56 protein-coding genes (1 of these 56 cut by a window edge) are annotated in these 56,074 nt (G+C 71.5%); 34 read left to right on the top strand and 22 right to left on the bottom strand.

The genetic code is table 11. The annotated features are described in order from the left end of the window. On the bottom strand, nt 1-368 hold the beginning of the coding sequence (locus ACFY2L_RS37630) for an alpha/beta hydrolase (protein WP_390824587.1). The gene continues 469 nt to the left of window position 1, outside the view; the window shows 368 of its 837 coding nt (coding positions 1-368); the start codon lies at nt 366-368; the stop codon falls past the left edge of the window. 216 nt (nt 369-584) lie between these two features. Between ACFY2L_RS37630 and ACFY2L_RS37625 the strand changes: the two genes are divergently transcribed. The 8 genes from ACFY2L_RS37625 (at nt 585) to ACFY2L_RS37590 (ending at nt 9,404) form a co-directional block, all read left to right on the top strand. Then, nucleotides 585-1,364 carry a response regulator transcription factor gene (locus ACFY2L_RS37625; RefSeq protein ID WP_390824586.1) on the top strand — a complete coding sequence of 260 codons (780 nt, stop codon included), beginning with the start codon at nt 585-587 and terminating at the stop codon, nt 1,362-1,364. Between the two features lie 126 nt (nt 1,365-1,490). Continuing rightward, a complete protein-coding gene (locus tag ACFY2L_RS37620; protein ID WP_390660560.1) occupies nt 1,491-2,513 on the top strand; it encodes a LacI family DNA-binding transcriptional regulator in 1,023 nt (340 codons plus the stop codon). A gap of 130 nt (nt 2,514-2,643) precedes the next feature. After that, the gene (locus ACFY2L_RS37615; RefSeq protein ID WP_390824585.1) at nt 2,644-3,825 is read left to right on the top strand and encodes a S1C family serine protease; all 1,182 of its coding nucleotides are present in this window, start codon (nt 2,644-2,646) and stop codon (nt 3,823-3,825) included. A gap of 32 nt (nt 3,826-3,857) precedes the next feature. Next, nucleotides 3,858-4,076: a hypothetical protein gene (locus ACFY2L_RS37610; RefSeq protein ID WP_390660562.1), complete on the top strand. Its 219-nt coding sequence runs from the start codon at nt 3,858-3,860 to the stop codon at nt 4,074-4,076. A 109-nt stretch (nt 4,077-4,185) separates the two neighbouring features. Further along, on the top strand, nt 4,186-4,923 hold the full coding sequence (locus ACFY2L_RS37605) for a response regulator transcription factor (protein ID WP_390660563.1): 738 nt from the start codon (nt 4,186-4,188) through the stop codon (nt 4,921-4,923). After that, nucleotides 4,920-6,389, top strand: coding sequence for a sensor histidine kinase (locus ACFY2L_RS37600; RefSeq protein ID WP_390824584.1), 1,470 nt, complete (start codon nt 4,920-4,922; stop codon nt 6,387-6,389). Before ACFY2L_RS37605 ends, ACFY2L_RS37600 begins: the two co-directional genes overlap by 4 nt. 128 nt (nt 6,390-6,517) lie before the next feature. Further along, nucleotides 6,518-8,599 (top strand): pectinesterase family protein, encoded by a 2,082-nt coding sequence (locus ACFY2L_RS37595; RefSeq protein WP_390660565.1) that lies wholly within the window; start codon nt 6,518-6,520, stop codon nt 8,597-8,599. A 61-nt stretch (nt 8,600-8,660) separates the two neighbouring features. Next, nucleotides 8,661-9,404: a response regulator transcription factor gene (locus ACFY2L_RS37590; RefSeq protein WP_390824583.1), complete on the top strand. Its 744-nt coding sequence runs from the start codon at nt 8,661-8,663 to the stop codon at nt 9,402-9,404. A gap of 13 nt (nt 9,405-9,417) precedes the next feature. On the opposite strand, the gene ACFY2L_RS37585 is transcribed toward ACFY2L_RS37590, so the two are convergent. The 4 genes from ACFY2L_RS37585 to ACFY2L_RS37570 form a co-directional block, all read right to left on the bottom strand. Next, nucleotides 9,418-11,199 carry an ABC transporter ATP-binding protein gene (locus ACFY2L_RS37585; protein WP_390824582.1) on the bottom strand — a complete coding sequence of 594 codons (1,782 nt, stop codon included), beginning with the start codon at nt 11,197-11,199 and terminating at the stop codon, nt 9,418-9,420. A 110-nt stretch (nt 11,200-11,309) separates the two neighbouring features. Further along, nucleotides 11,310-11,435 (bottom strand): hypothetical protein, encoded by a 126-nt coding sequence (locus tag ACFY2L_RS37580; protein ID WP_390660568.1) that lies wholly within the window; start codon nt 11,433-11,435, stop codon nt 11,310-11,312. 54 nt (nt 11,436-11,489) lie between these two features. Then, entirely contained in the window at nt 11,490-11,615 is a 126-nt protein-coding gene (locus ACFY2L_RS37575) for a hypothetical protein (protein ID WP_390824581.1), read from the bottom strand. 211 nt (nt 11,616-11,826) lie between these two features. Next, on the bottom strand, nt 11,827-13,629 hold the full coding sequence (locus tag ACFY2L_RS37570) for a bifunctional metallophosphatase/5'-nucleotidase (protein ID WP_390824580.1): 1,803 nt from the start codon (nt 13,627-13,629) through the stop codon (nt 11,827-11,829). Nucleotides 13,630-13,786: 157 nt separating this feature from the next. Here ACFY2L_RS37570 and mshD point away from each other — a divergent pair, with 157 nt between their 5' ends. After that, the gene (gene mshD / locus ACFY2L_RS37565; RefSeq protein ID WP_390824579.1) at nt 13,787-14,713 is read left to right on the top strand and encodes a mycothiol synthase; all 927 of its coding nucleotides are present in this window, start codon (nt 13,787-13,789) and stop codon (nt 14,711-14,713) included. Nucleotides 14,714-14,772: 59 nt separating this feature from the next. Further along, nucleotides 14,773-15,138 carry a DUF4440 domain-containing protein gene (locus tag ACFY2L_RS37560; protein WP_390824578.1) on the top strand — a complete coding sequence of 122 codons (366 nt, stop codon included), beginning with the start codon at nt 14,773-14,775 and terminating at the stop codon, nt 15,136-15,138. 14 nt (nt 15,139-15,152) lie between these two features. On the opposite strand, the gene ACFY2L_RS37555 is transcribed toward ACFY2L_RS37560, so the two are convergent. The 6 genes from ACFY2L_RS37555 to ACFY2L_RS37530 all read right to left on the bottom strand — a co-directional run bounded on the left by ACFY2L_RS37555 (nt 15,153) and on the right by ACFY2L_RS37530 (nt 20,000). Further along, nucleotides 15,153-15,821: an ABC transporter gene (locus ACFY2L_RS37555; RefSeq protein WP_390824577.1), complete on the bottom strand. Its 669-nt coding sequence runs from the start codon at nt 15,819-15,821 to the stop codon at nt 15,153-15,155. An 11-nt stretch (nt 15,822-15,832) separates the two neighbouring features. Further along, nucleotides 15,833-17,389: an ABC transporter permease gene (locus ACFY2L_RS37550; protein WP_390824576.1), complete on the bottom strand. Its 1,557-nt coding sequence runs from the start codon at nt 17,387-17,389 to the stop codon at nt 15,833-15,835. Continuing rightward, nucleotides 17,386-18,267 carry an ABC transporter ATP-binding protein gene (locus ACFY2L_RS37545; protein WP_390824575.1) on the bottom strand — a complete coding sequence of 294 codons (882 nt, stop codon included), beginning with the start codon at nt 18,265-18,267 and terminating at the stop codon, nt 17,386-17,388. The genes ACFY2L_RS37550 and ACFY2L_RS37545 overlap by 4 nt, the downstream gene beginning before the upstream one ends. 136 nt (nt 18,268-18,403) lie before the next feature. Continuing rightward, complete coding sequence (locus ACFY2L_RS37540; RefSeq protein ID WP_390660576.1) at nt 18,404-19,243, bottom strand: anti-sigma factor family protein; 840 nt, start codon at nt 19,241-19,243, stop codon at nt 18,404-18,406. Continuing rightward, complete coding sequence (locus tag ACFY2L_RS37535; RefSeq protein ID WP_390660577.1) at nt 19,240-19,461, bottom strand: hypothetical protein; 222 nt, start codon at nt 19,459-19,461, stop codon at nt 19,240-19,242. Before ACFY2L_RS37535 ends, ACFY2L_RS37540 begins: the two co-directional genes overlap by 4 nt. Further along, nucleotides 19,458-20,000, bottom strand: a complete 543-nt coding sequence (locus tag ACFY2L_RS37530; RefSeq protein WP_390660578.1) for an RNA polymerase sigma factor — start codon at nt 19,998-20,000, stop codon at nt 19,458-19,460. The genes ACFY2L_RS37535 and ACFY2L_RS37530 overlap by 4 nt, the downstream gene beginning before the upstream one ends. A gap of 166 nt (nt 20,001-20,166) precedes the next feature. On the opposite strand from ACFY2L_RS37530, the gene ACFY2L_RS37525 reads away from it, so the two are divergent. From ACFY2L_RS37525 to pstB, 11 genes are all read left to right on the top strand, one after another. After that, entirely contained in the window at nt 20,167-20,652 is a 486-nt protein-coding gene (locus ACFY2L_RS37525) for a GntR family transcriptional regulator (protein WP_390824574.1), read from the top strand. Continuing rightward, nucleotides 20,649-21,554, top strand: a complete 906-nt coding sequence (locus ACFY2L_RS37520; protein WP_390824573.1) for an ABC transporter ATP-binding protein — start codon at nt 20,649-20,651, stop codon at nt 21,552-21,554. The genes ACFY2L_RS37525 and ACFY2L_RS37520 overlap by 4 nt, the downstream gene beginning before the upstream one ends. A 46-nt stretch (nt 21,555-21,600) precedes the next feature. Further along, the gene (locus ACFY2L_RS37515; protein WP_390824572.1) at nt 21,601-22,641 is read left to right on the top strand and encodes an ABC transporter permease; all 1,041 of its coding nucleotides are present in this window, start codon (nt 21,601-21,603) and stop codon (nt 22,639-22,641) included. Beyond that, a complete protein-coding gene (locus ACFY2L_RS37510) occupies nt 22,638-23,636 on the top strand; it encodes a hypothetical protein (RefSeq protein ID WP_390824571.1) in 999 nt (332 codons plus the stop codon). Before ACFY2L_RS37515 ends, ACFY2L_RS37510 begins: the two co-directional genes overlap by 4 nt. Before the next feature lie 190 nt (nt 23,637-23,826). Beyond that, entirely contained in the window at nt 23,827-26,184 is a 2,358-nt protein-coding gene (locus ACFY2L_RS37505) for an RNA degradosome polyphosphate kinase (RefSeq protein WP_390660583.1), read from the top strand. Next, the gene (locus ACFY2L_RS37500) at nt 26,165-27,490 is read left to right on the top strand and encodes a CHAD domain-containing protein (RefSeq protein WP_390660584.1); all 1,326 of its coding nucleotides are present in this window, start codon (nt 26,165-26,167) and stop codon (nt 27,488-27,490) included. Before ACFY2L_RS37505 ends, ACFY2L_RS37500 begins: the two co-directional genes overlap by 20 nt. A gap of 135 nt (nt 27,491-27,625) precedes the next feature. Next, nucleotides 27,626-28,048: an NUDIX hydrolase gene (locus ACFY2L_RS37495; protein WP_390824570.1), complete on the top strand. Its 423-nt coding sequence runs from the start codon at nt 27,626-27,628 to the stop codon at nt 28,046-28,048. Between the two features lie 224 nt (nt 28,049-28,272). After that, nucleotides 28,273-29,400 (top strand): phosphate ABC transporter substrate-binding protein PstS, encoded by a 1,128-nt coding sequence (gene pstS / locus ACFY2L_RS37490; RefSeq protein WP_390660586.1) that lies wholly within the window; start codon nt 28,273-28,275, stop codon nt 29,398-29,400. A gap of 136 nt (nt 29,401-29,536) precedes the next feature. Continuing rightward, nucleotides 29,537-30,577 carry a phosphate ABC transporter permease subunit PstC gene (gene pstC, locus ACFY2L_RS37485; protein WP_390660587.1) on the top strand — a complete coding sequence of 347 codons (1,041 nt, stop codon included), beginning with the start codon at nt 29,537-29,539 and terminating at the stop codon, nt 30,575-30,577. Continuing rightward, a complete protein-coding gene (gene pstA, locus ACFY2L_RS37480) occupies nt 30,574-31,638 on the top strand; it encodes a phosphate ABC transporter permease PstA (protein ID WP_390824569.1) in 1,065 nt (354 codons plus the stop codon). Before pstC ends, pstA begins: the two co-directional genes overlap by 4 nt. A gap of 71 nt (nt 31,639-31,709) precedes the next feature. Further along, entirely contained in the window at nt 31,710-32,486 is a 777-nt protein-coding gene (gene pstB / locus ACFY2L_RS37475; RefSeq protein WP_390660589.1) for a phosphate ABC transporter ATP-binding protein PstB, read from the top strand. Between the two features lie 100 nt (nt 32,487-32,586). Here pstB and ACFY2L_RS37470 read toward each other — a convergent pair whose 3' ends face one another. From ACFY2L_RS37470 to ACFY2L_RS37460, 3 genes are all read right to left on the bottom strand, one after another. After that, a complete protein-coding gene (locus ACFY2L_RS37470; RefSeq protein ID WP_390660590.1) occupies nt 32,587-33,009 on the bottom strand; it encodes a hypothetical protein in 423 nt (140 codons plus the stop codon). 87 nt (nt 33,010-33,096) lie between these two features. Further along, a complete protein-coding gene (locus ACFY2L_RS37465) occupies nt 33,097-34,095 on the bottom strand; it encodes an anion permease (RefSeq protein ID WP_390660591.1) in 999 nt (332 codons plus the stop codon). A 7-nt stretch (nt 34,096-34,102) separates the two neighbouring features. Next, nucleotides 34,103-34,723, bottom strand: coding sequence for a DUF47 domain-containing protein (locus ACFY2L_RS37460; RefSeq protein ID WP_055638981.1), 621 nt, complete (start codon nt 34,721-34,723; stop codon nt 34,103-34,105). A 206-nt stretch (nt 34,724-34,929) separates the two neighbouring features. Between ACFY2L_RS37460 and ACFY2L_RS37455 the strand changes: the two genes are divergently transcribed. After that, nucleotides 34,930-35,283 (top strand): metal-sensitive transcriptional regulator, encoded by a 354-nt coding sequence (locus tag ACFY2L_RS37455; RefSeq protein WP_390660592.1) that lies wholly within the window; start codon nt 34,930-34,932, stop codon nt 35,281-35,283. Here the strand turns inward: ACFY2L_RS37455 and ACFY2L_RS37450 are convergent. Together ACFY2L_RS37450 and ACFY2L_RS37445 are read right to left on the bottom strand one after the other, a co-directional pair. Then, nucleotides 35,269-35,457 carry a hypothetical protein gene (locus ACFY2L_RS37450; protein WP_390824568.1) on the bottom strand — a complete coding sequence of 63 codons (189 nt, stop codon included), beginning with the start codon at nt 35,455-35,457 and terminating at the stop codon, nt 35,269-35,271. The two genes, ACFY2L_RS37455 and ACFY2L_RS37450, sit on opposite strands and share 15 nt — an antisense overlap. A 119-nt stretch (nt 35,458-35,576) precedes the next feature. Then, on the bottom strand, nt 35,577-36,425 hold the full coding sequence (locus ACFY2L_RS37445) for a hypothetical protein (protein WP_390660594.1): 849 nt from the start codon (nt 36,423-36,425) through the stop codon (nt 35,577-35,579). Between the two features lie 248 nt (nt 36,426-36,673). Between ACFY2L_RS37445 and ACFY2L_RS37440 the strand changes: the two genes are divergently transcribed. After that, entirely contained in the window at nt 36,674-36,844 is a 171-nt protein-coding gene (locus ACFY2L_RS37440) for a hypothetical protein (protein WP_390660595.1), read from the top strand. Nucleotides 36,845-36,959: 115 nt separating this feature from the next. Then, on the top strand, nt 36,960-38,519 hold the full coding sequence (locus ACFY2L_RS37435; RefSeq protein ID WP_390824567.1) for an FAD-binding oxidoreductase: 1,560 nt from the start codon (nt 36,960-36,962) through the stop codon (nt 38,517-38,519). 3 nt (nt 38,520-38,522) lie between these two features. Here the strand turns inward: ACFY2L_RS37435 and ACFY2L_RS37430 are convergent, their stop codons facing one another. The 3 genes from ACFY2L_RS37430 to ACFY2L_RS37420 all read right to left on the bottom strand — a co-directional run bounded on the left by ACFY2L_RS37430 (nt 38,523) and on the right by ACFY2L_RS37420 (nt 42,210). Further along, nucleotides 38,523-39,233 (bottom strand): phosphatase PAP2 family protein, encoded by a 711-nt coding sequence (locus ACFY2L_RS37430; RefSeq protein ID WP_390660597.1) that lies wholly within the window; start codon nt 39,231-39,233, stop codon nt 38,523-38,525. 168 nt (nt 39,234-39,401) lie between these two features. Beyond that, nucleotides 39,402-40,409, bottom strand: coding sequence for an NlpC/P60 family protein (locus ACFY2L_RS37425; protein WP_390824566.1), 1,008 nt, complete (start codon nt 40,407-40,409; stop codon nt 39,402-39,404). A 37-nt stretch (nt 40,410-40,446) separates the two neighbouring features. Further along, the gene (locus ACFY2L_RS37420; protein ID WP_390824565.1) at nt 40,447-42,210 is read right to left on the bottom strand and encodes a serine/threonine protein kinase; all 1,764 of its coding nucleotides are present in this window, start codon (nt 42,208-42,210) and stop codon (nt 40,447-40,449) included. 327 nt (nt 42,211-42,537) lie between these two features. Between ACFY2L_RS37420 and ACFY2L_RS37415 the strand changes: the two genes are divergently transcribed. Next, nucleotides 42,538-43,281, top strand: coding sequence for a carbonic anhydrase (locus ACFY2L_RS37415; RefSeq protein WP_390824564.1), 744 nt, complete (start codon nt 42,538-42,540; stop codon nt 43,279-43,281). Nucleotides 43,282-43,288: 7 nt separating this feature from the next. On the opposite strand, the gene ACFY2L_RS37410 is transcribed toward ACFY2L_RS37415, so the two are convergent. Further along, on the bottom strand, nt 43,289-44,038 hold the full coding sequence (locus ACFY2L_RS37410) for a trypsin-like serine peptidase (RefSeq protein WP_390824563.1): 750 nt from the start codon (nt 44,036-44,038) through the stop codon (nt 43,289-43,291). A 122-nt stretch (nt 44,039-44,160) separates the two neighbouring features. On the opposite strand from ACFY2L_RS37410, the gene ACFY2L_RS37405 reads away from it, so the two are divergent. Next, nucleotides 44,161-44,418, top strand: a complete 258-nt coding sequence (locus tag ACFY2L_RS37405; protein WP_390660601.1) for a DUF397 domain-containing protein — start codon at nt 44,161-44,163, stop codon at nt 44,416-44,418. 26 nt (nt 44,419-44,444) lie between these two features. On the opposite strand, the gene ACFY2L_RS37400 is transcribed toward ACFY2L_RS37405, so the two are convergent. After that, entirely contained in the window at nt 44,445-45,350 is a 906-nt protein-coding gene (locus tag ACFY2L_RS37400) for an oxidoreductase (protein ID WP_390824562.1), read from the bottom strand. A gap of 79 nt (nt 45,351-45,429) precedes the next feature. Between ACFY2L_RS37400 and ACFY2L_RS37395 the strand changes: the two genes are divergently transcribed. From ACFY2L_RS37395 to ACFY2L_RS37360, 8 genes are all read left to right on the top strand, one after another. Then, nucleotides 45,430-46,047 carry a TetR/AcrR family transcriptional regulator gene (locus ACFY2L_RS37395; protein ID WP_390660603.1) on the top strand — a complete coding sequence of 206 codons (618 nt, stop codon included), beginning with the start codon at nt 45,430-45,432 and terminating at the stop codon, nt 46,045-46,047. 379 nt (nt 46,048-46,426) lie between these two features. After that, nucleotides 46,427-47,758 (top strand): peptidase S8, encoded by a 1,332-nt coding sequence (locus tag ACFY2L_RS37390; protein ID WP_390824561.1) that lies wholly within the window; start codon nt 46,427-46,429, stop codon nt 47,756-47,758. A 388-nt stretch (nt 47,759-48,146) separates the two neighbouring features. Then, nucleotides 48,147-48,455, top strand: coding sequence for a hypothetical protein (locus ACFY2L_RS37385; RefSeq protein WP_014673544.1), 309 nt, complete (start codon nt 48,147-48,149; stop codon nt 48,453-48,455). 183 nt (nt 48,456-48,638) lie between these two features. Beyond that, nucleotides 48,639-49,460: a hypothetical protein gene (locus ACFY2L_RS37380; RefSeq protein ID WP_390660605.1), complete on the top strand. Its 822-nt coding sequence runs from the start codon at nt 48,639-48,641 to the stop codon at nt 49,458-49,460. Next, nucleotides 49,450-50,799: a hypothetical protein gene (locus ACFY2L_RS37375; protein ID WP_390660606.1), complete on the top strand. Its 1,350-nt coding sequence runs from the start codon at nt 49,450-49,452 to the stop codon at nt 50,797-50,799. The genes ACFY2L_RS37380 and ACFY2L_RS37375 overlap by 11 nt, the downstream gene beginning before the upstream one ends. A gap of 23 nt (nt 50,800-50,822) precedes the next feature. Next, complete coding sequence (locus tag ACFY2L_RS37370) at nt 50,823-52,364, top strand: SCO6880 family protein (RefSeq protein ID WP_390824602.1); 1,542 nt, start codon at nt 50,823-50,825, stop codon at nt 52,362-52,364. A 9-nt stretch (nt 52,365-52,373) separates the two neighbouring features. Next, entirely contained in the window at nt 52,374-53,801 is a 1,428-nt protein-coding gene (locus ACFY2L_RS37365; RefSeq protein WP_390660608.1) for an ATP-binding protein, read from the top strand. Nucleotides 53,802-53,817: 16 nt separating this feature from the next. After that, nucleotides 53,818-55,338 carry a type VI secretion protein gene (locus ACFY2L_RS37360; RefSeq protein ID WP_390824560.1) on the top strand — a complete coding sequence of 507 codons (1,521 nt, stop codon included), beginning with the start codon at nt 53,818-53,820 and terminating at the stop codon, nt 55,336-55,338. Here the strand turns inward: ACFY2L_RS37360 and ACFY2L_RS37355 are convergent. Beyond that, complete coding sequence (locus ACFY2L_RS37355) at nt 55,327-55,902, bottom strand: GNAT family N-acetyltransferase (protein ID WP_390824559.1); 576 nt, start codon at nt 55,900-55,902, stop codon at nt 55,327-55,329. The two genes, ACFY2L_RS37360 and ACFY2L_RS37355, sit on opposite strands and share 12 nt — an antisense overlap. Nucleotides 55,903-56,074 lie beyond the last annotated feature (172 nt).

Below are 56,074 nucleotides of genomic sequence, written 5' to 3'. Positions count from 1 at the left end.
GACCGCGCCCACCGCATGGCCGCGTCCAGGTCCAGGACCTCCCGGTCGCCGACCGTCGACCGCCCGCCGGAGCGCCCGTGCCCCCGGAAGGAGAACGTGACGACCGCCCCGTGCCGGGCGAACGCGTCCGCCACCCGGCGCACGTGCGGGCGGTCGACGTCGCCCGTGAACCCGTGCGCGATCACGAACACGGGGTGAACGGTGGATGGCGGCGAACCATTGTATACGACCGCACCCGGGTCGTATACGGAATCGATGGAAATCCCGTCGGCGGTGGGCAGAAACGTCCGCAATGGTGTGCGGGTGCCCGTCTCGCAGTTCGGACGAACGGTGGAAGGCCCCACATGACCTGCCCGACTGTTGCTCATGTGGGCTATTCTGCTGGGCAGAGGACTCGGGCAGCGTAGCCCCCGGGTCCTTTTGTGCTTTCGGAAGCGTTGTATACGAAGCGGGAAACTCCTGGTGACCGCGGGTGTACGGGGCCTTCGGGATCGCAGAGCAGACCGCAGACCGCTGTGCAGTCGTGCAGTGCAGTGCCGCAGTGCCGCAAACGTCCTCGCAGGGACCGAGGAGGAACCAGACGTATGAGTTCTCTGCTGCTCCTGACCAATGCCCTCCAGCCGTCGACAGAGGTGCTTCCGGCCCTCGGCCTGTTGCTGCACAACGTGCGCGTGGCACCGGCGGAGGGCCCCGCCCTCGTCGACACACCCGGCGCCGACGTCATCCTGATCGACGGCCGCCGTGACCTTCCGCAAGTCCGCAGCCTGTGTCAGCTGCTGCGCTCCACCGGCCCCGGCTGTCCGCTCATCCTCGTCGTCACGGAGGGCGGTCTCGCCGCCGTCACCGCCGACTGGGGCATCGACGACGTCCTGCTGGACACGGCGGGCCCCGCCGAGGTGGAGGCCCGTCTCCGTCTGGCCATGGGCCGGCAGCAGATCGTCGCCGACGACTCCCCGATGGAGATCCGCAACGGTGACCTGTCGGTCGACGAGGCGACGTACAGCGCGAAACTGAAGGGCCGGGTCCTCGACCTCACCTTCAAGGAGTTCGAGCTGCTGAAGTACCTGGCCCAGCATCCGGGACGGGTGTTCACGCGCGCACAGCTCCTGCAGGAGGTCTGGGGCTACGACTACTTCGGCGGCACCCGTACCGTCGACGTGCACGTACGGCGTCTGCGCGCCAAGCTCGGCCCGGAGCACGAGTCGCTGATCGGGACCGTCCGGAACGTCGGTTATCGATTCGTTACCCCCGAGAAGGCGGACCGGGGCGGCGAGGACGCGAAGGCCAAGGCCGAGCGGTCAAAGCCGGACGAGTCGGACAACGCGGCACCCCTGGGTGCCGAAGAGGTCCCGGCGGAGGCGTAGTACTCGCGGGTACCCCTCGGTTACCCGCCGGTACCGGCCGGATCCGCTCGGCGGAGGCGTTGCTTCCGCACAGGGAAGGTGACGTACGCCCTGCCCAGGGCGGGTCCATCCGCGTAGACTCCGCGCGTGGCCAAGGTGACTCGGGACGATGTGGCACGGCTGGCGGGAACCTCCACCGCCGTCGTCAGCTACGTCATCAACAACGGACCCCGGCCGGTCGCCCCGGCCACGCGCGAGCGTGTCCTCGCCGCGATCAAGGAGCTGGGGTACCGGCCCGACCGGGTCGCCCAGGCGATGGCGTCCCGGCGCACGGACCTCATAGGTCTGATCATCCCGGACGCCCGCCAGCCCTTCTTCGGCGAGATGGCCCACGCGGTCGAGCAGGCCGCGTCCGAGCGCGGCAAGATGGTCCTCGTCGGCAACACCGACTACGTCGCCGAGCGCGAGGTCCACTATCTGCGGGCGTTCCTCGGCATGCGGGTCTCCGGCCTCATCCTCGTCAGCCACGCGCTGAACGACCTGGCCGCCGCCGAGATCGAGGCCTGGGACGCCCGGGTGGTGCTGCTGCACGAGCGGCCCGAGGCCATCGACGACGTCGCCGTCGTCACCGACGACCTGGGCGGCGCCCGGCTCGCCGTACAGCATCTCCTGGAGCACGGCTGCGCCTATGTCGCCTGTATGGGCGGCACCGCCGAGACGCCCTCCGTCGGCGACCCCGTCTCCGACCACGTCGAGGGCTGGCGGCAGGCCATGGACGAGGCCGGCATCAGCACCGAGGGCCGCCTCTTCGAGGCGCCGTACAACCGCTACGACGCCTACCGCGTCGCCCTGGAGCTGCTGTCGGGCCCGGACCGCCCGCCCGCGATCTTCTGCTCCACCGACGACCAGGCGATCGGCCTGCTGCGCGCGGCCCGCGAGCTGCGCATCGACGTACCGGGCGAGCTGGCCGTCATCGGCTTCGACGACATCAAGGAAGCGGCCCTCGCTGATCCGCCCATGACAACGATCGCATCGGACCGGTCGGCGATGGCGCGGGCGGCGGTGGACCTGGTCCTGGACGACGGGGTGCGGGTCGCGGGGGCCCGGCGGGAGCGGCTGAAGCAGTTCCCGTCGCGGCTGGTGGTGCGTCGCTCCTGCGGCTGCCCCTGACCGTATGAAGGCTTTCTGAGAGGCACCGCCCTACCGCCGGATGCGTCTTTATTTCGGGCGAACGAGGTTCTGGCGGCCTTCTCAGGGAGCACTCAGGGACCTCTCATGGTCGCGGGACAAGCTTCTTTCCATGACCGAGAGCATCCGCCGCAGCGGCGAGTACGAGAACTTCGACACCCCTTACCAGGGCGCCCAGCAGCACGCTTCCTCCCCCGTCAGCCCGGAGTGGCCGCCCCCGCCGGCGTACGAGCCGGTGCAGCAGCCCCTGCACCAGCAGCCGGTCCACCAGCAGCCGGTGCACCAGCCGGTGGTCGAGCCCACCGCGGTGTGGCAGACGCAGGCGCAGGCCTCCGCGGGCGGGGACGGCAACGGCGGCGGAACCGCTCTCCTCACCCCCGTGGCGGCCGAGCCCGCCCCCGGCGCTCCGGCGGGCGCCGGGAAGAAGCGCACCCGGGGCCCCCTGGCCCTGCTCGCCGCCGTGGCGATCGTCGCCGCCGCCATCGGAGGCGGCACGGCGTACGGCATCCAGGAGCTGACCGGCAAGGACACGGTGGTCTCCTCGTCCGGCACGACCAGCGTGGTGCCCTCCAGCAAGACCGGGGACGTCGCCTCGATAGCCGCCGCGGTCAGCCCGAGCGTCGTCGAGATCAACGCCACCCTCGGCAACGGGTCGTCCACCGGCTCCGGCGTGATCATCACCGGCGACGGCGAGATCATCACCAACAACCACGTCATCTCCGGCGCCTCCTCGATCAAGGTGACGACCAGCGACGGCACGTCGTACACCGCGAAGGTCGTCGGCACCGACAGCAAGAAGGACCTCGCGCTGATCAAGCTGGAGAACGCCTCCGGCCTGAAGGCGGCGGCCCTCGGCGACTCCGACGGCGTCCAGGTCGGTGACGAGGTCGTGGCGATCGGCTCCCCCGAGGGCCTGACCGGCACCGTGACCAGCGGCATCGTCTCCGCGCTCAACCGGGACGTGACCGTGTCCACCGACGAGAGCCAGCAGCAACAGCAGCAGGGCGACGGCGGCTGGCCGTTCGAGTTCGGCGGCCAGCAGTTCAACGGCGACACGGGCTCGTCGACCACGACCTACAAGGCGATCCAGACGGACGCGTCCCTCAACCCGGGCAACTCCGGCGGCGCGCTCATCGACGCGAGCGGCAACATCATCGGCATCAACTCCGCGATGTACTCCGCCTCCTCGTCCTCCTCCACGGACGCCGGCAGCGTCGGCCTCGGCTTCGCCATCCCGGTCAACACCGTCAAGTCCGACCTGTCGAGCCTGCGGGCCGGCGGATCCGACAACTGAACGACCTTTCCTCGTCACTCAGGGAGTACGTCATGATCAAGCAGGTTTCGCACACGGTGACCGGCGTCGGCGCGGCCGACCTCGCCCTGGCCCTCGACGTGGCGTACGAGCTGCACACCCCGGTGCGGCAGCCGGCGGTGCGGGCCCCGGAGGTGGCCGCGGCCCCCGAGATGATGGGCCTGCGCACCACCGCCGCCCGCCCGCACCGCCGCAAGGTGCCGCTGAACCGCCTCACGGCGATGCGCGGCTGATCTCACGCCGCTCTCCTCTCTACGCGCCAGCCGGGAGACATGCGAGGCTGAATCCGTTCAGCAGGTCCCCGTCTCCCGCCCTTCCCACCGCACCCGAGGATCCACGCCCATGAGCCCCGCCGAAGGCGACCGTGACACCCAGCGCATCCTGATCGTCGACGACGAGCCGGCGGTGCGCGAAGCACTCCAGCGCAGCCTCGCCTTCGAGGGCTACGACACGGAGGTCGCCGTCGACGGCGCCGACGCCCTGGAGAAGGCGACGGCCTACCGCCCCGACCTGGTCGTCCTCGACATCCAGATGCCGCGCATGGACGGCCTCACCGCCGCCCGCCGGATCCGCGGGGCCGGCGACACCACCCCGATCCTGATGCTCACGGCGCGCGACACCGTCGGCGACCGCGTCACCGGCCTCGACGCGGGCGCCGACGACTACCTGGTCAAGCCGTTCGAACTGGACGAGCTCTTCGCCCGCGTACGCGCCCTGCTGCGCCGCAGCTCCTACGCGGCGGCGGCCGGCGCGGCGGCGGCCGAGGAGGACGAGGCCCTCACCTTCGCCGACCTGCGCATGGACCTCGCGACGCGCGAGGTCACGCGGGGCGGGCGCCCGGTCGAACTGACCCGCACGGAGTTCACCCTCCTGGAGATGTTCATGGCGCACCCGCGCCAGGTCCTCACCCGAGAGCAGATCCTCAAGGCGGTCTGGGGCTTCGACTTCGAGCCGTCCTCCAACTCCCTCGACGTCTACGTGATGTACCTCCGCCGCAAGACCGAGGCGGGCGGCGAACCGCGCCTCGTGCACACGGTGCGGGGTGTGGGATACGTGTTGCGACAGGGTGGGGCGGAGTGAAGAAGCTGGTACGGCGCTTCCGGACGCTTCCGATTCGGGCGCGGCTGTCGATGCTGGTCGCTGCCGCTGTGGCGTTCGCGGTGGCGGCGGTTTCGGTGACTTGCTGGTTCATCGTGCAGGGGAAGCTGTACGAAGAGCTGAACAACGACCTTGAGCAGGGCAGTTCTCGCGCGCAGCCGGCGCAGCTCGTGGCCGCGGCGCTCGACACGTGTGCGCAGTCCCCGTCCGACGCGTTCCCGATCGGCGGCCCGCGTTTCAAGGGGTACTCCCAGCTCGTCCAGTCGAACGGCAAGTCCTGTCTCTACGGCTCCTCCACTGCGCTGGTGAAGGTCACCGGCAGCGACAAGAACGTGGCCGAGAAGCAGCAGGAGAAGGTCTTCCGCAACGGCGTCGACAAGGACGGCAACCCGGTGCGCGTGCTGACCATGCCGCTCATCGTCGATGGCGCTGACGGGCAGTACATCGTCAATGACACCGCGCTCATGATCGCCGTGTCGCTGAAGAGCACCCAGGCCACCCTCAACGAACTGGCTCTGATCCTCCTGCTCGTCTCAGGCGTGGGTGTCCTCGGCGCCGGCGCCGCCGGTCTCGCCGTGGCCCGGGCCGGCCTGCGCCCCGTCGACGAGCTCACCGAGGCGGTCGAGCACGTCGCACGGACCGAGGACCTGGGGATCCGCATCCCCGTCGAGGACGACGCCGAGGACGAGATCGCCCGTCTCTCCCGCTCCTTCAACTCGATGACCGCCTCCCTCGCCAACTCCCGCGAGCTCCAGCAGCAGCTGATCGCGGACGCCGGGCACGAACTCCGCACCCCCCTCACCTCCCTCCGCACCAACATCGAACTCCTCACCCGCAGCGAGGAGACGGGCCGCCCGATCCCCGCCGCCGACCGCAAGGCGCTGCTGGCCTCGGTGAAGGCGCAGATGACGGAGCTGGCCTCGCTCATCGGCGACCTCCAGGAGCTGTCCCGCTCGGAGGGCCAGCGCGGGGAACGCGTCCAGGTGGTGTCCCTGGAGGACACGGTCGAGGCGGCCCTGCGCCGGGCCCGGCTGCGCGGTCCCGAGCTGACGATCAACGCGCACCTGGAGCCCTGGTTCACGCGGGCGGAGCCCGCCGCGCTGGAGCGCGCGGTGGTCAACATCCTGGACAACGCGGTGAAGTTCAGCCCCGACGGCGGCACGATCGACGTGCAGCTGACCGGTGGCACCCTGACCGTCCGCGACCACGGCCCCGGCATCCCCGAGGACGAACTCCCGCACGTCTTCGACCGCTTCTGGCGCTCCCCCAGCGCCCGCGCCCTCCCCGGCTCCGGTCTCGGCCTCTCCATCGTCGCCCGCACGGTCGAACAGGCCGGCGGCGACGTCACCCTGGCCCGCGCCCAGGGCGGCGGCACGGTGGCGACCGTCCGCCTGCCGGGCGCGCCGACGCCTCCCCCGGAGGCCCCGGAGGCACCGGAGACGCCGTGACCCGGGCGGGGCCGTCCTCCGCCCGTCCCGAATTCCGTAAGCCGGGCAACCTTTCCGCCGCCGGTGGCGACCACCCCGCGACCCGCACCCCCCACGGGTGGTCCCCTCCACGGAACGGAACCCCGAGCATGAGCGACGCCCGCCGCACACCCCGACCCCGGCACCGCAGGCGCCGGACCGCACTCGCCGCAGGCATCCCCCTCGCCCTGACGGCCGCCGGCACCCTCGCCTACGGCACGGACCTCGGCCTCTTCGGTGCCGACGCGCAGCACCAGGCGTCGGCCGCGACCGCCGCCCCCGCCTGGGCCACCGCCACCGCCGACGGCTTCGCCTCCGTCGACGCCCTGGGCCAGAACGGGACGTACGGCGGCCGGGGCGGCCAGACCGTCACCGTGAAGACGCTCGCCGATCTGGAGAAGTACGCGACCGCGTCCGAGCCGTACGTCATCGTCGTCGCCGCGACGATCACCATGGACCCGGTCGGAAAAGAGATCAAGGTCCAGTCGGACAAGACGATCATCGGCTCCGGTACGTCCGGGCAGATCGTCGGCGGCGGCTTCTTCCTCGGCCAGGGCGTCCACAACGTGATCATCCGGAACCTCACCATCCGGGACGCGTACCAGGGGGTCTGGAACGACAAGGAACACGACTACGACGGCATCCAGATGGACGGCGCCCACCACGTCTGGATCGACCACAACGACATCCGGCACATGGCCGACGGCCTCATCGACAGCCGCAAGGACACCACCTACCTGACGGTCTCCTGGAACAAGCTCAGCCAGGAGAACAAGGCCTTCGGCATCGGCTGGACCGACAACGTCACCGCGGACCTGACCGTCCACCACAACTGGATCCGCGAGACCGAACAGCGCAACCCCTCCACGGACAACGTCGCCCACGCGCACCTCTACAACAACTTCCTGGAGGACGTAGCGGGCACCGAGATCAAGTCGTCGTACGGCAACTACGCGCGCGGCAGGACCAACATGGTCCTGGAGAACTCCTACTTCCAGGGCCTGGCCAACCCCGTCGTCCGCGACACCACCGCCACCCTCGTCCAGCGCGGCAACGTGTTCTCCGGGACGACGGGCAAGAACGAGAGCGGCGGTCCGGGCGCGGCCTGGGACCCGGAGAAGTACTACGCGTACACCCTGGACAGGACGGCCGACGTCCCCTCGCTCCTCAAGTCCGGCGCCGGGCCGCGCGCTTCCCTCGGCACGACGACGACCGCCACCGCGAAGGCGGCCGCCGCCACCACGCTCACCGTCGCCAAGGACGGCAGCGGCCAGTACTCGACCGTGCAGGCCGCCGTGAACGCCGTACCGGTGAACAACCCCTCCCGTGTGGTGATCGCGGTGAAGCCGGGCACCTACCGGGAACTGGTCAAGGTGCCGTCCGACAAGCCGCACGTCACCATCCAGGGCACCGGCGGCAGCCGCAAGGACACGGTGATCGTCTACAACAACGCGGCGGGCACCCGGAAGCCCGACGGTTCGGGCACGTACGGCACCGGCGGCAGCGCCACCGTCGCGGTCGAGGCCGACGACTTCCAGGCCCGTAACCTGACGATCTCCAACGACTTCGACGAGGCCGCGCACCAGGACATCAGCCAACAGGCCGTCGCCCTGCGCACCGCCGCCGACAAGGTGTTCCTCGACGGTGTGATCGTCAGCGGCGACCAGGACACCCTGCTGGTGGACACCGCCGCCAAGGACAAGCTCGGCCGGGTCTACATGAGCAACTCCTACGTGATCGGCAACGTCGACTTCGTCTTCGGCCGCGCGACCGCCGTCATCGACAAGTCCGTCATCACGCTGAAGAAGCGCTGGAACGGCACCTCGGCCGGCTACGTCACGGCCCCCAGCACGGCCGCCGGCCGGAAGGGCATCCTGATCGCCAACTCGACGGTGAACGGGGACGTGTCCGACCGCAGCTTCTACCTGGGCCGCCCCTGGCACGCCGGCGGTGACGCGAGCCTCGACCCGCAGACCACCGTCCGCAACACCAGCCTGAGCGCCGCGGTCAAGACCACGCCATGGACCGACATGAGCGGCTTCTCCTGGAAGGACGACCGCTTCGCCGAGTACCAGAACACCGGCGCGGGCGCGGGCGGCGCGAGCGGCGACCGCCCCCAGCTGACCGCCGCCCAGGCCGCCGACCAGGAGGTGGCGGACTGGCTGGGCGGCTGGACCCCCTCGGCGTCCTGATCCCAGCCCAGCCACACCCCATTGCCAGCTCGGCCACAGCCCTCCGCCGCACCGTGAAGGAATGGTCAATCCATCGGCGGGGGGCACGACGACGAACACGGCGGGCAGGATCCTGCTCGCCGACGACGACGCGGACGTCCGGGAAGGCATCGGCAGACTGCTCAGGTTCGAGGGATACGAGACCGTCCTCGCCGGCGACGGACGGCTCGCCCTCGACCTGGTCACCGCCCCCGGCGGCGCACCCGACCTCGTCCTGATGGACGTCACCATGCCCGGCCTCGACGGTCTGGCCGCGACCCGCCGCATCCGGGCCTCCGGCAGCACCGTGCCGATCCTGATGATCACCGGCCGGGACGCCGTGGGCGACCGCATCGTCGCCCTGGACAACGGCGCGGACGACTACCTGATGAAACCCTTCGCCGGCGAGGAACTCCTGGCCCGGGTCCGCGCCCTCCTGCGCCGTGCCACCCGCCGCGCGCCCCCGCCCCCTCGGCCCGCCGCGCCCGGGCTCCTCACCTTCCACGACCTCACCATGGACCTCGCCACCCGCGCGGTCACCCGGGCGGGCCTCCCCCTCGGCCTCACCCGCACCGAGTACTCCCTCCTGGAGTACCTCCTGCGCCACCCCGCCAAGGTCCTCAGCCGCGCCCAGATCCTGCACGACGTCTGGGGCTTCGACTTCGAACCCGCCTCCAACACCCTCGACGTCTACGTCATGTACCTCCGCCGGAAGACGGAGACCGGCGGCCGGCCACGGCTCATCCAGACGGTGCGCGGCCTCGGGTACATGCTGCGGGCGGGGTAGGCGGCGCGGACGGCTACAGCCTCAGCACGAGGGTGTCCTCCGCCGGGTGGCGGACGGCGGGGGAGCCCGGCCAGGGCTCGGCCAGCCGGGCGTAGGCCGGGCAGCGGGCGATCAGCTCGTCGTGCGTGCCGGCGTCGATCAGGCGGCCCCCGTCCACGACGAGGACGCGGTCGGCGTCGGGCGCGAGGCTGAGGTCGTGGGTGATCATGATCGTGGTCCGGCCTGCCATCAGGCGGCGCAGCGGCTGCACGATCTGACGGGCCGCCACGGAGTCGAGGCCGGCGGTGGGTTCGTCGAGGACGAGGACCGGGGCCGCGCGGAGCATGGCGCGGGCGATGGCGACGCGCTGGAGCTGGCCGCCGGAGAGGGCGGCGGTGCCGGGGGCGACGGGGGTGGCGTAGCCGTCGGGAAGGGCGGCGATGAAGTCGTGGGCGGCGGCGGCCCGGGCCGCCTGCTCGATCTCCCGGTCCGTCGCGCCGGGGCGGCCGCACGCGATGTTCTCGCGGATCGTGCCGTTGAGGACGAGGGTCTGCTGCGGCAGGAGCGCGATGTTCTCCCGGGCGAACTCCAGGGGTACGTCCGTGAGGGGGACGCCGTCCAGGCAGACCGCGCCCGCCTCGGGGTCGTAGAAGCGGGTGAGGAGCTTGGCGAGAGTGGACTTGCCGGCTCCGCTCGGGCCCGTGACCAGGACCAGTTCGCCGGGGCCGGCGGCGAAGGTGACGTTCCGGAGGGCGGGGCGGGGGGTGTCCGGGTAGGTGAAGGTGACGTCGTGGAAGCTGATCCAGCCGTGGACCGGCCAGGTCGGGACCGGCTCCGCGGGGTCCCGCACGGCCGGCTGCGCGTCGAGGATCTCGGCGATGCGGTCGGCGCCCGCCGTCGCCGCGGTGACCGTCAGTCCGAGCTGGCCGAGGCTGCGGACCGGGGGGTAGAGGTAGCCGATGAAGGCGGCGAAGGCGAGGAGGGTGCCGAGGGTCATGCGGCCGGCCGAGATCTCCCAGACGCCGAGGCCGATCACCGAGAGGACGCAGAGGGTCTCCACGACCTCGACGAACTGCTCGTACATCTCGCCGAGCCGCGCCCCGTGCACGCTCGCCCGCATCCAGGCCCGCGCCTCGCGGTCGAGGCGCCGCTCCTCGTCGGCGCGCCGGTTGTACGCCTGGGTCAGGACCACGTTGCCCAGGGACTCCTCCACCACCGAGGTGATCGCGCCGTCCGCGACCCGTTCGTCCTGCGAGGCCTGCCTGATGCGGCCGGAGAAGCGGCGGGCGGCCAGGAGGAACAGGGGGGCGAGGAGGAAGGTGGCCAGGGCCAGGTCCCAGCGCAGGTACAGGGCGGCGGCCGCGTAGAAGACGGCGGAGAAGGCCGCGGAGACCGTGCCCACCACCCCGGACACGACCAGCTGCTCGATCGCCTCGACGTCTCCCGTCAGCCGCTCCACCAGGTCGCCGCGGCGGTGCTTCTGGAAGAAGTGCGGTGGCAGGTCCTGGACATGGGCGAACGTCCTCGCGCGCAGGCGCAGGACGAATCGTTCCGCCGTCCAGGTCGCCAGTGAGTTGCCCAGATAGCCGACGAGGGCGCCGAGCGCGGCCACTGCCAGCCAGGCGCCGGCCGGGCCCCAGAAGGCGGAGAGCGAGCCGGCCTTCAGGGCGTTGTCGGTGAGTTCGGCGAACAGCAGGATGGCGGCGGTCTCGGCGAGCGCGGAGACGACCACGCAGGCCACGATCACCAGCATCCACCTGCGGTCGCCGCGGGTCAGCGGCCAGAAGCGGCGGAAGGCCTCACGGGCTTCCCTCATCGTCGACGGCTCCCTTCCAGTAGGGGTGCGGGGCGGGCGCGGGACATGGCCGAGGCGGGGCCGCCGGCACGAGAACGCTCATGCCGGTGACCCCGCCTCGTGGCGTTCCGTCAGCCCTGGTGCGCGACCGGGCGGCGCTTCGGGGCTGCCTTCGGCGCCGGCTTCTTCTTGGCGACCGGCTTCGGGGCGGGCTTGCCGGTCTTCTTGGCGACGGGTGCGATCTTGTGGAAGCTCATGTGAATTGCCTTTCCTTTTACGGCTGCCAGTTATGTGCTTCTGTGAATTGCATGTCAGTTCTTATGGGACACCGGGCGGCGCTTGGGAGCGGCCTTCGGGGTGACCTTCTTCTTGGCCACCGGCTTCGGGGCGGACTGACGGGTCTTCTTGACGGGGGCGATCTTGTGGAAGCTCATCATGTTCTCCGTTCGCTCTGTTTGCTTTCGACACGGAAAACATTACGGGACGCCAGGCGAAGAGAAAGCCAATTCCGCTGAGACCTCGATGAATTACGGCTGAGACGAGTTTTCAGGCGGACTCGGGAACCAAACGCGATCTCACACAGGATTTAAATGCGACGAGGCCGCCGCGTCGGTGACGCGGCGGCCTCGCTGCGGAGGGAGTCGTGAACTACTTGACGATCGTGATCCGGTTCGCCACCGGCGGGGCGATCGGGTCGGCGGCCGAGGAGTTGGCCGTCAGGTACTGCTCCAGGGCGGTGAGGTCGTCGGTGCCGACGAGGTCGCCTGTGCCCTGGCCCAGGGTGGTGAAGCCGTCGCCGCCGCCCGCGAGGAAGCTGTTCGTCGCGATGCGGTAGGTGGCGGCCGGGTCGACGGCCGTGCCGTTCACCTTGATGGAGTCCGTGACGACCCGGTCGGCGCCGGTCTTCGTCAGGTCCAGGGTGTACGTGAGGTTGGCGGACGGCTGGAGGATCTTCGGGGAGCTCGCGTTCGTCCCGCTGACCTGCTCCTTGAGCACCTGGATCAGCTGGGCGCCGGTGAAGTCCTGCAGGTTCACGGTGTTGGAGAACGGCTGCACGGTGAAGCCCTCGGCGTACGTCACCACACCGTCGCCCTCGGTGCCCTTGGCCGCGTAGGTGAGGCCGGCCCGGACGCCGCCCGGGTTCATCAGCGCGAGGTCGGTCTCGGGGTCGAGCCCCTTGCCGTACGCGAGCTGCGCGTCCGCGATGAGGTCACCCATCGGGGACTCGGTGCCCGTGCTGGGGATGTCGGCCGAGATGTAGCCGATGGCGCGGTTGCCGATGGGGGCGGCGAGGGTGTTCCACCTGCCGATCAGCTCGGTCATGTCGGGCGCCTTGGCGACGGTCCGGGTGACCACGTGGTTCGCCGACTTCACCGCCGTACGCGCGATGTCGCCGGTGAAGCGGTCGTACGTCAGCGTGGTGTCCGTGTAGAGACGTCCGAAGGACGCGGCCGAGGTGACCATGCGCGGCTTGCCCGCCGGGTCGGGGATCGTGCAGACGTACGCGGCGTGCGTGTGGCCGGTGACCAGCGCGTCGACCGACGGGGTGATGTTCTTCGCGATGTCGACGATCGGGCCTGAGATGCCGTCACCGGCGCCCGGGGAGTCGCAGTTGTAGTTGTACGCGCCCGAGGCGGGCTGGCCGCCCTCGTGGATCAGCGCCACGATCGACCGCACGCCCTGGCGCTGCAGCACCTTGGCGTACTTGTTGATCGTCTCGACCTCGTCCTTGAACTTCAGGCCCTTGACGCCCTCGGCGGAGACGACGCCCGGGGTGTCCTCCAGCGTCACCCCGATGAAGCCGATCTTGACGTCCTTCTTCTTCCAGACCCAGTACGGCTTCAGGATCGGCCTGCCGGTCTTCTCGTCGAGGACGTTGGCCGCCAGGTACGGGAAGTCGGCGCCCTCGAACTCCTCGTCCGTGTAGCAGCCGGCCGTCGGGTGGCAGCCGCCGTACTGGAGACGGGACAGTTCCTTGGCGCCCTCGTCGAACTCGTGGTTGCCGACGGACGTGACGTCCAGGTCCAGCTTGTTCAGCGCCTCGATGGTGGGCTCGTCGTGGAACAGGCCCGAGATCAGCGGGGAGGCGCCGACCATGTCGCCGCCGGCCGCGGTGATGGAGTACACGTTGCCCTTGCGCGCCTCGCGCAGATGGGTCGCGAGGTACTCGACACCACCGGCGTCGACCGTCTTCGTCGTACCGTCCGCCTGCAGTTCGGTGACCCGCCCGGAGGAACCGGACGGGGGCTCCAGGTTGCCGTGCAGGTCGTTGAAGGACAGCAGCTGCACGTCCTGGTAGCGGCTCGGCAGCGGCTTGCCGTGCTGGGAGTCGTGGGCGTCCGCCGGGAGCGCGGCCGCCATCGCGCCCGCGGTGGCGAGCGTCGCGGCGGCCGCGAGCAGACGGTACGTACGGCGTCTGCGACTCGGTTCCGGCTGGGATGTGGCTGGCATGCGCCCCCCTGTGGATCGGCTGAAGTAGGTGGCCCCGTCCGGCGCAGCCTAAGGTCAACGCGCGTAGCGCGACAGGGGGTTCGTGGTTACATCCTGGTTTCCCTTTGCCCTTCGCTTTGCCCCCACTTTGCGGCGCCCGACCCTTACCCTCATACGCATGACCAGCGACGACATCGCACGGCCCCACGGCTCCCGCTCCATCGAGACCCTCTCCGAACTCTCCCCCGAACAGACCGACGCCGTGCTCGACCTGCTCGCCGAGGCCGCCCGCACGGACGGCCAGCAGGCGGTGTCCGAACAGGGCCGGCTGCAGTTGCGCGGGGGCGCCCGCGACGGCGTCTCCCACCTGGTCCTCACCGTCGGCGGCGAACTCGTCGGCTACGCCCAGCTGGAGGACACCGACCCCGTCGAGGCGCCGGCCGCCGAGCTGGTCGTCCACCCCTCGCACCGCGGCCACGGACACGGCCGCGCCCTCGGCGCCGCCCTGCTCGCCGCCTCCGGCAAGCGGCTGCGGGTGTGGGCCCACGGCGGCCACTCGGCCGCCCGCCACCTCGCCCAGGTCCTCGGGCTGACCCTGTTCCGCGAACTGCGCCAGATGCGGCGGTCGTTGGCCGACCTCGACCTGTCCGACCCGGTGCTGCCCGAGGGTGTCACCGTCCGCACCTTCGTCCCCGGTCAGGACGACGCCGCCTGGCTCGCCGTCAACGCCGCCGCCTTCGCCCACCACCCCGAACAGGGCTCCCTGGTGCAGCGGGACCTCGACGACCGCAAGGCCGAGCCCTGGTTCGACCCCGCCGGCTTCTTCCTCGCCCTCCGCGGCGAGGAACTCGTCGGCTTCCACTGGACCAAGGTCCACGCCGAGGAACAGCTGGGCGAGGTGTACGTCCTCGGGGTCGCCCCCGGCGCCCAGGGCGGCGGCCTCGGCAAGTCCCTCACCACCATCGGCCTCCGGCATCTCGCGGCGCAGGGTCTGCCCACGGCGATGCTGTACGTCGACGCCGACAACAAGGCGGCGGTGTCGGTCTACGAGAGGCTCGGGTTCGTCACGCACGAGACGGACCTGATGTACCGCACCGAGACCTGAGCCCGCCCGGTCAGGGCCCGCTCGTCGGGACTTTCGAACCACCCCCCTAGGGTGCCGGCATGGCTGATGAGCAGGAACGGGCCGTGCAGGCCGCTGTCGAGGGGGAGTTGCGGCTTCTCGATCCCGAGGTGCGGGCCTCCCCGGAGCGGGTGCTGGAGCTTCTGGACCCGGAGTTCACCGAGATCGGGGCTTCCGGCCGCCGCTGGGACGTGACGTCGATCCTCACGGTGACCAGTGGGGGCGGCATCTCCCCGCAGTCTCCGGTCGAGGTCAGTGAGATGTCCGGGACCCTCCTCGCTCCCGGTCTCGTCCACCTGACGTACCACGCCGTCAACCAGGGCAGCCGGGCGCGGCGGAGCTCCTTGTGGCGGCTGACGGAGACGGGCTGGCGGATGTACTTCCACCAGGGCACCCCGGTCGCCTGAGCCGCCCGGGCGGCTCACCCGGTCCATCGCCGCCCGCGTACCGGTCGGCGTCCCAGCGGCTCCGGGGTCCACAGCGCGCACACCGCCACCGTCACCAGCAGGACCGCCGTCCATCTCACCTGCGCGGCCTGCCACCAGGGGTCGGCCGGGGTGGCCAGCAGGCCCCAGCGGTCGGGTATGAGGACGGTCACCGCGGCTGCCGTGCCCAGGCAGAGGGCCGCGCTCCTGCCCACGTCCGCCCTGTCCGTGAAACGGACGGCGGTCGTGGCGAGGGCGAGGGCGGCCGCGCTGATCGCCGCCGCCTGGAGGGTGACCGGGAGCAGGGGCGGCCGGGTGGGGGACGGCAGGAGCAGGACGGCCGCCGTCCACCAGAGGGTGGTGAGGGGCACGGCCATGGCCAGGCGGAGGGCGGTCCGGGCCGGGCGGCCTATCGGGGTCGTGGCGCAGGTGTTGCGGGCCGGGTCGTCCAGGAGGAAGGCCAGGCCGACGGCTCCGACGAGGGCGGTCAGGCGCAGGACGAACAGGCCGAGGCCGGCGTCCGGGGCGTGGTCCGGGAGGCGGGTGGCCGCCGCCGGCAGCAGGCCCAGGGCCGCGGCGGCCGCCGGCACCCGGCGCGGAAGGGCGCGCCACACCGGCGGCGCCAGGGCCCGGAGCAGGTCGGCCGGGATGCCCCGTCGGCTCATGTGTCCTCCTCCTACGACGCGTCGCACGACTCCGCCCCCTTCGGCACCGGGACCCCCAGCAGCTTCGCGGCCTGGGCCGTCGTGGTGGCCGCGGACGTCAGTTCCGTCCAGTGGGCCTTGACCCGGGCCGCCGCCTCGGCTCGGGGACGCTGCAGGAGCTCCCGCACGACGTCCGTCTGGTGGGCCGTCAGTTGCAGCGAATCCGTCGGGGCCAGGACTATTCCCGACCCGGTGGTGCTGTCGTCCAGGCGGACGTGCTGGAAGGTGTCCATCGGGGTGGGCCCGCCGCCCAGGGCCAGCCACATGATGGCCACCGGCCGGGCGTCGCACATGTCCTCCACCGTCGCGTCCTCCCTGCCGGCCACGAGCACCGTGGCGACGCCGACCGCGAATTCGGGGATCCGGTTGCCGCCCCAGCGGGTGCCGACCGTGACCCGGCCGGGGGTGGAGTAGGGCTCGAGGTAGGCGTCGGCCTCCACACCGCTGCTGGTGTCGATGCGCTGGCTGACCGTCAGGGCGGTGTCCGCGGCCGTGCCGCCCGCCAGGGACCGGACGCGCCCGACGACCGCGGCCCAGTCGTCCCGTACGCCGGTCCACTCGGGGAAGGAGCAGTACGTCGAGCCGTCGTACTCCTTGCAGGACTGGACCTTCTCCGGGGTCTCGGACGCCGTCCTGCGCGCCTCCGCCAGGCCCGCCGTGTCATGGGGCACCTGGCCGATCACGCCGGCCGCGGTGATGGCGAGCGCGAGTGCGGTCGCCGCCTTGACGGCCCGAGTGCGGCCGCCGGAGAGCAGCAGGGCCCCGCAGGTCCCGACGGCGCACAGGCCCAGCATGTACAGGGCGTGCCAGCCGGCGGGGCGGCCGAGCAGATCGGAGGGGACCGGGTCGCCGCCGGTCTCGGCGGTGAGGACGATCGGCGAGAGCCAGCCCCACCACGTGCCCTCGTCCGCGAGGGTGGAGAGCACGACCGTGGCCAGGTAGAAGGCGACGACGAAGAGTATGGGGACGAAGCCGGAGGGCAGGGCGCGGGCCAGCAGCACTCCGAGGACGCCGGCCAGCAGGACCATCAGGGGGGCGACCGCCAGTTCGCCGAGCGAGCCGTGGCCGATCGCGCCGGGCTTCAGCGCTTCCCGGGTGTACTCCACCGCGACGACGACCGCGGTGAGCGCCGCGAACGGGATCACGGAGAGCACCCGGGCGGCGGTGCGTCGCCAGGGTTCCATGGCCAGGACGTCGAACTGGTCGGCCGTGCGGTTCTTCCGCGAGCGCAGCGCGGCCGCGTTGGTGCAGACGAGGACGGCGATGGCGAACAGCAGCGGGGACGACTGGACGGCACGGTCGACCGTGTTGAGGACCGGGTAGGCGTCCATCCCCTCCTGGAACGTCATGCGCAGGACGACGAGGAGGACGTAGAGGGCGAAGAAGAGCAGGATCTGGATCTGCACCAGGAGTTCCCGGGCCTCGAAGCGGGCCAGGGCGAGGACGGCCGCGGTGCGGCGGCCCGCGCGCGGGGGTTCGCCGGCCGGGACGGCCGGGTCCACGACCGGGGCGGTCGTGGTGCGGCTCATGCCGTCACCTCCGCGCTCTCGCCGTCCAGGGCGAGCAGATAGCCGTCCTCCAGGGTGGGTTCGAGGAGGTCGGCGCCGGCCGGCGGGTCACCGATGTTGCGGTAGGTGCCCAGGCCGGTGCGCCAGCCCGCCCGTGCGCCCGGGTCGCGTTCCGCGCTGCTCCAGACGCGGCCGGCCGCACGGGCGGTCAGGTCGGCGGGGGTGCCCTCGAAGTGGACGCGTCCACGGGCCAGGACGACGACGCGGTGGCAGAGCATCGCCACGTCCTCCGTCTGGTGCGTGGACAGCAGGACCGTGCGTCCCTCGCCCGCCTGGGCGATCAGTTCCCGGAAGCGCATGCGCTGTTCGGGGTCCAGGCCGACGGTCGGCTCGTCCAGGACGAGGAAGCCGGGGTCGCCGACGAGAGCCGCGGCCAGGGCGACGCGCTGGCGCATGCCGCCGGAGAGCCGCTTGAGGCGCTTGCCGCGCACGTCGGAGAGGTCGACGGCGTCCAGGACACGGCGTACCTCGCGGTGGCGGGCGCCCCAGTCGGTCAACTCCTTCAGGATCGCCACGTAGTCGACGAACTCGAAGGCCGTGAAGTCGGGGTGGAAGCCGGGGGTCTGGGGCAGGTAGCCGAGCGTGCGGCGCAGGGCGAGGCGGCCGGGGGCGGTGCCGGGGTCGTGACCGAGGGCGGTGAACTCGCCGTCGTCGGCGGGTACGGCCGTGGCCAGCACCCGCAGCAGGGTGGTCTTTCCGGCGCCGTTGGGACCGAGCAGCCCGGTGACACCGCGCGTCAGCCGCAGCGAGACGCCGTCGAGGGCACGGGTGCCGCCGTAGCGCAGCACCAGGCCGTCGGCCCGCACGGTGGTGGGCTCGGTGGTGGGGTCGATGGTCACGCGTGACTCCTGAACATGCGGTGGGCGGTCGGGGCGGCGGGGTCGGGGGCGGGCGGTGTCACGCCGCGCCTGCCGGCCGCGGGGACCGGGAGCGGGGTGGGGCCGCCGCTGTCACCCGGCGGCGCGAAGGGCCGTGTCATGCCGTCCCTCCGTCCCCGAAGCCGCCCAGCGGACGGGCGTCGAAGCGGTCCCGGGCCTGGTAGAGCAGCAGGGCGGCCAGGACCGCCACCCCTGCCGCGGCGGACTGGCCGACCGCGGTGAACGGGGCGAGGGCGCCGTGGGTCTGCACCTGGGCCTGGGTCACGAGCAGGGTCAGCCAGGCCCCGCCGACCAGGGCGGGCGCGAGGACCGGGCCCAGCCGGGCGGAGAGCGCGAGCGCCGTCGTCGTGAGGGCGAGGGCGGGCAGCAGCCAGGCCAGGGCCATCAGTCCGTAGCCCGGGAGGGCGAGGGTCGCCAGGCCGTTGAGGGCGAGGCCCGCGGTGAGCACCGCGACCGTACGGATCATCAGCAGCCGGAAGCCGTGCAGCGGGGCGACGACGGCCATCTCGTACGTCGGGTCCAGGCCGGGGCCGTAGGACAGGGCGACCCCGGCCAGCGGGAGCAGCGGGGCCAGCGCGAGGAACAGCGCGGGCACGTCCGCGACGCGTACCGCCAGCACCGTCATGACCAGCAGGAACAGCACAGACAGCAGCCAGGAGCGGCGCAGGACGGGGGTCGCGGTGAGCAGCCGCGCGGTGTGGTCGGCGACGCCGATCCGCAGCAGCAGCCGCTCGGTGAGGCTCGGCCGCGGCGCGTCCAGCTCGGCGTCGAGCCGCTCCCAGCCGGCGTCCAGCGCCACGGGGTCGGCGGTCAGCGCGAGCCGGGCCCGGCACTCCGCGCACCCGGTGAGATGCGTGTCGGCGGACCACAGCAGGGGCGGCGCCAACTCGCCGTGGGCGTAGGCGCGCAGATCGTCTTCCGCCACATGCCACGTCATGCCTGTGCCTCCCTCGGCTGGTCGGTGCCCGCGCCCGGACGGGCACCGGCCGCTGTCCCGTACGGCGTGGGGCGGTCGGCCCGGTGCCACGTCGGGCGCTCCCCCGCGCGGGCGGCGGCCCCGGTCCGCGCGTACCGGCGCGGGCCGGCCCCACCGGCGCGGCCGGTGCGCCGCACGGCCCCGTGGGCGCCGTGCCCCTCGTCCACGAACCGCTTCATGCCAGCGCCTCCCGCAGTTGCTTGCGGGCGCGTTGGGCCCGCGTCTTGACCGTGCCGGGCGGGATGCCGAGCAGGACGGCCGCCTCCCGGGTGGTGAGCCCGTCGATGACGGTGGCCTGCAGGACGGCCCGCAGCTCCGGCGAGAGGCGGGTGAGGGCCCCGGCGAGGTCCCCGTGCTCCACCCCCGCGAGCACGCGTTCCTCCGCCGAGGCCTCGTCGCGGTGGCGCAGACGCGCGAGGGCCTGGCGCAGCCGGCCGCGCGCGCCGTCGCCGCGCAGGGCGTCGACCAGCCGCCGCGCGCCGATGCGCCACAGCCAGCCGGCGACGTCGCCCTCCTCGCGGTAGCGGGCGCTGCCCCGCCACACCGCGAGGAACGTCTCCTGGACGACGTCGTCGACTATCCCGGCGTCGGCGCAGCGGCCGCGCATGCGTGCGGTCAGCCACGGCGCGTACCGCCGGTACAGCTCCTCGAAGGCGTGACGGTCCGCGTCCGCCGCGATGGCCCGCAGCAGCTCCCCGTCGCTTCTCGTTTCGCTCACATCCCCTCATCGGTCCGGCCCCGCCGATCGGTTCACGGTCCGGCCCACGAATTTTCCCGGCCCGTCCGCCCCGGACCCCACCCCGCCCGGCCCGTCCCCTCCCTCACGATCTTGACTTCTCTCCCCCCTTGCACCACCCTTTCACTACTCAATTAGTGAAAGGGTGGTGATCCGAGTGGTCGAGTACCGCATCGACCGGCACAGCGGCGTGGCCACCTACGTCCAGATCGTCCAGCAGACCAAGCAGGCCCTGCGGCTGGGCGTCCTGCGGCCCGGCGACAAGCTGCCCACCGCCCGCGAGGTCGTCGAGGCGACCGCCATCAACCCCAACACCGTGCTGAAGGCGTACCGCGAGCTGGAGCGCGAGGGGCTGGTGGAGGCACGGCGCGGGCTCGGCACGTTCGTGCGGCGCGGGCTGAGCACCGCCCCGGCCGACTCGCCCCTGCGCACCGAGCTGGCCGCCTGGGCGGTCCGGGCCCGCGACACCGGCCTGGACCGCGACGACGTGGCCGCGCTCTTCACCGCCGTGCTCGACGAGCACTTCGCGCCGCCGGGCGGTGGAGTACCCGACTCCGCCCCAGCCGCAGCCCCAGCCCCCGCCGGCCCCACCGCTCGTCCAGAGCCCGCGCACCCCCAGGGAGAACCCTCATGACCGACACCGCCATGGCGGCGACCGCGCTCGGAAAGCGTTTCGGCCGGCGCGGGGGCTGGGCGCTGCGCGATTGCGCGTTCCGGCTGCCCGCGGGCCGCGTCTGCGCCGTCGTCGGACCCAACGGGGCCGGCAAGTCCACGCTCCTCGCCCTCGCCGCGGGGCTGCTGGCCCCCACCGAGGGCACGGTCACCGTCCTCGGCACGGACCCCGCCTCCGCACGCGCGCGTGTCGGCTACGTCGCCCAGGACAAGCCGCTGTACCCGCAGCTCACCGTCGCCGACACGCTGCGCGTGGGCGCCGACCTCAACCCGGGCCGCTGGGACGCCGCGACCGCCGAGCGGATCGTCTCCGCCGGGGACCTCGACCCCAGGCGGAAGATCCGTGCGCTCTCCGGCGGCCAGCGCACCCGCGTCGCCCTCGCGCTCGCCCTCGGCAAGCGGCCCGAACTGCTCCTCCTGGACGAGCCGATGGCCGACCTGGACCCGCTCGCCCGGCACGAGCTGATGGGCACCCTCATGTCCCAGGCGGCGCAGTACGGGACCACCATCGTGATGTCCTCGCACGTGGTCGCCGAGCTGGAGGACTCCTGCGACCATCTGCTGCTGGTCGGCGGCGGCCGGGTCAGGCTCGCCGGGGAGACGGACGACCTGCTGGCCGCGCACACGCGCGTGAGCGCGACGTCGGAGTCGGCGGACGGGCAGCCCGGCCTCGCCCCGCACACGGTCGTCGAGTCCCGGGTCACCGGCCGCCAGTTCACCGCGCTGATCCGCCCCGCGGGCAGCCTCCCCGGCGACTGGCGCACGGCGGCGCCGTCCCTGGAGGAACTCGTCCTCGCCTACCTGCGCAACCCCGAGGCCGTCGCCCCCCTCACGCCCCCGACGCCCGAGGAGGCCCTGGCATGACCACCCGGCTTCCCGCCGAGCCCCGCCGAGCCCAGGAGCCCGCCGCGTGACCACCCTCGCCCAGCCCGCCGTCCCCGCTCCGGCCCCCTCGCCCCCCTCGCTCCCTTCGCCCCGCTGGCTCCTGCGCCTGCACCGCCCCGCCCTGTACACCTGGCTGGGCCTCGTGGCCGTCCTCGCCGCCGGACTGGTGTGGCTGGGGGGCCCGCTCACCGACGCCGCGGCCGCGGCCTGGCGGCAGTACGACACCGACTGCGCCGACGCCGCGCCCTGCCGGTACGACCAGGACGCGATCCTGCGCTACAAGAACGTGTACACGTACACGACGTTCGCGCTGACCGCGCTCCCCTTCGCGGTCGCCGCCTGGGCGGGCGCCGCCCTCTTCGGCCGCGAGCTGGAGCACGGCACCGCCCAGCTCGCCTGGACGCAGGGCCTGTCCCCGGCCCGCTGGCTGGCCGCCAAGCTCGCCGTGCCCGCCGCGCTCGTCGCCGCCGGCACCGGGCTGCTGGTCACGCTGCACCGTCTGACGTGGTCGGCCGGCGACGGCCGGATCGACACCGCCAAGAGCTGGTACGACAACCTGACCCTGCACACCAACGGCCCCACCACCGTCGCCCTCGCCCTGACCGGCCTGGCCGGCGGTGCCCTCGCCGGTCTGCTGCTGCGCCGCACCCTGCCCGCGCTGACGCTCGCGCTCGGTGCCGTCGCCGCCCTGCGGGTGCTGGCCGACCAGGCCATGCCGCACCTGTGGCCGGCCGTCACCAGGGTCTCCGGCCTCGGCACCGGCCCGGACGGTGCGGGCCTCACGGTCGACTCGGGCCTGGTGACCGCCGACGGCGCCCGCCTCGCCGACCCCGGCTGCCGCTTCCCGTCCGCCGACGCCTGCGAGGCGGTGTACGCCAGGCTCGACGCCACCGGCTTCTACGCCACCTACCACCCCGAGTCCCACTACTGGCCGCTGCAGCTGACCACCACCGCGCTGCTCCTGGCCGTCGCCGCCGCCCTCACCGTGGCCGCGTTCACCCTGCTCAGGCGCACCACCGCCACCCCGCGCACCGCCCCGACCGCCGCCCAGGAGGCCACCGTATGACCGTCGTCGCCGACGCGAGAGCCGGCGTCTCCCCGACCCCCGCGGCCCCGCGCGCCTCCTGGGGCACCGCCCGTACCGTCCTGCGCCTGCACCGCTCCGCCCTCCTGGTCTGGGCCCTGTTCGTGGCCGGTCTGAGCGGCTGGCTGGTGTGGCTCGCCGAGGTCACCGCCAAGGCGGAGCTCAAGGCGCTGGAGACCTGCGACAGGGCAGGCCAGGACTGGTGCGACGTGACGATGGTCGGCCTGCCCGGTTACCAGGCGGGCATCGATCTGGTCGGTCTGCTGGTCTCGTACCTCTTCCTCGGCGTGGCCGCCTTCGCGGGCGGCGCGCTGATCGGCAGCGAACTCGGCGACGGGACCGCGCACCTCGCCTGGACCCAGGGCATCTCCCCCACCCGCTGGCTCACCGCCAAGCTCGGCGTCGCCGCGCTCGTCGTGACCGCCGGCGGCACCGTGCTGGTCCTGGTGTACCGCTGGGCCTACGACGAGGACCTGCTGTTCAGCGAGTGGATGGGAGACAGCACGTACCTCTCCCGCGGTCCGGCCACCCTCGCGTACGCGCTCTGCGCGCTCGCCGTCGGCGCGCTCACCGCGCTGCTGCTGCGCCGTCCGCTGCCCGCCCTCGGCGTCTCCGTCGTCGCCACGGAGACGCTCTCCTTCGTCGTGGCGCAGTACCGCGGCTCGTTCTGGCCCGCCGTGACCCTCACCTCGGCGAGGGAGGACTTCGACTACCCCGTCACCGCGTGGAACGTGGAGAGCGGCGCACTCGTCCACGGCCGTCAGGTGCCGTACTTCGACGTCACCGACTGCTACGGCGGATCGGCCGCCAGAACGCAGGGCTGCCTCGACGACCTGGGCGTCACCGGCTTCTACACGACCTACCACCCCGAGTCCCACTTCTGGCCGATCAACCTCGTGGAAACCGGCATCGTCCTCGCGGTCGCCGCCCTCGCCACCACCGCCGCCTTCCTGCTGCTGCGCCGCCGCGCGGCGTGAGCCGGGGGTGCGTACGCCCTTCCGCGGGGGGATGGACGTACGCAGCCCTCCACCACAGCCCCGCCGGCCCCCTCCTCGACGGGCGACGGCGCCCCTCGCGCCCCACCCGACCCCCGTGATCCGCCCCCCGATATCCCACACGCCATGTCTCCGTAACCGTCGGTTCAGACGGCCTTGCGACGCTCGGCGAATGAAGCCCGCCGTGCCCGAGGCCTCGCCGCCCGAGGGGAATCACCCCGAGAAGACGGCCGCCACGCTCCCGCCTGCACGTTCCGACGCGCCCGTAACGTTCCTGGCGCGGAAGAATGGGTACATGAGCCAGTCACACGCCGCCCAGGCCGATGTCCAGCACGCGCAGCCCTCCGTGGGCTCCATAGCCGCGCACCGCCCGCACACCGTCGCGGCCGCGGTCTCCGATCTGGAACCCGACATCGATGCCGACCTCGACGCGTACGAGGAGTCGAGGATCGACGGGGCCCAGCTTCCGCAGGGCCGCTTCCTCGACCGGGAGCGCAGCTGGCTCGCGTTCAACGAGCGGGTGCTCGAACTCGCCGAGGACCCGAACACGCCCCTGCTGGAACGAGCGAACTTCCTCGCCATCTTCGCCAGCAACCTGGACGAGTTCTTCATGGTCCGGGTGGCCGGGCTGAAGCGCCGCATCGCGACGGGCGTGGCCACCCGTTCCGCCTCCGGGCTGCAGCCCCGCGAGGTGCTGGAGATGATCTGGGCCCGCTCGCGCGAGCTCATGGCCCGGCACGCCGCCGCCTACCACGAGGACGTCGCCCCCGCGCTCGCGGAGGAGGGCATCCACCTGGTCCGCTGGGGCGAGCTGACGGAGAAGGAGCAGGCCCGCCTCTTCACGCTGTTCCGGCACCAGATCTTCCCGGTCCTGACCCCGCTGGCCGTCGATCCCGCGCACCCGTTCCCGTACATCTCGGGTCTCTCGCTCAACCTCGCGGTCGTCGTACGCAACCCCGTCAGCGGCCACAAACACTTCGCGCGCGTCAAGGTGCCGCCGCTGCTGTCCCGCTTCCTGGAGAGCTCGCCCGGCCGCTACGTGCCCATCGAGGACGTCATCGCCGCGCATCTGGAGGAGCTGTTCCCGGGCATGGAGGTGCTCGAGCACCACGCCTTCCGGCTCACCCGGAACGAGGACCTGGAGGTCGAGGAGGACGACGCCGAGAACCTCCTGCAGGCCCTGGAGAAGGAGCTCATGCGGCGCCGCTTCGGGCCGCCGGTGCGCCTGGAGGTCGAGGAGTCCATCGACCGCGAGGTCCTGGACCTGCTGGTGCGCGAGCTGAAGATCTCCGAGGCCGAGGTCTACCCGCTGCCGGGCCCCCTGGACCTCACGGGTCTCTTCCGCATCCACAGCCTCGACCGGCCCGAACTGAAGTACAAGAAGTTCATCGCCGGCACGCATCGCGACCTCGCCGAGGTGGAGTCCGCCTCCGCCCCCGACATCTTCGGCGCGCTGCGCAGCCGCGACGTCCTCCTGCACCACCCGTACGACAGCTTCTCCACCTCCGTCCAGGCCTTCCTGGAGCAGGCGGCCGCCGACCCGGACGTCCTCGCGATCAAGCAGACCCTGTACCGGACCTCCGGCGACTCCCCCATAGTCGACGCGCTCATCGACGCGGCCGAGTCCGGCAAGCAGGTCCTCGTCCTGGTCGAGATCAAGGCCCGCTTCGACGAGCACGCCAACATCAAGTGGGCGCGCAAGCTGGAGGAGGCCGGCTGCCATGTCGTCTACGGCCTCGTCGGCCTGAAGACCCACTGCAAGCTGTCGCTGGTGGTCCGTCAGGAGGGCGAGACGCTGCGGCGTTACAGCCATGTCGGCACCGGCAACTACCACCCGAAGACGGCCCGGCTCTACGAGGACCTCGGCCTGCTCACCGCGGACCCGCAGGTCGGCGCCGACCTCTCCGACCTGTTCAACCGGCTGTCCGGCTACTCGCGCCGCGAGACCTACCGCCGGCTCCTCGTCGCCCCCAAGTCGCTGCGCGACGGCCTGATCTCCCGGGTCGAGAAGGAGATCCAGCACCACCGCGCGGGACGTCCCGCGTACGTCCGCATCAAGGTCAACTCGATCGTCGACGAGGCGCTGATCGACTCCCTCTACCGGGCCTCCCAGGCGGGCGTGCCCGTGGAGGTGTGGGTGCGCGGCATCTGCGCGGTGCGCCCGGGCGTGCCGGGTCTGTCGGAGAACATCAAGGTCCGCTCGATCCTCGGCCGCTTCCTGGAGCACTCCCGGGTCTTCGGCTTCGGCAACGGCGGCGAGCCCGAGGTGTGGATCGGCAGCGCCGACATGATGCACCGCAACCTCGACCGCCGGATCGAGGCCCTGGTCAGGGTCACCGACCCGGCCCACCGGGCGGCCCTGAACCGGCTGCTCGAAACCGGCATGTCCGACGCCACCTCCTCCTGGCACCTCGGCCCGGACGGCGAGTGGACCCGGCACGCGGCCGACGCGGACGGCCAACCCCTGCGCAACGTCCAGGAGATGCTCATAGACGCCCGGAGGCGCCGGCGTGGCACAGCGACACCATGACCTGACGGGTCCCGCGGCCGGGTCCGGCCCCGCTCTCGGCTCCGCCCGAGACGAAGGGCCCCCCACCGGGGAAGCCCTGGCGGGCTACCTCCGGGCCCAGGCCACGGACTTCCTCCGCGCACTGCGGCTGCACCGGGAGACCGGGGGCGGTACGTCGCTCAACGGCTCGTGGGCGGGCGGCACGGCGATCGCCGGTGCGGCGGGCGGCGCGGAGGAGGCCGTCGACGCGGCGCGCGCCCTGCGCCGCACGGCCCGCCGCATCAGCGGCAGCCTGCACACCTTCCGCCCGCTCCTCGACCCGGAGTGGTCGGAGCAGATCCGCCCGGAACTGGCGTGGCTGTCGGGCACGCTGGCCCTGGAGCACGCCTACGGCGCCCGCCTGGAACGTCTGCTGCTGGCACTGCACCGTCTGTCGGGCACCACACCGGTACCCGCCCAGACGCTGGGCGCGCCCACGGCCAGGCCCGCGCAAGGCGCCCCCGCGGGCACCGCCGCGTCCGGCACGGCCGCGGGCAGGACCGCGCAGGGCGCTGCGGAGAAGGCCTCCGCGGCAGGCCCGGCGGCAGGCACCTCCGTGCAAGGCCCGGCCGCGGGCAGCCGTGCCGCCGGCGCGGCGCCCGTCCCGGCGAAGGCGGCACCCGCCCCCGGCGGCGGCCCCACCTCGGTGCCCGCCCCCGACCGCGGCAACCTCACCGTGGGCGCGGCCAAGGCAGGCGCCCTCCTCGACCGCCAGCTCACCCTCGCCCGCACCCGGGCGCACAGCACCGCCCTCCAGGCGCTCGGCTCCTCCCGCTTCCACGCGGTCGCGGACAAGGTCGCGGTCCTCGCCAGCGAGGTCCCGCTCACCCCCGGCGCCGCCACCACCGACCTCAGCCCGCTCGCCGCGGCCGCCGAGGAGCGCCTCGCGGACGCCGTCGCCGCCCTGCCCCTCGTCACCGCGGGCAGCCCGTACAACGCGGAGGCGCTGGTCCACGGCCTCTCCCCGGACCCGGCCCCGCACCCGCAGGACGCGCCCTGGCACCAGGTCCGCCTGCTCCTGCGGCTGCACCGCTACGCCTGCGAGGTCCTGCACGGCCGCGGCACCCCCCTGGAGATGCGTCTGATCACCGCCGGCCAGGCCCTCGACCGGCACCGGGACGCCTCGGAGGCGGCGGCCGCCGCGGCCCAGGCGGCCCGCACGCCCCGCATCGCGCCGGCCACCGCGTACGCGCTCGGCGTGCTGCACGCGGACCAGCGGCATGAGGTGGAGGCAGCGCGGTACGCGTTCCAGCACTGCTGGCAGAAGCAGACCGTCGGCACGCCGTAGACCGTGCCGCGGCGCCCGGACGGCACGCCGTGGACACCGTGCCGTAAGCACCCGGACAGCACGCCGTCACCGGGAGGACGGCCGGCCCGGGCAGACAGCAAGCCAGAGAGCCAGTCAGGCAGGCGGTGAGAAGCAGTGAGCTCCCCGAACCAGATCCTCGTCCAGGCAGCCGGCTGCGTCCTGTGGCGCCGCTCCCCCGTCGGCGGTGAACTGGAGGTGTGTCTGGTCCACCGGCCCAAATACGACGACTGGTCACACCCCAAGGGCAAGCTCAAGCGGGGCGAGGACCCACTCGCCGGTGCCCTGCGCGAGGTCGCGGAGGAGACGGGCTACCGCGCCGCGCCCGGGGCCCCGCTGCCCACCGTGCGGTACGAGGCGAACGGCCGGCCCAAGCAGGTGCGCTACTGGGCGGCCGAGGCGGTGTCCGGCGACTTCACCCCGAACGACGAGGTCGACCGCCTCCTGTGGCTCCGGCCGTCCGCGGCCCGTGTCCGTCTCACCCAGGCCAGGGACCGTGAGCTCGTCGACGCCCTCCTGAACACCATGCGCCTCACCTGACCCGGAACCCCGCCGTGTCCTCGACGTAAGCGTTCCGTGACCTAACCAGGCCGTCCCCAGGGGTTCACCCGCCGTTCACTCGCGCCCGTAGGCGCCTTCACCTGATCTGCCTAATTTCGGCCTTACCCGGTGCGGAACGCGACCAGACGGACGCGCCCACGCCGCCCATGACTTTCGCACGCCGCCGAATTCAGGACGGCGGCTCCTGGAAGGAACTCCCTCAAGTGAAGCTTCAGCGCATGAACCGGCGGGCCCTCACCCTCGGTGCTCTCGCCGTCTCCGGCGCCCTGGCCCTCACGGCGTGCGGCTCCGACGACACCGGATCCAGCAGCGGCAGCAGCTCCTCCGCCACCGCCGCGGCCGGTTCGATCAAGTGCGACGACGCCAAGGGCCAGCTGCTCGCCGACGGCTCCTCCGCGCAGAAGAACGCGATCGACGCCTGGGTCAAGAACTTCACCCAGGCCTGCTCCGGGGTCCAGGTGAACTACAAGGGCTCCGGCTCGGGCGCCGGTGTCACCGCGTTCACGCAGGGCCAGGTCGCCTTCGCCGGTTCGGACTCCGCGCTGAAGCCCGAAGAGGTCACCGCGTCCAAGTCGGTCTGCTCGGGCGGCCAGGGCATCGACCTCCCGATGGTGGCCGGCCCGATCGCCGTCGCGTACAACGTCTCCGGCGTGGACGACCTGGTGCTCGACGCCTCGACGATCGCCAAGATCTTCGACGGCAAGATCACCAACTGGAACGACAAGGCGATCGCCGCGCTCAACCCCGACGCCAAGCTCCCCGACCTGAAGATCCAGCCGTACCACCGCTCCGACGAGTCGGGTACGACGGACAACTTCACGAAGTACCTGATCGCCGCCGCCCCGAGCGACTGGAAGTACTCCGGCGGCAAGGCCTGGCAGGCCAAGGGCGGCCAGTCCGCCTCCGGCTCCTCCGGTGTCGCCCAGGGCGTGAAGCAGACCAACGGCGCGATCGGCTACATGGAGCTGTCGTACGCCAAGGACGGTCTCGGCGTCGTCTCCATCGACACCGGCGCCTCCGCCCCGGTCAAGGCCTCCTCCGACGGTGCCACCAAGGCCGTGGCCGCCGCCCAGGTCGTCGGCACCGGCAGCGACCTGTCGCTGAAGCTCGACTACACCACCAAGGCCGACGGCGCCTACCCGATCACCCTGGTCACCTACGAGATCGCCTGCGACAAGGGCAACAAGTCCGCCACGCTGCCCGCCACCAAGGCGTTCCTGCGCTACATCGCCAGCACGGAGGGCCAGGGCATCCTCTCGGGCATCGACTACGCGCCGATCCCCGACGCCATCATCTCCAAGGTCCGCACCACCATCGAGGGCCTGAGCTGATCTGAAGGTGCGGTCCGGCACCGGGGAGACCCGGACCGGACCGCACCCGTCCGGTGCACCGCCGCCAGGGGCCGCCCGAGGGCCGGCCCCGCCCGAGCCGCCCACACCCGACGCGGCTCCGCAGACCGGAGACCCCATGGACATATCAACGCAGAAGACAGGCACCGGCGCCGACGACGCGCACCCGCCCCACGACTCCCTCCCCCCCGCCCCGCAGCCCGTGACCGCCGAGGAGAAGCGCGCGGCCCGCGGCGCCACCCGGCCCGGTGACCGGATCTTCCTCGGTCTCTCCCGCGGGTCGGGCATCCTGCTGCTGGTCATCATGGCCGCGATCGCGGCCTTCCTGGCGTACCGCGCCTATCTCGCCATCAGCGAGGACGAGGCCAACTTCCTCACCGCCTTCGAGTGGAACACCAACCTCATCCCGCCGAAGTTCGGCATCGCGGTCCTCGCCTTCGGCACGGTCGTGTCGTCGGTGATCGCGATGGTGATCGCGGTCCCGATCGCCGTGGCGATCGCCCTCTTCATCACGCACTACGCCCCGCGCCGCATGAGCGGCCCCCTCGCGTACGTGATCGACCTGCTCGCCGCCGTCCCGTCCATCGTGTACGGCCTCTGGGGCGCCCTGGTCCTCGTACCGCACCTCGACGGCCTGTTCGGCTGGCTGAACGACTACCTCGGCTGGACCGGGATCTTCTCCTGGGACGAGGGCGCGCCGCGCTCGATGCTCACCGTCGGCATCCTCCTGGCGATCATGATCCTGCCGATCATCACCAACGTCAGCCGTGAGGTCTTCCGGCAGGTCCCGCAGATGCACGAGGAGGCGGCCCTGGCGCTGGGCGCCACCCGCTGGGAGGTCGTCCGCATGGCGGTGATCCCCTTCGGCCGCTCCGGAGTGATCTCGGCCTCCATGCTCGGCCTGGGCCGCGCGCTCGGCGAGACGATGGCGGTGGCCACCGTCCTGTCCCCCGACTTCGACATCCACGCCAGCCTGCTGAATCCCGGCGGCGGCACCTTCGCCCAGAACATCGCCAGCAAGTTCAACGAGGCGACCGAGTTCGGCCGTGACGCGCTCATCGCCTCCGGTCTCGTCCTCTTCGTCATCACCCTGCTGGTCAACGGCGCGGCCCGCATGATCATCGCCCGCCGCAAGGAGTACTCGGGGGCCAACGCATGAGCCACGCAACCGCAGTCGCCGACAAGCGCCCCAGCACCCTGCGCGGCGCGAGCCTCCCGAAGTGGTCCCCCTGGGCGATCGCCGTCGGTGCGGTCGCCGTCGCCGTCGGGATCGGCCTGGCGGCCGGCCTCGACAGCAGGATCCAGTGGGGCCTGATCGCGGGCATCCTCTTCGTCCTCGGCACCTACGGCATCGCCGCCAAGGTCGAGGGCCGCCGCCAGGCCAAGGACCGGGTCGCCACCTCCCTGGTGTGGGTGGCGTTCGTCCTCGCCGTGGTCCCGCTGGTCTCCCTGATCTGGACGACGATCGTCCGGGGCGTGAAGGTCCTGGACATCTACTTCCTCACCCACTCCATGGGCGTGGTCGCCGACTCCGAGCCGGGCGGTGGCATCTACCACGCCATCATCGGCAGCCTGGAGCAGGTCGGCCTGGCGACGCTGATCGGCGCCCCGATCGGCATCCTCACCGCCATCTACCTGGTGGAGTACGGCCGCGGCAACCTGGCGAAGGCGGTCACCTTCTTCGTCGACGTCATGACCGGCATCCCGTCCATCGTCGCGGGTCTGTTCATCCTCAGCCTGATGCTGATGTTCGACCTGCAGCCCTTCGGCTTCGCGGGCTCCCTCGCGCTGGCGATCCTGATGATGCCGGTGGTCGTCCGCTCGACCGAGGAAATGCTGAAGCTGGTCCCGAACGAACTGCGCGAGGCGAGCCTGGCGCTCGGCGTCCCGAAGTGGCGCACCATTATCAAGGTGGTGGTCCCGACCTCGATCGGCGGCATCATCACCGGTGTGATGCTGGCGGTGGCCCGTATCGCCGGCGAAACGGCTCCGGTTCTCCTCCTCGTCTTCGGCAACCCCTTCATCAACAACAACCCCTTCGAGGGCGCACAGGCCTCGCTGCCGCTGTACATCTACCAGCAGTACGCGCAGAGCGCCGGCTCCACGGCGGCGTACGACCGGGCCTGGGCGGCGTCGCTCACGCTGATCACCTTCGTGATGATCCTCAACCTGGTGGCCCGCGGCATCGCCCGCTGGAAGGCCCCCAAGACCGGTCGCTAAGGCGACATTTTCCCGCTCCGCGGGGCGTGGCCCCTCAGCTCAGCGACCGAGACGGAAGTGAAGTAGTAACCATGTCCAAGCGAATCGATGTCAGCGGACTCACCGCCTACTACGGCACCCACAAGGCGATCGAGGACATCTCGATGACGGTCGAGCCGCGCTCGGTGACGGCCTTCATCGGCCCCTCCGGCTGCGGCAAGTCGACGTTCCTGCGCACGCTGAACCGTATGCACGAGGTGACGTCGGGCGGCCGGGTCGAGGGCAAGGTGCTCCTGGACGACGAGGACCTGTACGGCGCCGGCGTGGACCCGGTGTCCGTCCGCCGCGAGATCGGCATGGTCTTCCAGCGTCCGAACCCCTTCCCCACCATGTCGATCTTCGACAACGTGGCGGCGGGGCTGCGCCTCAACGGCAACTACCGCAAGAGCGAACTGGCGGAGATCGTCGAGAAGTCGCTCCGGGGCGCGAACCTCTGGAACGAGGTGAAGGACCGCCTCAACAAGCCCGGCTCGGGCCTGTCCGGCGGCCAGCAGCAGCGTCTGTGCATCGCGCGGGCGATCGCGGTGGAGCCGAAGGTGCTGCTGATGGACGAGCCCTGCTCGGCCCTGGACCCCATCTCGACGCTCGCCATCGAGGACCTGATCGGTGAGCTGAAGGAACGCTTCACGATCGTCATCGTGACGCACAACATGCAGCAGGCCGCCCGCGTCTCCGACCGCACGGCGTTCTTCAACCTCGCGGCCGTGGGCCAGCCCGGCAAGCTGATCGAGATCGACGACACCGAGCGCATCTTCTCCAACCCCTCGGTCCAGGCGACGGAGGACTACATCTCGGGCCGCTTCGGCTGATCCCCCGTACCCCTCGCGGTGCTGCATGGCGGTGCCACCGCGAGGCCACGACGGGCCCGCCCCCTGGCTCCCAGGGGGCGGGCCCGTCGTTCACCCGACGTCACCCGACGCCGTCGGCGTAAGCCTTCTTCCAGGCACTGCAGGTGCCTTCCTTCAGGTCACCGTTGTCCCGGAGACAGACCTTGATGTAGATCGTGGCCGACTCGGCGAAGTTCTCGTACACCGGCTCGCACTGGGCGAAGCCCTTGCCGTTGTACACGTCGCGGACCGTGCCGCCGCTGCCGACCTTCCAGGAGCCGACGACACCGGCACCGTCGGACGAGTTGTCGCAGATGTTGAAGTCGTCGCCGTCGGTGTAGAAGTCGATCGAGCCCGCCGCGCGCGCGTAGCCGCCCCAGTTGACGGTGCTCACGCCGTAGCGCTCGATCGCCGCCGACGCGGGCGAGGCCACGTAGAGCATGGTGGCCGCCGCGGCACCCACCGCTCCCGCGCCGGACAGCAGCCGCCTGCCGAGAATCGCCATGGAAATCCCCCTTCAATGGTCGAACACGCGTCCACAGAACGCATGACCGACATGATTTCACGGAGGGGGCCGCCAGATCGGGACTTCCTACAGGAACGCCAGGTCGACCAGCCAGAACGACACCGCCGCGACCACCGCGGCCGCCGGCATCGTGATGAACCACCCCAGCACGATGTTCTTGGCCACGCCCCACCGCACCGCGTTGATCCGCTTCGTCGCCCCGACGCCCATGATGGCCGAGGTGATCACATGGGTCGTGGAGATCGGCGCCTTGAACAGGAACGCCGTCGTGAACATGATCGACGCGCCGGTCGTCTCCGCGGCGAAACCCTGCGGCGGATCCAGCTCGATGATCTTCCGCCCGAGCGTCCGCATGATCCGCCACCCGCCGGCGTACGTCCCCGCCGACAGCATCACCGCACACACGATCTTGACCCACACCGGGATCGGATCCCCGTAGTCCTCGACATCGGCGATGACCAGCGCCATCACCACGATGCCCATCGTCTTCTGCGCGTCCTGCAGGCCGTGCCCGAGCGCCATCCCGGCCGCCGAGACGGTCTGCGCTATCCGGAAACCCCGCTTCGTCTTGTGCGGGTTGGTCTTCCGGAAGAGCCACAGAATCGCCGTCATCACCAGATAACCGACGATCAGTCCCACGAACGGCGACACGAACATGGGGATGACGACCTTCTCCAGGACGCCGCTCCAGTAGACCGTCGTCCCCCCCGCCAGCGCGGCCCCGACCATGCCGCCGAACAGCGCGTGCGAGGACGACGAGGGCAGCCCGAAGTACCAGGTGACCAGGTTCCAGGTGATCGCGCCCACCAGCGCGGCGAAGAGGATCCCCATCCCCGTCGACCCCTGGGGCGTCTCGATCAGCCCCTCACTGACGGTCTTGGCGACCCCGGACCCGAGGAAGGCGCCCGCCAGGTTCATGACCGCGGCCATCGCCAGCGCCGCCCGCGGCGTGAGCGCCCGGGTGGACACGGACGTGGCGATCGCGTTCGCCGAGTCGTGGAAGCCGTTCGTATACGTGAAACCGAGCGCGACGCACACCGTCACGACCAGAGCAAAGGTGTCCATGAAGAGCTCAGGACTCCTTGACGGCGATGGTCTCCACCGTGTTCGCCACGTGTTCGAACGCGTCGGCGGCTTCCTCCAGCACGTCCACGATCTGCTTGAGCTTCAGCACCTCGATCGCGTCGTACTTGCCGTTGAAGAGGTGGGCCAGCAGCTTGCGGTGGATCTGATCCGCCTGGTTCTCCAGCCGGTTGACCTCGATCCAGTACTCGGTCAGGTTCTCCATCGTGCGCAGGTTCGGCATCGCCTCGGCCGTCAGCTCCGCCGCCCGCGCCAGCACCTCGATCTGCTGCTCGACACCCTTGGGCAGGTCCTCGACGTTGTAGAGGACGACCAGGTCGACGGCCTCCTCCATGAAGTCCATGATGTCGTCGAGGGAGGAGGCGAGGGAGTAGATGTCCTCACGGTCGAACGGCGTGATGAACGAGGAGTTCAGCTGGTGGAAGATCGCGTGCGTGGCGTCGTCACCGGCGTGTTCCGCGGCCCGCATACGCTCTGCGATCTCGGCCCGGCCGGCGGTGTCCGCCCCGAGCAGTTCCATCAGGAGCTTCGAGCCCGTGACGATGTTGTCCGCGGATGCGGCGAACATGTCGTAGAAGCTCGTCTCCCTGGGGGTCAGACGAAATCGCACGTGGGGTCCTCAGGATGCATCGGTTTCGGTCAAGCGGGTGGCCAGGCTGATGCTAGGCGCACCATCCGGCCATGGCTATCGGGCCGTCCCCCAGTGTCACCCATCAGACAGAGTGATCAGCACAAGGGGCACTTCAGGGTCCTGTACCCGGCAAAGTTCGTTACGATATACCCGGCAGGGGTATATGTCCGATACGGGAGGACGCGATGACGACGACGGAGGCCACCGAGCCCACGAACCCGACGCCCCCCGATCCCCTCTCCCCCACCCCGCACGCCACCCACGGCTATCACCAGCAGAAGGCCGAGCACCTCAAGCGGCTGCGCCGCATCGAGGGCCAGATCCGGGGCCTGCAGCGCATGGTCGACGAGGACACCTACTGCATCGACATACTCACCCAGGTGTCCGCCTCCACCAAGGCCCTGCAGTCCTTCGCCCTGCAGCTGCTGGAGGAACACCTGCGCCACTGCGTCGCCGACGCGGCCGTCAAGGGCGGCGACGAGATCGACGCGAAGGTGGAGGAAGCGACCAAGGCGATCGGCCGTCTACTGCGCACCTGACCCGGCCGGGCCGGCCCGCTCCTCCCCCACCCGAAGCACCTGGTCGATGCTCTCCAGGCTGAGTCGTTCCTCACCGGCCGCCGAGGCCGCGATGATCAGCTCCCCGCACAGCTCGATCTCGGCGAGGGCCACGTGGTCCTGAACTGCCGTACCGCCGACCGGAGCCACGCGCATCACCTCGTCTCTGCCGTCACCGGCTTCCTAGAGTAGGGAGCGCTATACACCGCGCGCATGGCACGGACGGGCTAGTCCTTGTGCCGGTCCTGTGACCAATCCCTCCCTCCGCCGGCCCCTCAGCCCTCCGCGATCCGCCCCGCGTAGATGTCGCCCGCCGCCGGCAGCCGTACGTCGGCGGGCGCCCCGAAGTCGTACAGCAGGGTCGTCGACGCCACCGCCACGGCGTGCTCCTGCCGCCCGTTCACAAAGCTGAACCGGTGCCTGACCTTGCGGATCCGCCCGTCGTCGTCCAGATAGACGTCGAACGGCACCCGAGCCGTGGCGAAGCCCCGGGCCGCCGCCGCCAGCGCCCCCCGGCTCCCGGCCGACGCGTCCTCGGCCGCCACCGCCAGATCCGCGGTCCCCCGGTAGTGCCGCACCGGCGTCCCCGCGATCTCCGTCCTGCCCACGTACGTCGCCGTACGCGCCCCGCGCAGCACCTCCGCCGCGGCGAAGGGATCCGTGGCCCCGCCGGTGACCAGGTTCCCGTCGGACAGCGTCGCCGTCTCCACCCGCACCCACTTGTCGTCCGGGACCCCGGCACCCCGGTTCTTCATGAACAGCGCACCCGGCGCGAGCAGTTCGGTGATCGGCCGGTGCTCACTCGTCCCCGCCGGGTCCGGCGGCAGCAGCACCTTCAACCGCCCCAGCTGCCTGCGGTAGTCGTAGACCCCCTCGCCCCGGATGGTCACCCGGGTCCCGCCGGTGGCCATCTCCATGGACGTACGGGCCCTGGAACTGCCCGCCTCCCGCAGGGCGTCGGCGGCCCGGTGCAGCATCCCCACCACCTCCCCGCCCCGCGCGTCCTCGTCGGCGACCGCACCGCCGCCGGAACACCCCACCACCCCCGCGCACCCACCGGCCACGAGCCCCGCGACGACCACCCCACCGCGCCACGCGCGCCGCCTGTGCCACCGCTCAGCCATCGCCTGCCTACCCCCAGCCGGTACGTCCGTCACGGGTCCCCCTGTCGTTCCGCCTAACGACGGCCACGGGCCCCCGTCACGCGGCCCCACCCCCGGCGCGACCGCCGAACGGGTCGTCCCGCCCCGCGCACCCGCACCTCCCCTCCCCGCACCCCCACCCGCGGCCCCCACCCCCGCACCCACCGCCGCGGACCGCCGCGGTCCTCTCCGTACGCGTCGTTTCACCGTCGCTGGGTAACGTTGTCTGCGTGACGCAGCAGGACGGCCCGGCCCCGCCGCTCCCCGACGGGGAGCACACCACCACGACCGTCGAACAGGGCAGGTTCTGTCTGGCCCGCTGCACCTGCGGCTGGCGCGGTCCGGCCCGCAGGGCGAGAAGCCTGGCCCGATCGGACGCCGAGGGACATGCCCGCGGCTGACGTCACCGTTCCGTCACCGCCGGAGCCCGCGGGAACCCGCGGCCTCGAGGCCCCGTCTCGCACCATGAAGCCGACAGGCCGTGGGAAGCCGACAGGCCGACGGAAGGCGCAGGACATGGAACGGCGTACGTTCATCGCAGGCGGCACCGCCGCGCTCGCGGCGGTCACGACGGCGGCATGCAGCTCGTCGGGCGGCGGCGGAGCGGCCGCCGCCGGCAGCGACAGCACCACCGGCCTCACCGCCCTCAGCGCCAACGCCGCATCCGCCCCGGCCGACTGGACCGCCCTCGCCCGCGACCTGGACGGCACCCTGGTCCGCCCCGGCGACGCCTCCTGGACGACGGCCCGTCAGCTCTACAACACCCGCTTCGACAACCTGAAGCCCGCGGCCGTGGCGTACGTCGCCCACGCCGACGACGTCCGCACCGTCCTCGCCTACGCCCGCGCCCACCGCACCAAGGTCGCGATCCGCAACGGCGGCCACTCCTACGGCGGCTGGTCCTCCGGCGACGGCCGGCTGATCGTCGACGTCTCGAAGCTCAACAAGGCCCGCGCGAGCGGCGGTACGGCCGTCGTGGGCGCCGGCGCCAAGCTGATCGACGTCTATCGCGCCCTCGCCGCGAAGGGCGTGACCATCCCGGCGGGCTCCTGCCCGACGGTGGGCGTCTCGGGCCTGGTCCTGGGCGGCGGCCACGGAGTCGTCTCCCGTGCGTACGGCCTGACCTGCGACAGCCTCACCCAGGCCACGATCATCACCGCGGACGGCAAGCAGCTGGTCACCAGCGCCACCCAGAACAAGGACCTGTTCTGGGCCCTGCGCGGCGCGGGCAACGGCAACTTCGGCGTCGTCACGGAACTCCACTTCAAGACCCATCCCGCCCCGCAGGCCGTGACCGGCTACCTCACCTGGCCCTGGGCGAAGGCCGCGGCCGTGGTGAAGGCCTGGCAGGAGTGGGGGCCGTCCCAGCCGGACGAGATCTGGTCCTCCCTCCACCTGTCCGCCCCCGCCGGCGGCAACCCCACCGTCTCGGTGGCCGCCTTCTGCATCGGCACCTACGGCCAGCTCCAGAACGCGGTGGACCGCCTGGCCGACAAGGTGGGCGCCCCGGCCTCCTCCGTCTCGCTCCGCCGACGCTCCTACGAACAGGCGATGGAGATCTACGCCGGCTGCTCCTCCTTCTCCGCCGACGCCCAGTGCCACCTGCCGGGCTCGACGCCGGGCCGCTCCCCGCAGGGCAGGCTGGGCCGGGAGACGTACGCGGCGCGCTCCGACTTCTTCGACCGCTCCCTGTCGACGGCGGGCATCCAGACGCTGCTGAAGCAGATGAGGTCGGTGCAGGGCGGCGCGGGCAGCATCGCCCTCACGGCGCTGGGCGGAGCCGTCAACCGGGTGTCCCCCACGGCCACGGCGTTCGTCCACCGCCGCTCCCGCATGCTGGCCCAGTACCTCGTGTCCTGGCGGGCGGGCACGACCGGCTCGACGGCGCAGTCCTGGCTGAACGCGGCCCACAAGGCGATGACCCCGTACGCCTCGGGCGCGGCGTACCAGAACTACGCCGATCCCACCCTGACCGACTGGCGCAAGGCGTACTACGGCGACGCCCTCCCGCGTCTGACGCAGCTGAAGAAGCAGTACGACCCGAACGGCTTCTTCACCTACCCGCAGGCCCTGTAGGCCTCAGGCGGCGAGATCCCGCTCCTCGGCGGCGGCTTCGGACCGGGCCCCGGGGACGAACGCGTCCCGGGCCCGCTCCCGCGCGGCCCGGCTCCGCACGACCCAGCCCACCCGGGGTGAGCGCTCGACGGCCTTCATCAGCGGAGTGAGCGCCAGGGCGGCAAGGGGCGACAGCAGCAGGGCGACGGCGGTCCCGAGCGCGAACCCGCCGACCACGTCGGTCGGGTAGTGCACGCCCATGTAGACCCGGCAGAACCCTTCGAGCAGCGCGATCCCGATCCCCGCCAGCCCGAACCTGCGGTTGGCGACGAACAGCCCGACGGCCATCGCCATGGTGAGGGTGGCGTGGTCGCTCACGAACGAGTAGTCGGTCTTGCCGGAGACGAGGACCTCGAGCCCCTGGTGATCGAGGAAGGGCCGGGGCCGCTCCACGAACCCCCGGATGGGCACGTTCACGAGCACGGCGACAGCGGCGGCGAGCGGTGCCCACACGAGCGCGGCCACGGAGGAGGCGGCCTCCTCGGCCCCGCCGGGCCGCCGCCGCACGGTCGCCCAGCACCACAGGATGAGCACCACCATGGCGAGCAGCAGTCCGTACTCCCCGACGAACTCGACCACCCGGTCGAGCCAGTGCGGAGCGTCCTTGGCGAGCCCGTTGATGTCATAGAGCAGGTCGACGTCGGGGTTCGACCCGGATTCGGCGAGTCCAGCCATGGTGCTGCGGCCCCTTCGTCATGTTCTGCCCAGCGCATCTCTCGTGCGCCCGCCTCAACAGGAACGCACGGCCCCGGTTGATACGTTCCACTCTCCACTGAATGATCACGCAGACGTTATCGAAGAGAGATACATAGCCGCAGCTCAGGGGGCGGGTCCGAGGACCCTTCAGACGTTCGTGGGGAGCGCTTTCGCGCCATCTTCGGTGACGCGGGTGGCACCAAAGTAGTCAGCCGTGTCGATGGGATCAAACCGGATGACGGCTCCCGTGTAAGGCGCGTCGATCATGTAGCCGCCACCCACGTAGATCCCCACGTGGTGAATGGCCCGCGAGTTGCCCAAGTCGTTGGAGAAGAACACCAGATCCCCCGGCAACAACTCACTCCGCTTCGGATGCGGCCCGGCGTTGTACTGATCGTTGGCGACCCGGGGCAGGGTGATCCCCACACTCGCGTAGGCAGCCTTGGTCAACCCGGAACAGTCGAACCGTCCCCCCTGCTCAGGCGTACCGTTCCCACCCCACAGATAGGGCGTCCCCAACTTCTTCTGCGCGTAGTAGATCGCCCCGGCGGCCTGCTTGGAGGGATCGACCCGGGTGACGGGGGCGGCGAAGCTCTTCTCCAGGGTGGTGATCGTCTTCACGTAGTTCTGGGTCTCCTTGTACGGCGGTACGCCCCCGTACTTGATGACCGCGTAGGCCCCCGCGTTGTAGGACGCGAGCATGTTCCGGGTCGGGTCGCCGGGCACGTCCTTCACGTACGAGGCGAGCTTGCAGTCGTACGACGCGGCCGACGGAATCGCGTCATTCGGATCCCAGACGTCGCGGTCGCCGTCGCCGTCGCCGTCGATGCCGTGTGTGGCCCAGGTCCCCGGGATGAATTGCGCTATGCCCTCGGCCTTCGCCGGACTCTTGGCGTTCGGGTTGAATCCGCTCTCCTGGTACAACTGGGCCGCGAGGAGCGCCGGGTTGATCGCGGAGCAGAGGTTGCCCCATTTCTGCACGAGCGCGCTGTACGCCGCCGGCACCGCTCCCTTGGCCAGCCCGACGCTTCCGCCGCCCACGCCGTTGACGAGGTTCCCTGCGACGACGTACACGCCGACGACGAGCAGCATCACGAAGCTGAGCCCCGCCGCAGCAGCGGCACCCGCCACGATCCATGCCTTACGCACCGTCAACCCGCCCCTCGCCCACCGGGATTCCGCCCGCGTCAGTCTATGAGCTTCCCCCTCGGAAACCGGTGCAACCGATGCTCTCGTAGTCCGAGGGGCCTCCCTTCACGTGATACAGGACCGCGGTCCAGTCCCCCGGGTCGTGGGCGATGGGGATCGACGGCGCGACCTTGTCCTTCGTGTAGTGACTCTGGAAGTCGTCGGGGTAGGTCAGCTCGATGTACCCGCCGTCCTTCCAGTGCGTGTAGATGTCCACCGGCTTGCTCGTGTAGCCGATGTTCTTGCTCTCCGTCATCACTTCGTACGGCTTGCCCGTTTCGGCGTCGATCTCATGGGGCGGCTTCACTCCGACCGAGACGTAGTACGGATCGGGCTTCTTGTCCTTGAGATCCGCGTACTTGAAGCGGAAGGTGATCTTTGCCCGTTCCGCGACGGTCGGGGATCCGGGATCATCGGCGTCGTCCACGCCGTACTGAAGCTCCTCCGGAGGACTGACCGCACCGATCTGCCGGCACGCGCCGATGCCGTACGCGGCGTCGTCGGGATCGGGCGACAGAGTCCAGTAGTCCCTGGAGATCCGGTCGTTCAGGATGTACTCCGGTGCCTTCCGCGACGCGGCACTCGCGGAGGCGGAGGCCGAGGCGGAGGCCGAGGCGGACGACGGGCCCTCGTTCCCTCCCCGGGAGCCACCCCCGTCGAGCATCCGGAGCGCCCCGGCGGACGCCGCCCCGGCCACCACCGCGACGGCGAGGGCCACCACCCAGGGCCTACGGCGCGACTGGCGCCGCTCCGGTACGGCCGTCGGTCCCGACGGCGCGAGGGTCGGCACGTATCCGGGCCCGGCCGTCGGCACGTATCCGGGCCCGGCCGTCGGCGCGTACGCGGGCGGTGTCGGCGCCCCGTTCCCCGGCGGCACCAGACCCGCCGCGATGGCAGCCTGGAGATCCTGGGGCGGAGCCTCGGCACCGCTCGTCAGGCGCCCGTACACCGGGTCCTCGGCCAGCGCGGAGGACACCGCGCAACGGGAGATGACCGCGTCCAGCCCGGGCCGCTGAGCAGGATCCTTGGCCACGCACTCCTGTATGAGCCCGGCCAGTTCCTGCTCGACACCGCTGATGTCGATGTCCTCGTGGACGACCCGATAGGACACCGCGTGCATGGGCCCGGCGCCGAACGGCGGACGGCCGGTGGCGGCATAGGCGAGCGTCGCACCGAGCGCGAACACGTCGGCCGCCGGTCCCACCTGATTGCTGATCATCACCTCGGGCGCGGTGTACCCGGGCGTTCCCGGGGTGAGTCCCGTCTGGGTGAGTGCCGTGTCCGTGGCACCGCGGGCGATGCCGAAGTCGATGAGCAGCGGACCCCTCTCGGAGAGGATCACGTTCTGCGGTTTGAGGTCCCGGTGCGTCACTCCGTACCCGTGCACGCTCGCCAAGGCCTCGGCCAGCGCCGCGAACAACCGCCGCGCGCTGTCCGCGGGCAACGGCCCCCGCTCCGCCACCGCCTTGCCCAAGGTCGGTCCCGACACGTACTCGGTCGCCAGCCAGTACGGCGCCGTGTTCAGCGACGCGTCAATGAGATTCGCCGTGTACGCGCTCCGTACCGCGCGGACCGTCTCCACCTCCCGCCGGAACCGCGCCAGGGCCTCCGGATGGTCGGTGATCTCGTCCCGGATCACCTTGAGGGCGACGAGCCGCCCGCCGGGCGACCGCCCGAGGTAGACCTGTCCCATGCCTCCCGCGCCCAGCCGGGCCAGCAGGGTGTACGCGCCCATCCGCGCGGGGTCCCGATCCTTCAGTGCGTCCACTGAACCGACCATGCCACATAGATCACTTGGCAGGTACAGGGCCGCAGCCCCCACATGGACCACGACGCCTTCGGCTGCCTGTGCGACGTCCGCGATCTCACCGGCTTCCGCCCCCCGGCCACGGCAGGTCCGGGGGGGGGACGAACGGACCGAGGGCGAACGCCTCTTCCCTGTCCGACAACTGAACCGCCCTCAGGCGCGGCCAGGTCAACGGCCGCCCCACACCGCGTCAAGCACAGGCCAACAGTCGTTCCCGTGATTCCCATGCCCGCCCATGATTCGGCAACGTCGTCACCCCGTTCCGGACTCGGACATACGTTCCACGGCGTGATCTCCGACGACACCCCCCACAGAACCGCCCGCCGTTCCCTTCTGCGCGGCCTCGCCGGTGCCGTGACGCTGGGCGGCGGCCTCGCGGCCGCAGCGGCCCCCGCCTCCGCCGCCTCCCCTCGCGGCCGCGCCCCTCGCCCCACCGCCGCCCACCGCCCCGGCACCGCCGACGAGGCCCTGCGGGAACTGGCCGCGGGCAACCGGCGCTGGCGCACCTACTGCGAGCGCCACCCCGACGAAACCCCCGCCGTCCGGCAGAGTCTGACGGCGGGCCAGCACCCCTTCGCCGTCGTCCTCGGCTGCATCGACTCCCGGGTGCCCCCGGAGCTGGTCTTCGACCAGGGCCTCGGCGACCTGATGACCGTGCGGACCGCCGGCGAGGTCCTGGACGAGGCCGTGCTCGGCAGCGTCGCCTACGGAGTGCTCGAACTGGGGATACCGCTGGTCATGGTGCTCGGGCACCAGTCGTGCGGCGCCGTGAAGGCGGCCGTCCAGGCGGACCTGAGCGGCGAGGAACTGCCCGCCCACATCCAGTACCTCGCCGAGCAGATCAGTCCGTCCATCGACCGCACCAAGGAGGGCGACGCCCGCGTCGACTCGACCATCGACGCCAACGTACGAGCCGTCCGCGCCCGTCTCGCCGCCGAGCCGGACCTCGCCTCGAAGATCGCCGCCGGCGAGCTGGCCGTCGTAGGGGCCCGCTACGAGCTGACCACGCAGCTCGTCCACCCCCTCGTGTGACCCGCCCCTAGGGGGCGGAGGCCGCGTCCCGGTAGAGCTTCGCGGCCTCCGGCCCCAGCACCACGCTGTACGAGATGTCCGCCGTCGCCCCGCCCCGCTCGTGCCCGCCGAGGACGCCCACGACGTCCCCGTCCCCGTTCACCCACGGGCTCCCGCTGGTCCCGCCGGTGAAGCCGGGGCATTCGATGCGCTGCTGGGTGGGGCTGTGCGGGGCCGGCCGGTTGACGCAGCGGACCGGGACCTCGCGGGAGTCCGGGTAGCCGGTGACGGTGACGGCGGTGGCCCCGGTGGCCGTCCCCGTCACGAACCGGTTCCCGCCGACGACGTCCTCGACGTCCCTGCCGTCCCGCGCGTCCAAGGTCGCGAACGCGACGTCACTGTCCTCGTCCCGCCCCGTCGCCCACCCGTCGGGCAGGAACACCCGGGCCACCTTCCAGACGCCGTAGGGCGCCCTGCCGTGCCGGTATCCCGGTACGAAGACGAGTTCGCCGCCCGCGCCGAGACAGTGGGCGGCCGAGACTACGAGGTCGCGGTGCCGCGCGAGCACGACGGAGGCGGTGCAGGAGTGACCGCCGGCGGGACGACCGGCGGTCTCGCCGTCCTCGGCGTCGAACAGCGCGCCGACCCGCGCGGAGTCCTTCGTCGGCGCGGCCACCGCGGTCACCCCGAGCGGCCCGGGCCCCCCGTCGGCGGACGCCTCGGAGGCGGAGGTGACGGCCAGCAGCACGACCGCACCGAGCAGCGCGTTTCGCTTCACCGGTCCCACTGTGTCCCACCAAGGTGAGAGAACCGTCGGACACGCGGCGATACGGTGCCGTACACCGGGAACCAGTGGCCCGGTACCCGCCCTTCCCACCACCCTCAGAGGGGAAGCCCCCCGTGCCTGACATTCCCCCCGACCTCACCTGGATCCGCGCCGCCCCGCCGGAGGCGACCGGCCCCGGCCCCTGGATCGAGATCGCCTTCGGCGAGGGGAACGGGGACGTGGACGACGGCGAGGCCCCCGTCTACCTCCGCGAGACCAGCGACCCGGAGAACGTGGTCACCACCAACCGCCGCAAGTGGGACGCCTTCGTCCTCGGCGTCCAGGCGGGAGAGTTCGACCACTTCGTGGAGGGCGTCGAACTCGGCGACTGACCACACGACGCTCTCGGTGTGGACGCTCACCGCACACTGAGCCCCGGCCGCACGCCCGTCAGCTCCTCCGACAGTGTCCACAGCCGCCGCGCCGCGTCCGCGTCACTGGCCGCCGCCGACCGCCCCACCAGCGTGGGCGCCCCGCGCATCTCGCCCAGCCCGTCCGGTCCGACGTAGCTCGCGCCGGGCAGGTCCTGGGTGGCGGCATAGAGGGTGGGCAGGGCGCCCGCCCGGTCGTCCTGGGCGAACAGGGCGTTCCCCACGCGCATGAAGACCCGGGCCAGCGGGCTGGCCGCATGGCTCTGCAGGTTGGTCGCGGAGTATCCGGGGTGGGCGGCCAGGGCCCGTACGGACGAGCCGGACTCGGCGAGACGGCGCTGGAGTTCCAGGGTGAACAACAGGTTCGCCAGCTTGGACTGGGCGTACGCCCGCTGCGGGGTGTATCCCGCCGCCAGGTTCACGTCGTCGAACTCGATCACCGCGCCGCCCCACCGGTGGGCGCCCGAGGAGACGGTCACGACCCGGTCGGTGATGTACGGCAGCAGCAGGCCGGTCAGGGCGAAGTGGCCCAGGTGGTTGGTCCCGAACTGCCGCTCGAAGCCGTCCGCCGTCGACTGCCGCGGCAGCATCATCACGCCGGCGTTGTTGATCAGCGTGTGCAGCGGCGCCCCCGCCCACTCCGCGGCGAACTCCCGCACGGACGACAGATCCGCCAGGTCCAGCCGCCGCACCTCGGTGCTGCCGGCGATGCGGGCGGCGGCGGCCTGCCCGCGCCGTGGATCCCGTACGGCGAGGACGACGTGCGCCCCCGCCCTCGCCAGCGCGTCGGCGGCGGTGAACCCGATGCCGCTGTTGGCCCCCGTGATGATCACCGTACGCCCGGTGAGGTCGGGTATGTCCGCAGAACTCCATGCCTTCTTCTTCTCAGCCATGACGCCAATGTAGACGCTGACAACAAAGATGGCAATGACAACAATGATGGCGCCGTCTACATGGGGATAGGATGTCCCCATGCCGTCGTCGCCGCCCGTCGAGAACCGCCCCTACCACCACGGCGACCTCCGCTCCGCCCTCCTCGCCACCGCCGAACGCACCCTGCGCGACAAGGGCGCCGCAGCCCTCTCCCTCAGGGAGCTGGCCCGCGAGATCGGGGTGAGCCATGCCGCGCCCGGCCGGCACTTCAAGGACAAGCAGTCCCTGCTCGACGCCCTCGCGCTCACCGGGTTCGACCGCATGGCCGAGACCCTGGAGGCCGCCGACGACCCGGCCCTGCCCCTGGAACCCCGGCTCACCGCCCTCGCCCGCGCCTATCTGCGCTTCGCGCTCGACAACGCCGCGCTGCTCGAGCTGATGTACGCCCGCAAGCACACCCCCGAGACCTCGGACACCGCGGACAGGATGGCCGCCGCCATGGACCGCACGATCGGGGCGCTGGAGCGGCTGATCGCGGACGGACAGCGGCGCGGCGAGATCGTCGAGGGCGACCCGGCCCGGCTCACCCTGTTCCTGGGGGCCACCCTGCACGGCTACGCCTCGTTCACGGCGAACGAGATGCTCGCCCCCGAGGCGGTTCTCGCGGGCGTCGCCGAGCTGGTCCACCACACCCTGCACGGCCTGATCCGACACTGACGGCCCGATCCGACGCTGCCGGCCTGATCCGCCACACGGCCGGTGCCGCCCGAGCCGTCCACGCCGCGCAGGCCGCCCACGCCGCCCGGACCGACCGCCGCCGCTCCACGGCCCGACGCCCGCCCCGACGCCTGTGTCCACCCTGTGAGCCGGGTCAAGATCCGGCCATACCCCGTCCATCCACCCGCCATCGGCGGGCAATCCCTCAACCGCCCCCGGTAAGGCGGAAGTCAGGATTCCACAACCCTTCTTGTTGTCGCGTACTCAACAAGCGCACAGTCGTCGGCGGGCCGCCGCCCGCCACCGGGGACCACGTACCGGTGGCACGCACCACCCCCCACCCGCACCGCCCCTGTCACCCACCATCAGGAGCTGTCCGTTGCGTACGACGACTTCCCCCAACCCCCCTGCCGTCTCCGGCAGATGGCGCCGCATCGGCGCCGCGGCCCTCGGCACCGCCGCCCTCGTGCTCGCCGGTCTCGGCACCGCGGCCCCCGCAAGCGCGGCCCCCACGGCCACCGCGAGCTCCAAGGTCACCTGGGCGGCCACCCCCTGCGCCACCCCCAGGCACAAGGGCGAACTCGCCTGCGACTCCTTCCGCGTCACCGGCGGCACCACCGCCTTCCAGAAGGCGCAGGCCGAGGAGACCGGCACCACCGCGAAGGTCACCCCCAAGGCCGCCGCCGCCGGCCCCACCGGCTACGGCCCGTCCGATCTCCAGGACGCCTACGGCCTGACCGACGCCGCCGCCGACAACGGCTCCGGCGAGACCATCGCGATCGTCGACGCCTACGACGACCCCGACGCCGAGGCCGACCTCGCGACGTACCGCTCGTACTACGGCCTCCCCTCCTGCACCACCTCCAACGGCTGCTTCAAGAAGGTCAGCCAGACCGGCTCCACCACCTCCCTCCCCTCCGCCGACAGCGGCTGGGCCGAGGAGATCTCCCTCGACCTCGACATGGCCAGCGCGGTCTGCCCGAACTGCGACATCCTGCTCGTCGAGGCCAAGTCCGCCACCATGGCCAACCTCGGCACCGCGGTGAACCGCGCCGTCACCCTCGGCGCGAAGTACGTCTCCAACAGCTACGGCGGCGCGGAGTCCTCCTCCGACACCTCGTACGACTCCTCGTACTTCAACCACCCGGGCGTCGCCATCACCGTCAGCGCGGGCGACGAGGGCTACGGCGCCGAATACCCGGCCGCGTCCAGGTACGTGACCTCGGTGGGCGGCACCGCCCTGTCCGCCAGCTCCACCACCCGCGGCTGGACCGAGAAGGTCTGGAACACCAGCAGCACCGAGGGCACCGGCTCCGGCTGCTCCTCCTACGACGCCAAGCCGACCTGGCAGACCGACACCGGCTGCTCCAAGCGCACCATCTCCGACGTCTCGGCCGTGGCCGACCCCGCCACCGGCGTCTCGGTCTACGACTCCTACGGCGTCACCGCCGGCTGGTACACCTTCGGCGGCACCAGCGCCTCAGCGCCCGTCATCGCCGCGGTCTACGCCCTCGCCGGCACCCCGGGCAGCAGCGACTACCCGGCCTCCTACCCCTACGCCCACCTCGGCACCTCCGCCCTCAACGACGTCACCAGCGGCAGCAACGGCAGCTGCTCCTCGGGCGCGAGCTACCTGTGCACCGCCAGGTCGGGCTACGACGGCCCCACCGGCGTGGGCACCCCCGAGGGCATCGACGCCTTCACCGGCTGACACCCCCTCACCCCACCCCCGGGCAGCCACAAGTGGACCGTGGGGGCCACAGGTGGCAAGGGCGAACGGGCCGCGGCATCCAGCCGCGGCCCGTTCGCCGTGCGTCATGAGAACATCGAAACGTACACTCACCCGACCAGCCGTCAGAAACGGCACACTGCCGTGAAGTGGGTCAACGACGGAACCACACCCCGGGTTCCGCTCCGGCCTCATTGCCCGGCGTGACCTGCCGTGATACACAGAGTGACCGTACGCACCATTCATACGAATCCCACCCGGCAATGACGCCAAGTCGACATACGAGGGCGACATCGTCGGCGACAATGAGGCCTGACCTCTGCACACCGCAGGGGACTCGCGGAACTACCCACCAGGGGCGGTGACTTACATGCTGTTTGCGGCCGACAAGGGCGACATCAACACCATCATCGGCGGGATCGCTCCGGACTGGGGCCCCTTCGGCAGCCTGGGCAACGAGGCGAAGGTGATGATCGAGGTGGTGATGGCGGTCGCCATCCTGCTCTGCCTCGGCATCGCCGTCTGGGGCGCCGCCAAGCAGCGCATCGGCGCCACGGCCCTCCGGGACACCTTCAGTGCGGAACAGGGCAAGGGCCTCATCATCGCCGGCCTGACGGGCGTCTTCATCATCGGCTCCCTCGGCACGCTGTTCACCATCGTGTACGGCATGGCCGTGTAGCCGGGCCTCCCGGTCCCGGGCACGCCCAGCGGCGCCCCTCCTCCCCCACCCACCCGTCGTGCCCACCGGCTGAGGTTGCGTTTCCCTGATGTCGAGTCACCACACCGCGCCCGCGCGGGAACCAGCACGGCTACCGTCGTACTTCTACGCTTTTCGGTACGGCAGCGAGGGGACGTACGCGGCATGACTCCCGGCGACGAACACGACTACGGCGAGCCCGCGGGCACGCGCGTCCGCCTGCCCGAAGCCGACCCCTACGGCGGCGCCCGCCGCCCCGCCCGCTCGTCCTCCCGCAGCATGGTCACGGTGGTCGGCGTCGTCGTCCTCCTCATCGCGGCCATCGCCTTCGCGAACCGCGGAGGAGGCGATTCCGAGTCCTCCACGACCACGGCCGACGCCGACAAGCCGAAGACGGCGACGACGGCGGCGACGGGGACGAAGCCGGTGACGTCGAAGAGCGGTGGCATCCCGACCGGGTACGCGCACGACGCGCAGGGCGCCCAGAGCGCGGCCGCCAACTACGCCGTCGCACTCGGCTCGGCGGACATGTTCACCAAGGACACCCGCCACGTCATCGTCGACACGGTGTACGCGCCCGACGTCGCCGCCGCCAGACAGTCCGCCCTGGACACCGCGTACTCGAACGAAACGTTCCTGAGCAACATCGGCCTCGACAAGAACGGCGCCGCCCCGAAGGGGCAGACCTTCATCTCCCGGGTCGTCCCCGTGGGCACCAAGGTCACCGCCTCCAGCGCGAGCAGCGCCACCGTCGAGGTCTGGTACACGTCGCTCTTCGGTCTCTCGGGCGACGCCTCGACCAATCCCGTCTCCGAGAGCTGGTTCACCACCACGTACCAGCTCACCTGGGTCAGCAACGACTGGAAGGTCACCGACTTCCAGCAGAAGGACGGGCCCGTGCCGGTCGGGCGCGACCAGAAGGCCTCCACCAGCGACGACATGACGAAGGCCGTCGAGGAGTACGGAGGGTTCACGTATGCGCGTTAAGCACCTCTCCCTCAAGCTGACGGCTGCCGTGGCCGCCGTTCAGACCACGGCCGTGCTGCTGGCCACCCAGGCCTTCGCCGTGCCGTCGCCGAGCCCGAGTCCCTCGGCCTCACCCTCGGCCTCGCCCTCCGCATCTCCCAGCGACGGCACCTGCGACCTCATCCGCGGCCCCGCGCAGGAGTACTGCGAGAGGGGCAACAACTCCTCCGGCACCACCACCAACCCCGGCGTCTCCGACACCCTCGACCCCCTCTCCTCCCTCGCCAAGGGCTGTGCCGACGCCGCCGCCTGGACCGTCGACAAGCTCAGCGAGGCCGTGAAGGACACCGCGAACGTCGACTTCACCAACACCAGGTTCCTCCAGCAGTACGCCGTCGTCTTCGCCGCCTCCACGGTCCTGACGATCCTGCTGTGGCTGCTGGCCGTCGCCAAGCGCGCCGTGCGCGGCGTCCCCCTCACCACCGCCATCGGCGAAGCCGTCGGCTTCCTCTGGCTCACCGTCCTCGCCTCCGCCTTCACGCCCCTGATCCTCTACACCGTCGTCTCCGCCACGGACGGCATCACCGAGGTCCTGGCCAAGGCCACCGGCGACCAGACGGACACGTTCTTCGGCACCTTCTCCGCCGCCCTGGAGAAGGGCGAGGACATCGGCGGCGGCCCGATCATGCTGATCGTCGTCTCCCTGGTCTCCATCCTCGCCGCTGGCGTCCTCTGGCTGGAGCTGGTCATCAGGGCCGCCCTGCTCTACGTCGGCGCCCTCCTCGGCACCGTCGTCTACGCCGGCCTCGTCGACAAGAACCTGTGGAGCCACGTCCGCCGCTGGGCCGGCATCATGATCGCCGTCATCCTGGTCAAACCGGTCATCGTGATCGTCCTCGGCCTGGCCGGCGCCCTCTCCGCCGACGACGGCCCCGACGCCTTCTCCGCCGTCGTCTCCGGCCTCGCCATCATCCTGCTCGCCATCTTCGCCAGCGCGATGATCTACCGCTTCGTCCCCGGCTTCGGCGACGAGATCGCGGGCTCCCGCAGCAACCGCATCATGCAGGGCGCCGAAGGCAAGGCCGCCGCCGTCATCAGCTCCCCCGCGACCCTCGTCGCCCAGGGCATCAAGACGCACAGCACCCGCGCGGACAACAACGGCGGCGGGGGCCAGGCATCCAGCACCCCCCGCCCCACCAACCCCGCCTCGGGCGGCGTCGCCGCGCACAGCTCGCGCACCTCGAACGGAGGCGGCGGATCTGTCCCCTCCGCCGCACCCGCACCCCGCTCCAGCAGCGCGGTGAACACCCCGCACGCCAGCAACACCCGCAACAACCGCACGGGAGGTGAAGGGCGTTGACGGCTGACTCCCACGTGGCCCATGTGTCCCACGCGGTCTCGCCCCGCCGCACATATCTGATCGGCCGCGCCCGGCCGAACGCGATCGTCGGCCGCAACCGCGAGACCGGCGAGATCGCGCTCATCGTCATCGGCGCGTTCCTCGGCATGATGTGCGGACTCCTCGTCCCGCTCCTCCCGCTGCGCATCGTGCTGCTCGCCGGCTTCCCGATGATCGCGCTCGCCGCGGTCTACGTGCCGTACAAGCACCGCACGTTCTACAAGTGGTTCGAGATCAACCGCAGCTACAAGCGCACCCTCCGCCAGGGCACGACCTACCGCTCCGGCGCGATGGAGGCCGGCACCCGGATCGACGGCCAGGAGGTCGAGGTCGGCCCGCCCCCGGGCATCGGCCGCATCAGCTGGCTGGCCGCGCCCTTCGGCCCCGACGAGATCGCCGTACTCCTGCACGCCGACCGCAGGACCGTCACCGCCGCCATCGAGATCGAGGGACCGGGCGTCGGCCTGCGCGACAGCGAGGACCAGGAAGCCCTCGTCGACCGCTTCGGCACCCTCCTCAAGCACGTGGCCAACGGCGACGGTTTCGTCACCCGTCTGCAGATGCTCGCCCGCACCCTCCCCGCCGACCCCGACGCCCACGCCAAGGACGTCGCCCAGCGCGGAGACGACAAGGCCCCCGACTGGCTGGCCCGCTCCTACGACCAGCTCCAGTCCATGGTGTCGACGAGCAGCGAGCAGCACCGCGCCTACCTCGTCGCCTGCATGCACTACACCCGCGAGCTGGCCGCCGAGGCGCACGCCATGGCCCGCGCCGCCCGCCCCCAGGCGGGCCGCAAGCTGGACCGCGACGCCGGCCTCGCCGTCGTCATGGCCCGCGAGCTCACGGACATCTGCTCCCGCCTCCAGGAGGCGGACATCCGGGTGCGCCAGCCCCTGGGCCAGGGCCGCCTCGCCTCCCTGATCCACTCCATGTACGACCCGGACCACCCCATCGACCACATCCAGGCGATGACCCGGCGCAACGCCTGGCCGGCCGAGCTGGACGCCATGGAACCGACGTTCCTGCAGGCCAAGACCCGCGAGTCGTCGACCCGGGCCCCCTGGTGCCACGCCACGGCCTGGGTGAAGGAGTGGCCGATGACGCCCGTCGGCGTCAACTTCCTGGCCCCGCTCCTGGTCCACACCCCGGACGTCATCCGCACGGTCGCCGTCACGATGGACCTCGAACCCACCGAGGTCGCCATCGAACGCATGCTGACGGAGAAGACCAACGACGAGGCGGAGGCGAGCCGGGCCGCCAAGATGAACAGGACCGTGGACCCCCGCGACGTCGCCGCCCACTCCCGCCTGGACCAGCGGGGCGAGGACCTGGCGTCCGGCGCCGCCGGCGTCAACCTGGTCGGCTACATCACCGTCTCCTCCCGAACCCCCGAGGCCCTGGCCCGCGACAAGCGCACGATAAGGGCGTCGGCAGGCAAGTCGTACCTGAAGCTGGAGTGGTGCGACCGCGAGCACCACCGCGCGTTCGTGAACACGCTCCCGTTCGCCACCGGCATCCGAAGGTAGGGGCTTCACATGCGGGACCCGCTGTCCGTCCTCACCGACGCCTTCACGTCCTTCCTGTTCGGCAAGGTAGAGACGACCCGCCTCCCGGTCCGCACCTCCACCGGCCAGGCCCAGGCGGTCTACCTCCCCACGGCCGCCCCCGGCCTGGGCGACTCCGGCGTCATCATCGGCCGTGAGGTCTACTCCGGGAAGGGCTACATCTACGACCCCTTCCAGCTGTACGGCCAGCAGCTCCCGGCGCCGCACTGGCTCGTCCTCGGCGAGTCCGGCAACGGCAAGTCGGCGCTCGAGAAGACCTACGTCCTGCGCCAGCTCCGCTTCCGCGACCGCCAGGTCGTCGTCCTGGACGCCCAGGGCGAGGACGGCGTGGGCGAATGGAACCTCATCGCGCAGGCGCTGGGGATAACTCCCATCCGCCTGGACCCGATGGCCGCCCTGGACCACGGCATCCGCCTGAACCCCCTGGACCCCTCGATCACGACGACCGGGCAGCTGGCGCTCCTGCGCACGATCATCGAAGTGGCGATGGGCCACGGCCTGGACGAACGCTCCGGCTTCGCCCTCAAGGTCGCCCACGCCTACGTCAACGAGTCGATCGTCGAACGCCAGCCGGTCCTGTCCGACATCGTCGAGCAGCTGCGCCACCCCGAACCGGAGTCGGCCGAGGCGATGAACGTCGCCATAGACGACGTACGGGCCTGGGGCCTGGACGTCGCCCTGGTCCTGGACCGCCTGGTCGACGGTGACCTGCGGGGCATGTTCGACGGCCCCACCACGGTCGGCATCGACCTGGACGCCCCGCTGATCGTCTTCGACCTGTCCCACATCGACCGCAACTCGATCGCGATGCCGATCCTGATGGCGATCGTCGGCGTCTGGCTGGAGCACACCTGGATCCGCCCCGACCGGAAGAAGCGCATCTTCCTGGTCGAGGAGGCCTGGCACATCATCAACAGCCCGTTCGTGGCCCAGCTGTTCCAGCGCCTGCTGAAATTCGGCCGCCGCCTCGGCCTGTCCTTCGTGGCGGTGGTCCACCACCTCTCGGACGTCGTCGACGGCGCCGCGGCCAAGGAAGCCGCCGCCATCCTGAAAATGGCGTCGACACGGACGATCTACGCGCAGAAGGCCGACGAGGCACGGGCGACGGGCCGCGTCCTGGGCCTCCCCCGCTGGGCGGTGGAGATCATCCCCACCCTCACCCCCGGCATCGCCGTCTGGGACGTCAACGGCAACGTCCAGGTGGTCAAGCACCTGGTCACGGAGACAGAACGCCCGCTGGTCTTCACCGACCGGGCGATGACGGAGTCGTCGGCGGACCACCTGGCCTCCGACGACGTCCTGCGCGCCGCCGAACAGGAACAGGAACGGCGCGCGGCGGCCTTCATGGAACAGCATCTGGCCGACTTGGACGACTCGTCCGAGTCGACAGTCGCCTAGACGGCGGGGGGTTGCCATGAGACCCGGTGACGAGCGCACCCCGGGCCGGGAAGGCCGGAGCGGTGGCATCCCCGACGGCCTCCTGGTCGGCCTGCTCGCCTTCCTCCTCGGCATGACCCTCCTGGTGTGGACGGCGACGGGCCTGGCCGCCCTGTTCAGCCACGGCGGCTGGCCCACCGGCGTCACGTTCACCCGCACCCCGCTGGCCATGCGCCACCTCATCGCCCGGCCGCACGACATCCCGGGCGCCTGGCCCGAGGCCGATCCCACCGCCCTCTCCGGCTACGGCCTCTTCTGGGGCCTCTTCATCGGCCAGCTGATGATCCTCTTCGTCCTCACGATGTTCGTCATAGGGACGGTGGCGCGGTGGCGGGTCGTCCGGGCGCGAAAGAGAGCGCCGGCACGGCACGAGCCGCCGGCGTACGACGTGCCGGCGTACGAGCCGTCGGCGTACGAGGTGCCGACGCCGAGGGCCGAGGCGGCCCCGGAACCGGACGGGGAAGCACGGGACGAACCGCTGCCCGGCACACCGGTCGGGGAGCCCGCACGGACACCGGCGGAGGCACCCCCTTCGGCTCCGCTCCCGCAGAGCGGTTGGGAGCCACACCGCGTCGAGGGCCCGGTGATCTACGCCCCGCGGGAAAGCCGCTGTGCCACCGCGGCCCGGGCCGTCAGAGACGCCGACGGCCCCGCCCTCGTCCTCACCTCCAACCCCGCCCTCTGGCAGGACACCAAGGACGCCAGAGCCAAACTGGGCCCGGTCCACCTCTACGACCCCACCCACCGCTGCGACACCCCCGCCCGCCTCCACTGGTCCCCCACGGCAGGCTGCGAGGACAAGGCGACGGCGGCCGCCCGGGCGACCGCCCTGCTCACCCCCGTACGGCCCACAGCCCGTCTCGACCAGGCCGTCGCGGAAACCGCGGAGACCCTCCTCCGCTGCTACCTCCACGCCGCCGCCGTCGACGGCCGCACCGTCCGGCACGTCCACCGCTGGTCGCAGGGCACCGGCGTCCAGGAAGCGGTCCGCACCCTCCGGACGAACCCCAAGGCCGCGCCCGGCTCCGCCGGCGAACTGGAAGCCGCGCTCACCGCCCACCCCGACCGCAGGGACATCGCCCAGGAACTGACCTCCCGAGCGCTCTCCGCCCTCTCCACCGTCAACATCCGCGAGGCATGCACTCCCAACCGAACTGATGCCCTCGCCTTGGATTCCTTCGTGGAAGAAGGGGGAACGCTTTATGTGGTCGGTGAATCCATCGAGGACCCCAGGACCAGCCCCGGCGCCATGCCTCTCCTCACGGCCCTCGTCTCCAGCGTGGTCGAGCGCGGCCGGCGCATGGCCGAACGGTCATCCTCCGGTCGCCTCGACCCACCACTGACCCTGGTCCTGGACGACATCGCGGCCGTGGCCCCGCTCCCCCAGCTCCCGGACCTGCTGTCGGCGGGAGCCGACCGGGGCCTCCCCACCCTGGCCCTCCTCCGCTCCCGCGAACAGGCCCGGTCCCGCTGGCCCCATCACGAACTACCGGTCTGAGGCCGTCCCCCGTTCGAGGACGAATTCCCGCTCCTTCTCCCCCGAGAAGGCCCCCAAGCCCTCCCCGACCGGAACGGTCACCCCGCTCGGCACGAACCCCACCTTCCGGTACGCCCCCTGCGCCCGGAGATTCCTCTCGTGCACCAGCAGCCGCACCCGCTCCAGCCCGGTCTTCCAGGCCCACTCCACCCCGGCCTCGAACAACTCCCGGGTCACACGGCCCCCACGCCACTCGGGCCGCACGTACACCCCGACCACATGCCCCTGCCGGCGCTCGACGGGATACCCCGCCCAGTCCACACTCCCGGCCTCCTCGACGAGCACGGTGACCGACCCGACCCACTCACCACCGTCGGCCTCGGCGACGAACTGACGGGCCCCCAGACCCTTCTCACCGGACCCGGAGGCCCGGTCCTGCCAGAAGGAATCCGGCCGCTCCGCGGCATCCTCGTATGTCTCAACAAAGGCGAGAGGCGCCGCGGGATCCCTGAGCGCCATCAGGCGAAACGCCTTGACCGACTCCCACTCGGCGGCCCGTATACCCCGTACGACGAAGTTGTTCATGCACGTCACCGTAGTACCCGGGCACTACGCCCCTCATCTCATATAGCCCCCAGGCCGGTTGCGCGCTCCTGCGGTCCTGAACGCAGAAAACCCCCGCACCATACGGTGCGGGGGTTCCCCGGAATGATTGTTCGGCGGTGTCCTACTCTCCCACAGGGTCCCCCCTGCAGTA

It is taken from the genome of Streptomyces sp. NPDC001381, assembly GCF_042895685.1.
Classification (GTDB): domain Bacteria; phylum Actinomycetota; class Actinomycetes; order Streptomycetales; family Streptomycetaceae; genus Streptomyces.
Note: the sequence above shows the minus strand (reverse complement) of the source record. Positions and strands in the feature narration are given on the sequence as shown.

Excerpts from the sequence above, each read along its gene's own strand:
- ACFY2L_RS37580 (WP_390660568.1), bottom strand. The coding sequence starts at position 11,435 with ATGAGCTTCCACAAGATCGCACCCGTCGCCAAGAAGACCGGCAAGCCC.
- pstB (WP_390660589.1), top strand. The coding sequence starts at position 31,710 with ATGTCCAAGCGAATCGATGTCAGCGGACTCACCGCCTACTACGGCACC.
- ACFY2L_RS37455 (WP_390660592.1), top strand. The coding sequence starts at position 34,930 with ATGACGACGACGGAGGCCACCGAGCCCACGAACCCGACGCCCCCCGAT.
- ACFY2L_RS37435 (WP_390824567.1), top strand. The coding sequence starts at position 36,960 with ATGGAACGGCGTACGTTCATCGCAGGCGGCACCGCCGCGCTCGCGGCG.
- ACFY2L_RS37605 (WP_390660563.1), top strand. The coding sequence starts at position 4,186 with ATGAGCCCCGCCGAAGGCGACCGTGACACCCAGCGCATCCTGATCGTC.
- pstC (WP_390660587.1), top strand. The coding sequence starts at position 29,537 with ATGGACATATCAACGCAGAAGACAGGCACCGGCGCCGACGACGCGCAC.
- ACFY2L_RS37585 (WP_390824582.1), bottom strand. The coding sequence starts at position 11,199 with ATGAGGGAAGCCCGTGAGGCCTTCCGCCGCTTCTGGCCGCTGACCCGC.
- ACFY2L_RS37465 (WP_390660591.1), bottom strand. The coding sequence starts at position 34,095 with ATGGACACCTTTGCTCTGGTCGTGACGGTGTGCGTCGCGCTCGGTTTC.
- ACFY2L_RS37590 (WP_390824583.1), top strand. The coding sequence starts at position 8,661 with ATGGTCAATCCATCGGCGGGGGGCACGACGACGAACACGGCGGGCAGG.
- ACFY2L_RS37550 (WP_390824576.1), bottom strand. The coding sequence starts at position 17,389 with ATGAGCCGCACCACGACCGCCCCGGTCGTGGACCCGGCCGTCCCGGCC.
- ACFY2L_RS37625 (WP_390824586.1), top strand. The coding sequence starts at position 585 with ATGAGTTCTCTGCTGCTCCTGACCAATGCCCTCCAGCCGTCGACAGAG.
- ACFY2L_RS37520 (WP_390824573.1), top strand. The coding sequence starts at position 20,649 with ATGACCGACACCGCCATGGCGGCGACCGCGCTCGGAAAGCGTTTCGGC.
- ACFY2L_RS37430 (WP_390660597.1), bottom strand. The coding sequence starts at position 39,233 with ATGGCTGGACTCGCCGAATCCGGGTCGAACCCCGACGTCGACCTGCTC.
- ACFY2L_RS37395 (WP_390660603.1), top strand. The coding sequence starts at position 45,430 with ATGCCGTCGTCGCCGCCCGTCGAGAACCGCCCCTACCACCACGGCGAC.
- ACFY2L_RS37570 (WP_390824580.1), bottom strand. The coding sequence starts at position 13,629 with ATGCCAGCCACATCCCAGCCGGAACCGAGTCGCAGACGCCGTACGTAC.
- ACFY2L_RS37385 (WP_014673544.1), top strand. The coding sequence starts at position 48,147 with ATGCTGTTTGCGGCCGACAAGGGCGACATCAACACCATCATCGGCGGG.
- ACFY2L_RS37450 (WP_390824568.1), bottom strand. The coding sequence starts at position 35,457 with ATGCGCGTGGCTCCGGTCGGCGGTACGGCAGTTCAGGACCACGTGGCC.
- ACFY2L_RS37510 (WP_390824571.1), top strand. The coding sequence starts at position 22,638 with ATGACCGTCGTCGCCGACGCGAGAGCCGGCGTCTCCCCGACCCCCGCG.
- ACFY2L_RS37610 (WP_390660562.1), top strand. The coding sequence starts at position 3,858 with ATGATCAAGCAGGTTTCGCACACGGTGACCGGCGTCGGCGCGGCCGAC.
- pstA (WP_390824569.1), top strand. The coding sequence starts at position 30,574 with ATGAGCCACGCAACCGCAGTCGCCGACAAGCGCCCCAGCACCCTGCGC.
- ACFY2L_RS37470 (WP_390660590.1), bottom strand. The coding sequence starts at position 33,009 with ATGGCGATTCTCGGCAGGCGGCTGCTGTCCGGCGCGGGAGCGGTGGGT.
- ACFY2L_RS37400 (WP_390824562.1), bottom strand. The coding sequence starts at position 45,350 with ATGGCTGAGAAGAAGAAGGCATGGAGTTCTGCGGACATACCCGACCTC.
- ACFY2L_RS37375 (WP_390660606.1), top strand. The coding sequence starts at position 49,450 with ATGCGCGTTAAGCACCTCTCCCTCAAGCTGACGGCTGCCGTGGCCGCC.
- ACFY2L_RS37365 (WP_390660608.1), top strand. The coding sequence starts at position 52,374 with ATGCGGGACCCGCTGTCCGTCCTCACCGACGCCTTCACGTCCTTCCTG.
- ACFY2L_RS37505 (WP_390660583.1), top strand. The coding sequence starts at position 23,827 with ATGAAGCCCGCCGTGCCCGAGGCCTCGCCGCCCGAGGGGAATCACCCC.
- ACFY2L_RS37445 (WP_390660594.1), bottom strand. The coding sequence starts at position 36,425 with ATGGCTGAGCGGTGGCACAGGCGGCGCGCGTGGCGCGGTGGGGTGGTC.
- ACFY2L_RS37575 (WP_390824581.1), bottom strand. The coding sequence starts at position 11,615 with ATGATGAGCTTCCACAAGATCGCCCCCGTCAAGAAGACCCGTCAGTCC.
- ACFY2L_RS37615 (WP_390824585.1), top strand. The coding sequence starts at position 2,644 with ATGACCGAGAGCATCCGCCGCAGCGGCGAGTACGAGAACTTCGACACC.
- ACFY2L_RS37535 (WP_390660577.1), bottom strand. The coding sequence starts at position 19,461 with ATGAAGCGGTTCGTGGACGAGGGGCACGGCGCCCACGGGGCCGTGCGG.
- ACFY2L_RS37355 (WP_390824559.1), bottom strand. The coding sequence starts at position 55,902 with ATGAACAACTTCGTCGTACGGGGTATACGGGCCGCCGAGTGGGAGTCG.
- ACFY2L_RS37540 (WP_390660576.1), bottom strand. The coding sequence starts at position 19,243 with ATGACGTGGCATGTGGCGGAAGACGATCTGCGCGCCTACGCCCACGGC.
- ACFY2L_RS37560 (WP_390824578.1), top strand. The coding sequence starts at position 14,773 with ATGGCTGATGAGCAGGAACGGGCCGTGCAGGCCGCTGTCGAGGGGGAG.
- ACFY2L_RS37555 (WP_390824577.1), bottom strand. The coding sequence starts at position 15,821 with ATGAGCCGACGGGGCATCCCGGCCGACCTGCTCCGGGCCCTGGCGCCG.
- ACFY2L_RS37360 (WP_390824560.1), top strand. The coding sequence starts at position 53,818 with ATGAGACCCGGTGACGAGCGCACCCCGGGCCGGGAAGGCCGGAGCGGT.
- mshD (WP_390824579.1), top strand. The coding sequence starts at position 13,787 with ATGACCAGCGACGACATCGCACGGCCCCACGGCTCCCGCTCCATCGAG.
- ACFY2L_RS37380 (WP_390660605.1), top strand. The coding sequence starts at position 48,639 with ATGACTCCCGGCGACGAACACGACTACGGCGAGCCCGCGGGCACGCGC.
- ACFY2L_RS37595 (WP_390660565.1), top strand. The coding sequence starts at position 6,518 with ATGAGCGACGCCCGCCGCACACCCCGACCCCGGCACCGCAGGCGCCGG.